This window comes from Comamonas nitrativorans, assembly GCF_042654765.1.
In the GTDB taxonomy this organism is placed as follows: Bacteria; Pseudomonadota; Gammaproteobacteria; order Burkholderiales; family Burkholderiaceae_C; genus Comamonas; species Comamonas nitrativorans.
Map to the genome: position 1 here is coordinate 115344 of NZ_JBHSEW010000003.1, position 55056 is coordinate 170399.

The 55056-nt window shown below is 64.9% G+C and carries 51 protein-coding genes and 1 pseudogene (2 of these 52 running past the window's edge); 31 read left to right on the forward strand and 21 right to left on the reverse strand.

The genetic code is table 11. The features are described from left to right. The 8 genes from ACFO3A_RS04880 to pntB all read left to right on the forward strand — a co-directional run. On the forward strand, positions 1 to 572 hold the 3' portion of the coding sequence (locus ACFO3A_RS04880) for an undecaprenyl-diphosphate phosphatase (protein ID WP_377724486.1). Its footprint begins 265 nt before the window's first position; the window shows 572 of its 837 coding nt (coding positions 266–837); its start codon lies off the left edge, out of view; it ends in the stop codon at positions 570 to 572. Positions 573 to 591: 19 nt separating this feature from the next. Then, complete coding sequence (locus ACFO3A_RS04885; protein WP_377724488.1) at positions 592 to 1893, forward strand: hemolysin family protein; 1302 nt, start codon at positions 592 to 594, stop codon at positions 1891 to 1893. A gap of 195 nt (positions 1894 to 2088) precedes the next feature. Continuing rightward, positions 2089 to 2958: a hypothetical protein gene (locus ACFO3A_RS04890; protein ID WP_377724490.1), complete on the forward strand. Its 870-nt coding sequence runs from the start codon at positions 2089 to 2091 to the stop codon at positions 2956 to 2958. Between the two features lie 30 nt (positions 2959 to 2988). Continuing rightward, positions 2989 to 4440 (forward strand): bifunctional 2-methylcitrate dehydratase/aconitate hydratase, encoded by a 1452-nt coding sequence (locus ACFO3A_RS04895; RefSeq protein ID WP_377724492.1) that lies wholly within the window; start codon positions 2989 to 2991, stop codon positions 4438 to 4440. A 66-nt stretch (positions 4441 to 4506) separates the two neighbouring features. Continuing rightward, positions 4507 to 5943: a pyruvate kinase gene (pyk, locus tag ACFO3A_RS04900; RefSeq protein ID WP_377724682.1), complete on the forward strand. Its 1437-nt coding sequence runs from the start codon at positions 4507 to 4509 to the stop codon at positions 5941 to 5943. A gap of 359 nt (positions 5944 to 6302) precedes the next feature. Next, positions 6303 to 7367 (forward strand): class II fructose-bisphosphate aldolase, encoded by a 1065-nt coding sequence (gene fba, locus ACFO3A_RS04905; protein WP_377724494.1) that lies wholly within the window; start codon positions 6303 to 6305, stop codon positions 7365 to 7367. Between the two features lie 219 nt (positions 7368 to 7586). After that, positions 7587 to 9164, forward strand: coding sequence for a Re/Si-specific NAD(P)(+) transhydrogenase subunit alpha (locus ACFO3A_RS04910; RefSeq protein ID WP_377724495.1), 1578 nt, complete (start codon positions 7587 to 7589; stop codon positions 9162 to 9164). 19 nt (positions 9165 to 9183) lie between these two features. Beyond that, on the forward strand, positions 9184 to 10599 hold the full coding sequence (gene pntB, locus ACFO3A_RS04915; protein ID WP_377724497.1) for a Re/Si-specific NAD(P)(+) transhydrogenase subunit beta: 1416 nt from the start codon (positions 9184 to 9186) through the stop codon (positions 10597 to 10599). A gap of 152 nt (positions 10600 to 10751) precedes the next feature. Here the strand turns inward: pntB and ACFO3A_RS04920 are convergent, their stop codons facing one another. Further along, positions 10752 to 11414, reverse strand: coding sequence for a YiaD family glycine zipper/OmpA-like lipoprotein (locus ACFO3A_RS04920; RefSeq protein WP_377724499.1), 663 nt, complete (start codon positions 11412 to 11414; stop codon positions 10752 to 10754). A gap of 96 nt (positions 11415 to 11510) precedes the next feature. Here ACFO3A_RS04920 and mltA point away from each other — a divergent pair, with 96 nt between their 5' ends. Continuing rightward, positions 11511 to 12668 (forward strand): murein transglycosylase A, encoded by a 1158-nt coding sequence (gene mltA / locus ACFO3A_RS04925; RefSeq protein ID WP_377724501.1) that lies wholly within the window; start codon positions 11511 to 11513, stop codon positions 12666 to 12668. A 98-nt stretch (positions 12669 to 12766) separates the two neighbouring features. On the opposite strand, the gene ACFO3A_RS04930 is transcribed toward mltA, so the two are convergent. Next, a complete protein-coding gene (locus tag ACFO3A_RS04930) occupies positions 12767 to 13294 on the reverse strand; it encodes a regulatory protein RecX (RefSeq protein WP_377724503.1) in 528 nt (175 codons plus the stop codon). After that, complete coding sequence (gene recA, locus ACFO3A_RS04935) at positions 13294 to 14430, reverse strand: recombinase RecA (RefSeq protein ID WP_377724505.1); 1137 nt, start codon at positions 14428 to 14430, stop codon at positions 13294 to 13296. The genes ACFO3A_RS04930 and recA overlap by 1 nt, the downstream gene beginning before the upstream one ends. A gap of 109 nt (positions 14431 to 14539) precedes the next feature. Between recA and ACFO3A_RS04940 the strand changes: the two genes are divergently transcribed. Beyond that, positions 14540 to 15022, forward strand: a complete 483-nt coding sequence (locus ACFO3A_RS04940; RefSeq protein WP_377724507.1) for a MarR family winged helix-turn-helix transcriptional regulator — start codon at positions 14540 to 14542, stop codon at positions 15020 to 15022. 150 nt (positions 15023 to 15172) lie between these two features. Here the strand turns inward: ACFO3A_RS04940 and metW are convergent, their stop codons facing one another. From metW to ACFO3A_RS04955, 3 genes are all read right to left on the reverse strand, one after another. After that, the gene (gene metW / locus ACFO3A_RS04945; RefSeq protein WP_377724509.1) at positions 15173 to 15757 is read right to left on the reverse strand and encodes a methionine biosynthesis protein MetW; all 585 of its coding nucleotides are present in this window, start codon (positions 15755 to 15757) and stop codon (positions 15173 to 15175) included. Then, a complete protein-coding gene (gene metX, locus ACFO3A_RS04950; RefSeq protein WP_377724511.1) occupies positions 15754 to 16893 on the reverse strand; it encodes a homoserine O-succinyltransferase MetX in 1140 nt (379 codons plus the stop codon). The genes metW and metX overlap by 4 nt, the downstream gene beginning before the upstream one ends. Positions 16894 to 17022: 129 nt before the next feature. Continuing rightward, complete coding sequence (locus ACFO3A_RS04955) at positions 17023 to 17595, reverse strand: TMEM165/GDT1 family protein (protein ID WP_377724513.1); 573 nt, start codon at positions 17593 to 17595, stop codon at positions 17023 to 17025. A gap of 235 nt (positions 17596 to 17830) precedes the next feature. Here ACFO3A_RS04955 and ACFO3A_RS04960 point away from each other — a divergent pair, with 235 nt between their 5' ends. Both ACFO3A_RS04960 and ACFO3A_RS04965 read left to right on the forward strand, forming a co-directional pair. Continuing rightward, positions 17831 to 18154 (forward strand): RNA recognition motif domain-containing protein, encoded by a 324-nt coding sequence (locus tag ACFO3A_RS04960; protein WP_377724515.1) that lies wholly within the window; start codon positions 17831 to 17833, stop codon positions 18152 to 18154. Positions 18155 to 18320: 166 nt separating this feature from the next. Then, on the forward strand, positions 18321 to 18659 hold the full coding sequence (locus ACFO3A_RS04965) for an RNA recognition motif domain-containing protein (protein ID WP_377724517.1): 339 nt from the start codon (positions 18321 to 18323) through the stop codon (positions 18657 to 18659). Positions 18660 to 18666: 7 nt separating this feature from the next. Here the strand turns inward: ACFO3A_RS04965 and lptC are convergent, their stop codons facing one another. The 3 genes from lptC to ACFO3A_RS04980 are packed head-to-tail and all read right to left on the reverse strand — an operon-like array spanning position 18667 to position 20829. Beyond that, a complete protein-coding gene (lptC, locus tag ACFO3A_RS04970; protein WP_377724519.1) occupies positions 18667 to 19257 on the reverse strand; it encodes an LPS export ABC transporter periplasmic protein LptC in 591 nt (196 codons plus the stop codon). Further along, complete coding sequence (locus ACFO3A_RS04975; RefSeq protein ID WP_377724522.1) at positions 19254 to 19814, reverse strand: KdsC family phosphatase; 561 nt, start codon at positions 19812 to 19814, stop codon at positions 19254 to 19256. Before ACFO3A_RS04975 ends, lptC begins: the two co-directional genes overlap by 4 nt. Positions 19815 to 19827: 13 nt before the next feature. Further along, positions 19828 to 20829: a KpsF/GutQ family sugar-phosphate isomerase gene (locus ACFO3A_RS04980; RefSeq protein ID WP_377724525.1), complete on the reverse strand. Its 1002-nt coding sequence runs from the start codon at positions 20827 to 20829 to the stop codon at positions 19828 to 19830. Positions 20830 to 20907: 78 nt separating this feature from the next. On the opposite strand from ACFO3A_RS04980, the gene ACFO3A_RS04985 reads away from it, so the two are divergent. Both ACFO3A_RS04985 and ACFO3A_RS04990 read left to right on the forward strand, forming a co-directional pair. After that, positions 20908 to 21465 carry an adenine phosphoribosyltransferase gene (locus ACFO3A_RS04985; RefSeq protein WP_377724526.1) on the forward strand — a complete coding sequence of 186 codons (558 nt, stop codon included), beginning with the start codon at positions 20908 to 20910 and terminating at the stop codon, positions 21463 to 21465. Positions 21466 to 21482: 17 nt separating this feature from the next. Then, on the forward strand, positions 21483 to 23213 hold the full coding sequence (locus ACFO3A_RS04990) for a putative bifunctional diguanylate cyclase/phosphodiesterase (RefSeq protein WP_377724527.1): 1731 nt from the start codon (positions 21483 to 21485) through the stop codon (positions 23211 to 23213). Between the two features lie 146 nt (positions 23214 to 23359). Here ACFO3A_RS04990 and ACFO3A_RS04995 read toward each other — a convergent pair whose 3' ends face one another. Both ACFO3A_RS04995 and mnmE read right to left on the reverse strand, forming a co-directional pair. Next, the gene (locus tag ACFO3A_RS04995; protein WP_377724529.1) at positions 23360 to 23731 is read right to left on the reverse strand and encodes a hypothetical protein; all 372 of its coding nucleotides are present in this window, start codon (positions 23729 to 23731) and stop codon (positions 23360 to 23362) included. Further along, positions 23721 to 25133, reverse strand: coding sequence for a tRNA uridine-5-carboxymethylaminomethyl(34) synthesis GTPase MnmE (gene mnmE, locus ACFO3A_RS05000; RefSeq protein WP_377724531.1), 1413 nt, complete (start codon positions 25131 to 25133; stop codon positions 23721 to 23723). The genes ACFO3A_RS04995 and mnmE overlap by 11 nt, the downstream gene beginning before the upstream one ends. Positions 25134 to 25437: 304 nt before the next feature. On the opposite strand from mnmE, the gene ACFO3A_RS05005 reads away from it, so the two are divergent. Further along, on the forward strand, positions 25438 to 27426 hold the full coding sequence (locus tag ACFO3A_RS05005; protein WP_377724532.1) for a methyl-accepting chemotaxis protein: 1989 nt from the start codon (positions 25438 to 25440) through the stop codon (positions 27424 to 27426). A gap of 83 nt (positions 27427 to 27509) precedes the next feature. Here ACFO3A_RS05005 and ACFO3A_RS05010 read toward each other — a convergent pair whose 3' ends face one another. The 3 genes from ACFO3A_RS05010 to ACFO3A_RS05020 all read right to left on the reverse strand — a co-directional run bounded on the left by ACFO3A_RS05010 (position 27510) and on the right by ACFO3A_RS05020 (position 31684). After that, a complete protein-coding gene (locus ACFO3A_RS05010) occupies positions 27510 to 29072 on the reverse strand; it encodes a TerC family protein (protein WP_377724534.1) in 1563 nt (520 codons plus the stop codon). A 203-nt stretch (positions 29073 to 29275) separates the two neighbouring features. Beyond that, the gene (gene dprA / locus ACFO3A_RS05015) at positions 29276 to 30475 is read right to left on the reverse strand and encodes a DNA-processing protein DprA (RefSeq protein ID WP_377724535.1); all 1200 of its coding nucleotides are present in this window, start codon (positions 30473 to 30475) and stop codon (positions 29276 to 29278) included. A 9-nt stretch (positions 30476 to 30484) separates the two neighbouring features. After that, positions 30485 to 31684, reverse strand: a complete 1200-nt coding sequence (locus tag ACFO3A_RS05020) for a LysM peptidoglycan-binding domain-containing protein (RefSeq protein ID WP_377724538.1) — start codon at positions 31682 to 31684, stop codon at positions 30485 to 30487. A gap of 168 nt (positions 31685 to 31852) precedes the next feature. Here ACFO3A_RS05020 and def point away from each other — a divergent pair, with 168 nt between their 5' ends. The 6 genes from def to ACFO3A_RS05050 all read left to right on the forward strand — a co-directional run bounded on the left by def (position 31853) and on the right by ACFO3A_RS05050 (position 35996). After that, a complete protein-coding gene (gene def, locus ACFO3A_RS05025; RefSeq protein ID WP_377724540.1) occupies positions 31853 to 32365 on the forward strand; it encodes a peptide deformylase in 513 nt (170 codons plus the stop codon). Beyond that, positions 32362 to 33336 carry a methionyl-tRNA formyltransferase gene (gene fmt, locus ACFO3A_RS05030; RefSeq protein WP_377724542.1) on the forward strand — a complete coding sequence of 325 codons (975 nt, stop codon included), beginning with the start codon at positions 32362 to 32364 and terminating at the stop codon, positions 33334 to 33336. The genes def and fmt overlap by 4 nt, the downstream gene beginning before the upstream one ends. A 56-nt stretch (positions 33337 to 33392) precedes the next feature. Continuing rightward, positions 33393 to 34127 carry an AzlC family ABC transporter permease gene (locus tag ACFO3A_RS05035; RefSeq protein WP_377724543.1) on the forward strand — a complete coding sequence of 245 codons (735 nt, stop codon included), beginning with the start codon at positions 33393 to 33395 and terminating at the stop codon, positions 34125 to 34127. Next, positions 34117 to 34458 carry an AzlD domain-containing protein gene (locus tag ACFO3A_RS05040; protein WP_377724545.1) on the forward strand — a complete coding sequence of 114 codons (342 nt, stop codon included), beginning with the start codon at positions 34117 to 34119 and terminating at the stop codon, positions 34456 to 34458. Before ACFO3A_RS05035 ends, ACFO3A_RS05040 begins: the two co-directional genes overlap by 11 nt. A gap of 407 nt (positions 34459 to 34865) precedes the next feature. After that, the gene (locus tag ACFO3A_RS05045; RefSeq protein ID WP_377724547.1) at positions 34866 to 35624 is read left to right on the forward strand and encodes a TerC family protein; all 759 of its coding nucleotides are present in this window, start codon (positions 34866 to 34868) and stop codon (positions 35622 to 35624) included. Between the two features lie 18 nt (positions 35625 to 35642). Continuing rightward, complete coding sequence (locus ACFO3A_RS05050) at positions 35643 to 35996, forward strand: phage holin family protein (RefSeq protein WP_377724549.1); 354 nt, start codon at positions 35643 to 35645, stop codon at positions 35994 to 35996. Here the strand turns inward: ACFO3A_RS05050 and ACFO3A_RS05055 are convergent. Beyond that, positions 35967 to 37490, reverse strand: coding sequence for a M48 family metalloprotease (locus ACFO3A_RS05055; RefSeq protein WP_377724550.1), 1524 nt, complete (start codon positions 37488 to 37490; stop codon positions 35967 to 35969). The genes ACFO3A_RS05050 and ACFO3A_RS05055 overlap by 30 nt on opposite strands. A 72-nt stretch (positions 37491 to 37562) precedes the next feature. Between ACFO3A_RS05055 and moaC the strand changes: the two genes are divergently transcribed. The 3 genes from moaC (at position 37563) to ACFO3A_RS05070 (ending at position 40493) form a co-directional block, all read left to right on the forward strand. Next, positions 37563 to 38066, forward strand: coding sequence for a cyclic pyranopterin monophosphate synthase MoaC (moaC, locus tag ACFO3A_RS05060; protein WP_377724551.1), 504 nt, complete (start codon positions 37563 to 37565; stop codon positions 38064 to 38066). Between the two features lie 114 nt (positions 38067 to 38180). Further along, a complete protein-coding gene (locus ACFO3A_RS05065; protein WP_377724552.1) occupies positions 38181 to 39590 on the forward strand; it encodes a GntP family permease in 1410 nt (469 codons plus the stop codon). Between the two features lie 198 nt (positions 39591 to 39788). Beyond that, on the forward strand, positions 39789 to 40493 hold the full coding sequence (locus ACFO3A_RS05070) for a pirin family protein (RefSeq protein WP_377724554.1): 705 nt from the start codon (positions 39789 to 39791) through the stop codon (positions 40491 to 40493). Positions 40494 to 40592: 99 nt separating this feature from the next. Here the strand turns inward: ACFO3A_RS05070 and gyrB are convergent. From gyrB to dnaA, 3 genes and pseudogenes are all read right to left on the reverse strand, one after another. Then, positions 40593 to 43118 (reverse strand): annotated as a pseudogene (gyrB, locus tag ACFO3A_RS05075) (DNA topoisomerase (ATP-hydrolyzing) subunit B); the annotation flags it as partial. Positions 43119 to 43280: 162 nt separating this feature from the next. After that, complete coding sequence (dnaN, locus tag ACFO3A_RS05080; protein WP_377724557.1) at positions 43281 to 44402, reverse strand: DNA polymerase III subunit beta; 1122 nt, start codon at positions 44400 to 44402, stop codon at positions 43281 to 43283. A gap of 80 nt (positions 44403 to 44482) precedes the next feature. Next, positions 44483 to 45901 (reverse strand): chromosomal replication initiator protein DnaA, encoded by a 1419-nt coding sequence (dnaA, locus tag ACFO3A_RS05085; RefSeq protein ID WP_377724558.1) that lies wholly within the window; start codon positions 45899 to 45901, stop codon positions 44483 to 44485. Positions 45902 to 46186: 285 nt separating this feature from the next. Between dnaA and rpmH the strand changes: the two genes are divergently transcribed. The 4 genes from rpmH to yidC all read left to right on the forward strand — a co-directional run bounded on the left by rpmH (position 46187) and on the right by yidC (position 48857). Next, positions 46187 to 46321, forward strand: a complete 135-nt coding sequence (rpmH, locus tag ACFO3A_RS05090; protein ID WP_003060014.1) for a 50S ribosomal protein L34 — start codon at positions 46187 to 46189, stop codon at positions 46319 to 46321. Between the two features lie 69 nt (positions 46322 to 46390). Then, a complete protein-coding gene (locus ACFO3A_RS05095; protein WP_377724684.1) occupies positions 46391 to 46879 on the forward strand; it encodes a ribonuclease P protein component in 489 nt (162 codons plus the stop codon). Further along, positions 46876 to 47169 carry a membrane protein insertion efficiency factor YidD gene (yidD, locus tag ACFO3A_RS05100; protein WP_377724561.1) on the forward strand — a complete coding sequence of 98 codons (294 nt, stop codon included), beginning with the start codon at positions 46876 to 46878 and terminating at the stop codon, positions 47167 to 47169. Before ACFO3A_RS05095 ends, yidD begins: the two co-directional genes overlap by 4 nt. Next, positions 47166 to 48857: a membrane protein insertase YidC gene (gene yidC, locus ACFO3A_RS05105; RefSeq protein ID WP_377724562.1), complete on the forward strand. Its 1692-nt coding sequence runs from the start codon at positions 47166 to 47168 to the stop codon at positions 48855 to 48857. The genes yidD and yidC overlap by 4 nt, the downstream gene beginning before the upstream one ends. Before the next feature lie 351 nt (positions 48858 to 49208). Here the strand turns inward: yidC and ACFO3A_RS05110 are convergent, their stop codons facing one another. Continuing rightward, a complete protein-coding gene (locus ACFO3A_RS05110; protein ID WP_377724565.1) occupies positions 49209 to 50087 on the reverse strand; it encodes a DMT family transporter in 879 nt (292 codons plus the stop codon). A gap of 36 nt (positions 50088 to 50123) precedes the next feature. Between ACFO3A_RS05110 and pyrF the strand changes: the two genes are divergently transcribed. The 3 genes from pyrF (at position 50124) to ACFO3A_RS05125 (ending at position 53638) form a co-directional block, all read left to right on the forward strand. Continuing rightward, complete coding sequence (gene pyrF / locus ACFO3A_RS05115; RefSeq protein ID WP_377724566.1) at positions 50124 to 50948, forward strand: orotidine-5'-phosphate decarboxylase; 825 nt, start codon at positions 50124 to 50126, stop codon at positions 50946 to 50948. A gap of 160 nt (positions 50949 to 51108) precedes the next feature. Further along, a complete protein-coding gene (locus ACFO3A_RS05120; RefSeq protein WP_377724567.1) occupies positions 51109 to 52791 on the forward strand; it encodes a long-chain-fatty-acid--CoA ligase in 1683 nt (560 codons plus the stop codon). A gap of 94 nt (positions 52792 to 52885) precedes the next feature. Then, positions 52886 to 53638, forward strand: a complete 753-nt coding sequence (locus ACFO3A_RS05125) for a 5'-methylthioadenosine/adenosylhomocysteine nucleosidase (protein WP_377724568.1) — start codon at positions 52886 to 52888, stop codon at positions 53636 to 53638. A gap of 93 nt (positions 53639 to 53731) precedes the next feature. Here the strand turns inward: ACFO3A_RS05125 and corA are convergent, their stop codons facing one another. Further along, positions 53732 to 54718, reverse strand: a complete 987-nt coding sequence (gene corA / locus ACFO3A_RS05130; protein WP_377724569.1) for a magnesium/cobalt transporter CorA — start codon at positions 54716 to 54718, stop codon at positions 53732 to 53734. Between the two features lie 156 nt (positions 54719 to 54874). Further along, positions 54875 to 55056, reverse strand: the final stretch of a protein-coding gene (locus tag ACFO3A_RS05135) for a LysR family transcriptional regulator (RefSeq protein ID WP_377724570.1). It continues 718 nt past the right edge of the window; 182 of the gene's 900 nt are visible here — the last part of the coding sequence; its start codon lies beyond the right edge, outside the window; its stop codon occupies positions 54875 to 54877.

Here is a 55056-nt window from a genome sequence, read left to right on the forward strand (position 1 = left end):
TGGATGCCAAGGTGGCGTGGCTGGTGATTCTGGGCACCATCCCGATCAGCGTGCTGGGGCTGCTGCTGCGGGATGTGATCGAGACGACTTTCCGCACCCTGTTGCTGACGGCCATCATGCTGATCGTGTTCGGCGTGATCCTGGGCTGGGCCGAGAAACGCGGCAGCCAGACGCGCAGCATTGCCCAACTCACCGTCAAGGATGGCGTGCTGCTGGGCTTTGCCCAGGCGATGGCGCTGATTCCTGGCGTGTCGCGTTCGGGCGGCACCATCACGGTGGGTTTGCTGCTGGGTCTCTCACGCGAGGCGGCAGCGCGGTTCTCCTTTTTGCTGGCCATTCCTGCCGTGCTGCTGTCGGGCTTTTACATGCTGCTGTTCAAGCGCGAGCCGATGGGCGGCGAGCAATGGGCCATGACGCTGGCAGCCACGGCGGTGGCGTTTGCCGTGGGCTATGCGGTGATCGTGTGGTTCATGCGGCTGATTTCGACCAAGGGCTTCGGCGTGTTCGTCGCCTACCGCATCGCGCTGGGGAGCCTGCTGCTGCTCGGCCTGTGGGCCGGGTGGGTGCAGTAAACAGGTTCCGGGGACGGCCATGCAAGCGCTCATTCTGCTGGGGTTGATTGTTCTGAACGGCCTGTTCGCCATGGCCGAGATCGCCCTGGTCACGGCCCGCAAGGCCCGGCTGCAAAAGTACCTGGACGAGGGCGACAGCGCCGCAGCGGCGGCGATCGCGCTGGGGCAGCAGCCCACGCGCTTTCTCTCCACCATCCAGATCGGTATTACCTCGATCGGCGTGCTGAATGGCGTGCTGGGCGAAGCCGCCCTGGCCCAGCCCCTGGCGCAGTGGCTGGTGCAGGGCGGGTTGAGCAGCGCCACGGCTCGCACCGTGGCCACGGCCCTGGTGGTGGTGACGATCACCTATCTTTCCATCGTGATTGGCGAGCTGGTGCCCAAGCGCCTGGGGCAGTCCAACCCCGAGGCGATTGCCCGGCTGGTGGCCCGCCCGATTCACTGGCTGGCGCAGTTCACCCGGCCGTTCGTGTTCCTGCTCACCCTCTCCACCCAGGGGGTGCTGCGCCTGCTGGGCGTGCGCGAGATGGCCGAGCAGGCCGTGACCGAGGACGAGATCCATGCCGTCCTGGCCGAAGGCACCGACTCGGGGGCCATCGAGGTGCAGGAGCATCGCATGGTGCGCAACCTGTTCCGGCTGGACGACCGGCAGATATCGTCGCTCATGGTGCCGCGCTCGGACGTGGTCTGCCTGGACATCAACGACAGCGTGGAAGCCCATCTGGCGCTGATCGCCCGGCACGGGCACACCCGTTTCCCGGTGATCGACGGCAGTCTGGAAAAAGTCCTGGGCGTCCTCAATACCCGCCAATGGCTGCTGCAACTTATCCAGAACCAGCACAGCCTGCTGCAGGCCCGGGCGCTGTGGGAACCCCCGGTGTACATCCCCGAAACCATCACCGGCCTGGAGCTGCTGGAAAACTTCAAGGCCCACGGCGCCCGCCTGTCGTTTGTGATTGACGAGTACGGCGAAGTGCTGGGCGTGGTCGATCTGCGCGATCTGATCGAAGCCATCACCGGCGAATTTGTCCCCGAAAACCCCGCCGATGCCTGGGCCGTGCAGCGCAGCGACGGCAGTTGGCTGCTGGATGGCCACATCCCGATTTTTGAACTCAAAGACCGCCTGGGGCTGAAGAAACTGCCCGAAGAAGACAAGGGCCGCTACCAGACCCTGAGCGGAATGCTCATGCTGCTGACCGGCCGCCTGCCCACGGAAACCGACAAGATCGTCTGGCAAGGCTGGGAGTTCGAGGTAGTGGACATGGACGGCAAGATCATCGACAAGGTGCAGGCGGTGCAACTGCCGCTGCCCGTTGAGGAATAGAGGAATCCAATAAACCGGTAGCTTTTTCCGCTGATAAACAAACGTTTTCAGGTATTTTTATCTATAAAAACGTTTGTTTATCAGCGGAAACAGCTCCTTTTTTATACCCCTGCTGCCAACGGCAGTGAAGCCGTCGGCGGTTTGCACAAGCGCCCGGGGCTTTGCATCATGGACTCCCCTTGCCCCGGAGTGCCCATGCCCTACCGCACCGTGCTGCCTGCCACCCTCCTGACCGACCTGCTCGGCCTGCGTGTACCCTTGATTGCCCACGGGCCGGATGCCACCGGCGCCGTGCAAGGGGTGGCGGCGGATGCGCAGGTCGCCCCGGCCTGGGGGCCCAGCCCGGCGTTGCGCTGGGGGTACGGTGGCAAGGCCGCCCTGCCGGGCCGTCTCGTCCCCGCCGCGTCGGCCCGGGCAGCGCTGCAAGCGCAGGAGGCAGGCGCAGCGGCGGTGGCCGTTCCCGTGGCATGGTTGCAAACGGCCCTGGCGGTACTGAGCATCCCCGTCGTGGCCGACGGCATCGTCGATGGGCGCGGTCTGGTGCAGGCTTTGGACCAAGGGGCGCATGGTGGCCGCCTGGCCCCCGATGCGCAGCCGCTGGCGCAGGTGCTGGCCGAGGCCCACCGCCTGTGGCCGATCTTTGCCGCCTCCAGCGCCGAGCTGGCCTCCCCCGTCTGCTACGCGCCGGAGTTCGAGCGCGAACGCACCGCCCCGCTGGCCGCCCAGCTCAACGCCGTCCTGGCCGAGGAACGCACCCTGGCCCGCGCCGCCCTGCACCTGCCGCAACTGCCCGCCGGGCAGCTCGACACCGCCGTGGCCGCCTGTGCCGCCCTGCGCAGCAGCGTGCGTGAACTGGACGCCGTGGCCTGCACCCGCACCTTGCCGCTGTACGCCAGCATCACCCAGGCCCCGGTGGCAGAGCGGCTGGCGCTGTGGCAGCACGGACTGGCCCGGGTGCAAACGCTGTGGCAGCACCTGGCGCACACCGTGCTGCCGCATCTGGACAACGCTGCCGCCTTGCACGCCCTGGCCCGCCAGCGGGCTGCCGCCACCGCCGTGCAGTGACTTTGAACACCATCGCCCCAGGAGCGCACCATGCCCATTCCCAGCAAAGCCCCCACCCCCCTCGACCCGGTGATTGCCGACATCGTGCGCTACGTCTACGGCACCACCAGCGCCGGCACCCTGGCGCTGGAGACTGCGCGGCTGTGCCTGCTCGACACCCTGGGCTGCGGCCTGCAGGCATTGAACTACCCGGCGTGTACCAAGCTGCTCGGCCCCATCGTGCCTGGAACCGTCGTGCCCCATGGAGCCCGGGTGCCCGGCACCAACCATGTGCTCGACCCCGTGCAGGCCGCCTTCGACATCGGCTGCATGGTGCGCTGGCTGGACTTCAACGACACCTGGCTGGCGGCCGAGTGGGGCCACCCCTCCGACAACCTGGGCGCGATTCTGGCCGTGGCCGACTGGCGCTCGCGCACCGCGCTGGCCCAGGGCAAGGCGCCGCTGCGCATGCACGACGTGCTGCTGGCCATGGTCAAGGCGCATGAAATCCAGGGCTGCCTGGCGCTGGAAAATTCCTTCAACCAGGTGGGGCTGGACCATGTGCTGCTGGTGCGCGTGGCCTCCACCGCCGTCGCGGCGCATTTGCTCGGCCTGTCGCAGGCCGAGGCCGCCAATGCCCTCACCCTGGCCTGGGCCGACGGCGGCAGCCTGCGCACCTACCGCCACGCGCCCAACACCGGCAGCCGCAAATCCTGGGCGGCGGGCGACGCCACCAGCCGCGCCGTGCGCCTGGCGCTGATGGCGGGGGCGGGCGAAATGGGCATTCCCAGCGTATTGAGCGCCCCCACCTGGGGGTTTTACGACGTGCTGTTCAAAGGCCAGGCCTTCCGATTTCAGCGCCCCTATGGCAGCTACGTGATGGAAAACATCCTGTTCAAAATTGCCTTCCCGGCCGAGTTCCACGCGCAAACGGCGGTGGAATGCGCCCTGCAGCTGCACCGGCAATTGCAGGCGCTGGGCAAGAGCGCCGACGACATTGCCCATATCCGCCTGCGCACCCATGCCGCCTGCCTGCGCATCATCGACAAGCAGGGGCCGCTGAACAACCCCGCCGACCGCGACCACTGCGTGCAGTACATGATCGCCGTGCCGCTGATCTTTGGCCGCCTGACCGCTGCCGACTACGAAGACGGTGTGGCCGCCGACCCGCGCATCGACGCCCTGCGCAGAAAAATCCACACCGAAGAAGACCCGCAACTGACGCGCGACTACCACGACCCCGATAAACGCTCCATCGCCAGCGCCCTCACCGTCACCCTGCACGACGGCACCGTGCTGGATGAAGTGCTGTGCGAATACCCCCTGGGCCACCGCCGTCGCCGTGCCGAAGGCATCCCGCTGCTGCTGGAAAAATTCCGCGCCAACCTGGCCCTGCGCTATGCCCCGCGCCAGCAGGCGCAGATCGAGGCACTGAGCAGCAGTACCGACACCCTGGCCGTACTGGCCGTCAATGAATGGGTCGATGCCTGGCTTGTGCCTTGAACCCGGGTTCTACCGGCTAGGATAGGCAGGCTGCACACAACAAGGAGACTGCCCATGCCCCCCGCCATGTATATCCGCCGCGCTACCAAAATCGTGGCAACGCTCGGCCCGGCATCCAGTGACGTGGATCTGCTCACGCGCATGATCGCCACGGGCGTGAACGTGGTGCGCCTGAACTTCAGCCACGGCAGCGCCCAGGAACACATCGCCCGTGCCGAAGCCGTGCGCGAAGCCTCGCGCCGCGCCGGGCGCGAGGTGGCCATCATGGCCGACCTGCAGGGGCCGAAAATCCGCGTCGGCACCTTTGCCGCCGGCACGGTGTACCTGCGCGAAGGCGCCGCCTTCGTGCTGGATGCGGCCCGCACCGCCCCCGGCGACAGCGAAGGCGTGGGGCTGGACTACAAGGAGCTGCCGCAGGACGTGCGCACCGGCGACGTGCTGCTGCTCAACGACGGGCTGATCGTGCTGCGCGTCCAGCGCGTGCTGGGCGATGCCGTGCATACCGAAGTGGTGGTCGGCGGCGCACTGTCCAACAACAAGGGCATCAACAAGCAGGGCGGCGGCCTGACCGCCCCGGCGCTGACCGCCAAGGACATGGAGGACATCAGAACCGCCATGCAGCTGGGCGCCGATTACGTGGCCGTGAGCTTCCCGAAAACCGCCACCGACATGGAAATGGCCCGCCAGCTTTGCACCGTGGCCGCCGCAGGCACCGGCCACCGCCCCGGCCTGATTGCCAAGATCGAACGCGCCGAGGCCATTCCCCACCTGGAGGACATCCTGCGGGCCAGCGACGGCATCATGGTCGCCCGGGGCGACCTGGCCGTCGAAGTGGGCAACGCCGCCGTACCGGCGCTGCAGAAAAAAATGATCCGCATGGCCCGCGCCATGGACAAGCTGGTCATCACCGCCACGCAGATGATGGAAAGCATGATTACCAACGCCCTGCCCACCCGTGCCGAAGTCAGCGACGTGGCCAATGCGGTGCTGGACGGCACCGATGCCGTCATGCTCAGTGCCGAGACGGCAGTGGGCAAATACCCGCTGGAGACGGTGCGCGAAATGGCGCACATCTGCGCCGCCGCCGAGGCCGCCGAAGATCTGGGCGCCGATGCCGACTTCACCCGGCGCCACTTCACCCGCATCGACCAGTCCATCGCCCTGGGGGCGCTGTTCACCGCCCACCACCTGGGCGCCAAGGCCATCGTGGCCATGACCGACAGCGGCTCGACCGCGCTGTGGATGAGCCGCCACCGCATCCACATCCCGATTTATGCGCTGACCCCCAAGCCCGCCACCCAGCGCAGGATGGCGCTGTACCGCAACGTCAGCCCCCTGCTGATGGACATCAGCGCCGAACGCGACCACGCCCTGCAACAAGCCGAAAGCCATCTGCGCGAGCGCGGCATCGTCCAGCCCGGCGACGTTTATGCCATCACCTGCGGCGAACCCATGGGCCAGCCCGGCGGCACGAACATGCTGCAAATCTGCCGGGTGGCTTAGAGCGTATTCAATGTCTTTTCATGATGTCCGTTGCCCCGCCAAGGCGGCAGATGCAAGGCGCAAACCGCAGCCGGGCTGGTGGCCCGGCGAGGATTTGCAACGCCGCAGATGCTGTCTTGGCGGAGCAACCCTTCGGGCAAGGCAGCCAACAGCCGCACTCGTCGTTGCGCACCTTGACCAGGCCACCAGCCTGGCCTGCGGCACGCGCCTAGATTGCGGCGGTTGGCTGCCTTGCAGACATCATGAAAAGACATTGAATACGCTCTTAGCGCTTGGCGGAACATGAGCCAGCCCCGCTAAAATCGCGGGTTACGACGCAGTTACCTGTTTTTTCTTTCCTTTTTTGATCGGACACCACCATGCCTTTGATTTCCATGCGCGAAATGCTCGACCACGCTGCCGAAGCGGGCTACGGCATTCCCGCCTTCAACGTCAATAACCTGGAGCAGGTGCAAGCCGTCATGGCCGCTGCCGACGAAGTGGGCGCCCCCGTCATCCTGCAGGCCAGCGCCGGGGCCCGCAAATACGCCGGCGAATCGTTCATCAAGCACCTGATCCTGGCCGCCACCGAGGCCTATCCCCACATCCCCCTGGTCATGCACCAGGACCACGGCACCAGCCCCGAAGTGTGCCGGGGCGCCCTGGCGCTGGGCTTCGGCTCGGTGATGATGGACGGCTCGCTGCTGGCCGACGGCAAAACGCCCTCTGCGTTCGACTACAACGTCGATGTGACCCGCCAGGTCGTGGAAATGGCCCACGCCATCGGCGCCACGGTGGAAGGCGAACTGGGCTGCCTGGGCAGCCTGGAAACCGGCGAAGCCGGTGAGGAAGACGGCATCGGTGCCGTCGGCAAGCTCGACCACAGCCAGATGCTCACCGACCCCGAGGAAGCCGCCCAGTTCGTACAGGCCACGCAGCTCGACGCCCTGGCCATTGCCATCGGCACCAGCCACGGCGCGTACAAATTCACCCGCCCGCCCACCGGCGACGTGCTGTCCATCCAGCGCGTCAAGGAAATCCACGCCCGCCTGCCCAACACCCATCTGGTGATGCACGGCTCCAGCTCGGTGCCCCAAGACCTGCTGGCCATCATCAACCAGTTCGGCGGCAAGATGAAGCAGACCTACGGCGTGCCGGTGCAGGAAATCCAGGAAGCCATCAAGCACGGCGTGCGCAAGGTGAACATCGATACCGACATCCGCATGGCCATGACCGGCGCGGTGCGCAAGTTCCAGGTGGAAAACCCCGAGAAGTTCGACATGCGCGAATGGATGAAACCGGCCCGCGAAGCCGCCAAGGCCATCTGCAAGCAGCGCTACCTGGAGTTCGGCTGCGAAGGCCAGGGCAGCAAGATCAAGGGCTACACCCTGGAGCAGATGGCGAAAAAGTACGCCGCCGGCGAACTCAAGCAAACCGTGAACTAAAGCTCGCCCCTTACCGGCCATCCAACCCAACTGCAAACCCGCTGTGCCCTGCGCAGCGGGTTTTTTCGTTAGGGCCGGCGTAGGTAAACGCGATGTCGCATTTCTACAAAAAGAACGAACGTGCTAAAAATAGTCTGCAATTTTCATGTAAGCTTTTTTGATTTATTAAAAAAATGTAAATAGCTATGCTGAAAACGCATAGATAAAAGGAAGACGGACATGAAAATTGGTATTCCCTGCGAAACCCTGCCGCTGGAAAAGCGCGTCGCCACCGTTCCCGAGGTGGTGACCAAGCTCATCCAGCTGGGCTTTTCCGTGGCCGTGCAATCGGGTGCCGGCGCTGCGGCCCATTGTGACGACGCGGCCTACCAGGCCGTCGGGGCCGAGGTGCTGCCCGACGCGGCAGCGCTGTGGGCCGCTTCGGACATCGTGCTGAAGGTGCGCCCGCCCAGCGAGGCGGAAGTGGCGCTGATGCGCCCCGGCACCTTGCTGATCGGCTTTGTCTGGCCCGCGCAGAACCCGGCGCTGATGGCTGCGCTGCAGGCCAAGCAGGCCACCGTGCTGGCCATCGACTGCCTGCCGCGCACCCTGAGCCGGGCGCAGAAGATGGATGCGCTCACCTCCACCGCAGGCGTCTCGGGCTACCGCGCCGTGATCGAGGCGGCGAATGCCTTTGGCCGCTACTTCAACGGCCAGATCACGGCGGCAGGCAAGGTGCCCCCGGCCAAGGTGTTCATCGCCGGGGCCGGTGTGGCCGGTCTGGCGGCCATCGGCACGGCGGCCAACCTGGGCGCCATCGTGCGGGCCAACGACACGCGGGCCGAGGTGGCCGACCAGGTCAAATCCCTGGGCGGGCAGTTCGTCAAGGTCGATTACGAGGAAGACGGCGCAGGCGGCGGCGGCTACGCCAAGGTCATGAGCGAGGGCTTCCAGGCCGCGCAGCGCCAGATGTACGCGCAAGAGGCGCAGAACGCCGACATCATCATCACCACCGCCCTCATCCCCGGCAAACCGGCGCCCAAGCTGATTACCGCCGAGATGGTGCAGAGCATGAAGCCCGGCAGCGTCATCGTCGACATGGCCGCCGAGCAAGGCGGCAACTGCGAGCTGACCGTGCCGAACGAGGCCGTGGTGCGCCACGGCGTGACCATCCTCGGCTACACCGATCTGGCCTCGCGCCTGGCCAAGCAGTCCTCCACGCTGTATGCCACCAACCTGCTGCGCCTGCTCGAAGAGCTGTGCAAGGCCAAGGACGGCGTGGCCGTGGTGAACATGGAAGACGATGCCATCCGTGGCCTGACCGTGATCAAGGACGGCGAACTCACCTGGCCCGCCCCCCCGCTGAAAACCGCCCCGGCGCCCGCGCCCAAGGCGGCGGCAGCAGCACCGGTGGCCGAGAAAAAATCCGCCCACGGCCCCGGCAAACCGATGTCGGGCAAGACCCTGTCCATCGTTTTTGCCGTGCTGGCCGCGCTGTTCTGGGTGATCGGTGCGTATGCCCCGGTGGCCTTCCTGGGGCACTTCACGGTGTTCGTGCTGGCCTGCTTCATCGGCTATATGGTGGTGTGGAACGTCACCCCCGCGCTGCACACGCCGCTGATGAGCGTGACCAACGCCATCTCCAGCATCATCGCCATCGGGGCGCTGGTGCAGATCGCCCCGCCCGAAATGGGCAGCGCGGGTCGGCCCGACGGGCTGATTCTGTGGCTGGCGTTTGCCGCCCTGGTGCTGACGGCCATCAACATGTTCGGCGGCTTTGCCGTCACGCGCCGCATGCTGGCCATGTTCCGCAAATAAGAACAAAGGAAGACAAAAAATGTCCCAAAGTCTTGCAACCGTGGCCTACCTGGGGGCGGCCATTCTTTTCATCCTCAGCCTGGGCGGCCTGTCCAATCCCGAAACCTCGCGCCGGGGCAATCTGCTGGGCATGGTCGGCATGGCGCTGGCCGTGCTGGCCACCGTGTTCGGCCCGCGCGTCAGCCCCTCGGGCATGGCCTGGATCGTCGGCGCCCTGGCCATTGGCGGCGGCATCGGCCTGTACGCTGCCCGCGTCGTCAAGATGACGCAGATGCCCGAGCTGGTCGCCCTCATGCACAGCCTGGTCGGCCTGGCTGCCTGCCTGGTCGGCTTTGCCAGCTATGTCGATACCGCCGTGCCTCTGACCGGTGTGGAAAAAACCATCCATGAGGTGGAAATCTACGTCGGCATCCTGATCGGCGCCATCACCTTCTCGGGTTCGCTGATCGCCTTCGGCAAGCTCAATGGCCGCATCGGCGGCAAGCCGCTGCTGCTGCCCGCCCGCCACTGGCTCAATCTGGTGGCGCTGCTGGTGGTGATCTGGTTCGGCAAGGAGTTCCTGGCCGCGCCCGACGTGCAATCCGGCATGGTGCCCCTGATCGTCATGACGGTGATCGCCCTGCTGTTCGGCATTCACATGGTCATGGCCATCGGCGGGGCGGACATGCCGGTGGTCGTCTCCATGCTCAACAGCTATTCGGGCTGGGCGGCAGCGGCCACGGGCTTCATGCTGTCCAACGACCTGCTCATCGTCACCGGGGCGCTGGTCGGCTCCAGCGGCGCCATCCTGTCGTACATCATGTGCAACGCCATGAATCGCAACTTCATCAGCGTGATTGCCGGCGGCTTCGGCGGCGGCGCACCGGCCAAGAAGGCGGCCGGCGGGCAACCGGCAGAACCACAGGGCGAAGTCGTGCCCGTCAGCAGCCAGGAAGCCGCCGAGCTGCTGCGCCAGTCCAAGGAAGTGGTCATCGTTCCCGGCTACGGCATGGCCGTGGCGCAGGCCCAGCACACGGTGTTTGAAATCACCCAGACCCTGCGCGAGCAGGGCGTGAACGTGCGCTTTGCCATCCACCCCGTCGCGGGCCGGATGCCCGGCCACATGAACGTGCTGCTGGCCGAGGCCAAGGTGCCCTACGACATCGTGATGGAGATGGACGAAATCAACGACGACTTCCCCGACACCGACGTGGCCATCGTCATCGGTGCCAACGACATCGTGAACCCCAGCGCCGCCGAAGACCCGGACAGCCCGATTGCCGGCATGCCGGTGCTGGAAGTGTGGAAGGCCAAGACCAGCATCGTCATGAAGCGCAGCATGGCCTCGGGCTACGCCGGGGTGGACAACCCGCTGTTCTACAAGGAGAACAACCGCATGCTGTTCGGCGATGCCAAGAAAATGCTCGACGAAGTGCTGGGGGCGCTCAAGGGCTGATCTGGTAGAAAACTGCTAAAAAAATAGCTGGTTGCGCTTTATTCATCGGTATTTCAGGGGTGAACAATCCTGAAATTCATGAATAGCAAGCGCAACCAGCTCTTTTTTTGGGGGGATAGAGGGCGGCAGCATCCGCCCCGTCAGCCCCCCGGTTACTGGGCAGCCACTTCGCCCATGTAGATTTCCACGCGGCGGTTCTGCGCCCGGCCCTGGGCGGTGGCGTTGGTGGCAATCGGCTCGCGCGAGCCACGGCCTTCGGTGTAGATGCGGGTGCCGTCCGCGCCCCGGTTGATCAGGTAGTTGCGCGTGGCGTTGGCGCGGTTGACCGACAGCGGGTTGTTGATGGCATCGCTGCCCGTGCTGTCGGTGTGGCCGATGATGTCCACCGTGTAGTTTTTGGTGTTGCGCAGCCCTTCGGCAAAGCGGTTGAGTACCGGGGCGAAGTTGCTCTTGATGTCGTAGCGGCCGGTGTCGAACGAAACGTCGCTGGGGATGTCCAGCTTCAGGCGGTTGTCCGCCGTCTGGCTCACGCCGATGCCGGTGCCCTGGGTGGCCGCTTCCATCTCGCGCTTGCGCTTTTCCATGTTGGCCGACCAGATGTAGGTGCCGATGCCCCCCACCGCTGCGCCGGCCACGGCGCCCACGCCCGCCTTGCCGCCGGTGGCCGAAGCAATGGCCGCCCCAGCGATGGCGCCCACGCCCGTGCCGATGGCCGTGCGCCGCTGGGTATCGGTCATGCCGCCAGTGTCGGCACAGCCGCCGATGGTCAAGGCTGCCACCAGGGCGGTGGCGGTAATCGTCATTGTTTTACGCATAAGACAGTCCTTTCGTCTGGCCAGATGGCTGGCGCTTCCAACACTGCATCGGCACGGCCCCGGGAGGCGGTCTGACTTGGCGCAAAATCGGCCCCCATGACCGCACTTTTTTTGCCCCGTGCCTTGCTGCTTTTGATTGTAGGCAGTTTGCTGGCTTGCTCCACGCCGCGCAAGGACAGCGTCACCATCGCTGACAAAGCGGCCCATCTGCCTTCGGGCATGGTGGCCGATACCGCCCCCCTGCCCTCGCCCATCGTCCGCGCCCAAAGCCGCTGGATTCCCGTGCGCTGGACGGAGCTGCCGGGTCTGGCCGAAGACGACATCCACCAGGCCCTGCAAGCCTGGCAGCACAGTTGCGAGAATCCGCCCGCTGCCCTGGCCGCGCTGTGCCCGGACATCCGGCGCCTGAGCCTGGCCAGCCCGCCGCAGATCTGGCACTGGTTGCAAACCCACATGCAGCCCTACCGGGTGGAAGACCGCAGTGGCCAGAGCAGCGGAATGCTGACGGCGTATTACGAACCGTTCTTCACTGCCCGGCGCCAGCCCGATGCGCAGTTCCGCTACCCGCTGTACGCCCCGCCGGCCAGTCTGGGCAGCCGCAAGCCCTGGTTCACGCGCCAGCAGATCGATACCTTGCCCCAGGTGCAAAGCGCCCTGGCCGGGCGCGAGATTGCCTGGCTGGACGACCCGGTCAAGGTGCTGATCCTGCACATCCAGGGGTCGGGCCGCCTGCTCATCACGGAACCGGACGGGTACCAGCACCAGATTCGCGCCGCCTTTGCCGCCACCAATGACCATCCCTACCGCAGCGTCGGCAAATGGCTGCTGGATCGCAATCTGGTGCGCGACGCTACCTGGCCGGGCATCAGCGCCTGGACGCAGGCCAACCCGCAGCGCGTGCAGGAAATGCTCTGGAGCAATCCGCGCTACGTCTTCTTCAAGGAGGAAACGCTGGATGAAGTCAGCAGCCACTTCGGTCCCAAGGGCGCCCAGGGCGTGCCGCTGACGCCGGAGCGTTCCATCGCCGTCGATCGCGCCAGCATTCCCTACGGCACGCCGGTGTGGCTGTTCAGCAGCGGCCCGACCCAGGCCTTGAGCCGGCTGGTGCTGGCCCAGGACACGGGCAGCGCCATCGTCGGCGCGGTGCGGGCCGACTATTTCATGGGCTGGGGCGAGGAGGCAGGGGAGGTTGCCGGGCGCACCAAGCAGGATTTGCGCCTGTGGGCGTTGTGGCCCAAGGGGGCCAGACCGTAGAACTGATAAAAAATAGCGCTTTGCGCTGATGAAAAAAGGATTTCAAAGGTAAAAGCCTCTGAAATCCTTTTTCTTTGAGCGCAACAAGCTCCTTTTTTTCATTCTTCTGCCAGCGGCGCCATGCCGCGCACCACCTTGCCGATCACGTCCATGGCAAAGCCCCGGCTGGCCAGAAAGCGCATTTGCCGGGCGCGTTCCTGGGGTGTGGCAGCAGGCTGGCCGAACTTGCGCTGCCATACCGCCCAGGCGCGTTGGTGTTCGCTGTCGCGCAGGGTTTCGGCGGCCTGGCGCACGATGGCTTCGTCCAGCCCTTTCTGCCGCAGCTCCTGCAACACGCGCTGGCTGCCCAGTTTCGGGGCGCGGCGGTACAGCACGGACTGGGCCACGCGCTCGGGCTGGATGAAGCCTTTGGCTTCGAGCTTGTCCAGTACGGCGGCCAGGTCTTCTGGCGGTGCATTGTCGAGGGCGGTATGGGCTGGGCCGTCGGCCTCATCTGCTTCCTGCGCCTCCCGCGTCTGGGGCTGCACGAAGCGTTGCAGCTTGCGCTCCAGCTCCAGGCGCGAATGCTCGCGTTGCGCGAGCAGGCGCAGCGCCCGGGCGGTCAGGCTCAGGGGCGCGGCAGCCATTACAGGATTACGCCATCCTCATCGACCTCGCCTTTTTTCGCCTTGGCCGGCTTGGCGGGTTTGTCGGCGCTATCGGCGGCGGGCTGCACAGGCGCGGCGGTGCGGGCGATGCCCAGGTGTTCGCGCACCTTGTTTTCGATTTCGGCGGCCAGCGCGGGGTTTTCTTTCAGGAATTCGCGGGTGTTGTCGCGGCCCTGGCCGATTTTTTCGCCGTTGTAGGCATACCAGGCGCCGGATTTGTCCAGCACCTTGGCCTCCACCCCCATGTCGATGATCTCGCCCATGCGGGAGATGCCTTCGCCGAACAGGATGTCGAACGCGGCGGTCTTGAACGGGGGCGAGACCTTGTTCTTCACCACCTTGACCTTGGTTTCGTTGCCGATGACGTTGTCGCCCTTCTTGATGCTGCCGGTGCGGCGGATGTCCAGGCGCACCGAGGCGTAGAACTTCAGCGCGTTGCCGCCGGTGGTGGTTTCGGGGCTGCCGAACATGACGCCGATCTTCATGCGGATCTGGTTGATGAAGATGACGGTGCAGTTGGTCTTCTTGATGGTGGCGGTCAGCTTGCGCAGCGCCTGGCTCATCAGCCGCGCCTGCAGGCCGGGCAGGGCGTCGCCCATTTCGCCTTCGATTTCGGCCTTGGGCACCAGGGCGGCCACGGAGTCGATGACGATCAGGTCGACCGCGCCGGAGCGCACCAGGCTATCGACGATTTCCAGCGCCTGTTCGCCGGTGTCGGGCTGGCTGATGAGGATGTCGCCCAGGTTCACGCCCAGTTTTTGCGCGTAGCCGGTGTCCAGCGCATGTTCGGCGTCGATGAAGGCGCAGGTGCCGCCGATTTTTTGCATCTCGGCAATCACCTGCAAGGTCAGCGTGGTTTTGCCGGACGATTCCGGGCCGTAGATTTCGATCACCCGGCCGCGCGGCAGGCCGCCGACGCCCAGGGCCACATCCAGCCCCAGCGAGCCGGTGGAGACGACCTGGATGTCCTCCACCGCTTCACCCTCGCCCAGTTTCATGATGGTGCCCTTGCCGAACTGCTTTTCGATCTGCGCCAGGGCGGCGGCCAGGGCTTTGGCTTTTTCGCCGGGGTCGGCGGCAGCAGCGGTGGCGGGGGTGCGGGCGGTGGCGTTCATGGGGAAACTCCTGGGAAGAAAAAATCAATTACTGGATGAATGACCAGTAATGTAAAACACGGAATCGCTATAATTTCGTCAGTTTGTTTGATTTTTAGGAAAACTGACCATGTCCAACGATGATGCCTGGCGCCAGACCCATCTGGGCCAATTGCTTGGCCACGCGCTACGCCAGTTCGATACCCAGGTGCGCCAGTTGATGGTGCAGGATGCGGCGGCGCCGCTGGCCTTGTCCAATCTGGCCGAGCGCGACAAGGTCAGCGCCGCGCACATCCACATGACGCGGCATTTGAGCCCCCAGGGCGACCGCCTGACCGACCTGGCCGACCGCGCCGGGATGAGCAAGCAGGCGATGGCCGACCTGATCGACCAGTGCGAGGCCTGGGGCTTGGTGGAACGCCGCCCCGACCCGCTGGACCGCCGCGCCAAGCGCGTGTGCTACACCGCCAGCGGTTTGCAGTGGTATCAAAGCTTTGCCCGCGCCACCGCCCAGGCCGAGGCCGAATTTACCGCCGCCGTGGGCGAGGAAGTGGCCACCGTGGTGCGCATTGCCCTGGAGATGTATGGGGCCGATGCGGGGCGGCCTGCGTAAATCGGTGCCAAACCAGATGCCGGATCAGGTGCCGAACGGTGGCGGGCCTGAAATGCCTTTATTCATAGCTGTTACCGCTGATATTCATTGGATTTCAAGGTGTTTTATCCTTGAAATCGTTTATTCATCAGCGGAAAAAGCTATTTTTATTCAGGCATGTTCAAAGTGGAACACCGCCCGGCTGGCGCACAGGTTGGGCAGGCGGCGCACGATCTGGCCGTTGTCCAGGCCGAAGGCGTCCAGGATGCGCAGGCGGTTTTTCGTGGCCAGCACCTCGAAATCCTTGTACGTGCCGACGCGGATGTTGGGTGTGTCGTACCACTGGTAGGGCAGGTGGCGCGTCACCGGCATGCGTCCGCGCAGCACGGACAGGCGGTTGGGCCAGTGCGCAAAATTGGGGAAGGCGACGATGCCGCTGCGCCCGATGCGGGCGGTTTCCTGCAACATGGTTTCGGCGTTGCGCAGGTGCTGCAGGGTGTCGATCTGCAACACCACGTCGAAGCTGTTGTCCTCGAACATGGCCAGGCCGTCTTCCAGGTTGAGTTGCAGCACGTTCACGCCCCGGCGCACGCAGGCCAGCACGTTGGCGTCGTTCAGCTCCACGCCGTAGCCGGTGCAGCCGCGCTCGCGTTGCAGAAAATCGAGCAGCGCCCCTTCGCCGCAGCCCAGGTCAAGCACCCGCGCCCCGGCGGGAATCAGGGCCGCAATGGCCTGCATGGTTGCGGTATCGCTCATACGCCCTCCTTGGCCAGTTCGGCGGCAATGTTGTCGAAATACGAGCGCATCACGCCCATGTAGCGCGGGTCGTCCAGCAAAAAGGCATCGTGGCCGTGCGGCGCGTCGATCTCGGCGTAGCTGACCTGCCGTCCGTTGTCGAGCAGGGCCTTGACGATTTCGCGCGAACGCTCCGGCGCAAACCGCCAGTCGGTCGAAAAACTGATGAGCAGAAACTTGGCCTGCGCCCGTGCATACGCCTGCGCCAGCTGCCCGCCGAAGCTGCGGGCCGGGTCGAAGTAATCCAGCGCCCGGGTAATGAGCAGATAGGTGTTGGCGTCGAAATACGTGCTGAACTTGTCGCCCTGGTAGCGCAGGTAGCTTTCGATCTGGAACTCGATGTCCTGCGTGCTGTATTTCAGCTCCAGCCCCTCGCGCAGCTGACGTCCGAACTTCTGGTTCATCACATCGTTGCTCAGGTAGGTGATGTGGCCGATCATGCGGGCGATGCGCAGCCCCCGCGCCGGCACCACGCCGTGCCGGTAGAAGTGGCCGCCGTGAAAATCCGGGTCGGTCACGATGGCGCGGCGGGCCACTTCGTTGAAGGCGATGTTCTCCGCCGTCAGGTTGGGCGCACTGGCCACCACCACGGCGTGGCGCATGCGTTCGGGGTATTGCAGCGTCCACGACTGTGCCTGCATCCCGCCCAGGCTGCCGCCCAGCACGGCGGCCAGTTGCGTGATGCCCAGGCGGTCGAGCAGCCGCGCCTGGGCGTTCACCCAGTCCTCCACCGTCACCACCGGGAAATCCGCGCCATACACCGTGCCGGTGTCCGGGTTCACATCCTTCGGCCCGGTCGAGCCGAAGCACGACCCCAGGTTGTTCACGCCGATGACGAAGAACTTGTTCGTATCCACGCTCTTGCCCGGGCCGATCATGTTGTCCCACCAGCCCTCGCTTTTCTCCTCGTCCTGGTACACCCCGGCAACGTGGTGCGAGGCGTTCAGGGCGTGGCAGACCAGCACGGCGTTGGATTTGTCCGCGTTGAGCTGGCCGTAGGTCTCGTAGACCAGTCGGTAATCCCGGATGCTGGCGCCGCTTTGCAGCGGCAGCGCCTCGGGGAAATGCATGGTTTGAGGTGTGGCGATGAAGGACATAAAAAAACCCGGCATCGCTAAAAACGAGGCCGGGGCGAACGAGGGAATGTTGCGTCGGACGGGTCTTTAGCTGGATTTATAAAGCGCCCGCAAGCTGGTGCAAATCGGCGCGAAAACGGCAAGCGCCCATCATACTCCAAGCGTCGGCGACAGCAGGGCCAGCACCCCCAGCGCCGCAAAGATGGCCGCCGAAACGCCATGCACCAGCCGGATCGGTACCCGGCGCACCAGTTTGTTGCCCAGCCACACCACCGGCGCATTGGCCAGCAGCATCCCCAGCGTGGTGCCCAGCACCACCCAGACGAAGGCCTGGTACTGCGCCGCCAGCATCACCGTGGCGATCTGGGTCTTGTCGCCCATCTCGGCCAGGAAGAAGGCCACCGTCGTCGTTAGCAGCACGCCCCAGCCTGGGTGTTCCTGCACGCCTTCGTCGTCGAGCTTGTCGGGCACCAGCATCCACAGCGCCATGGCGATGAACGACAGGCCCAGCACCCAGCGCAGCATGTCCGGCCCCAGCCACTGCGTCACCCACACGCCCACGGCGCCGGCCAGGGCGTGGTTGGCCACGGTGGCAATGAAAATCCCCGCCACGATCGGCCACGGTTTTTGAAACCGCGCGGCCAGCACCAGGGCCAGCAACTGGGTCTTGTCGCCCATCTCGGCCAGCGCCACGACAAAAGTTGAAATCAGTAAGGCTTCCATAGCGGGGCGCATTGTGCTTGCGCCAGATCACCCCTGCGGCACACAGTTTTAAACAGGTGTTGTATGGAACATGAATTGTTAAAAAAACCTGTAAAAGCGTTGTGGACATCCCTGATAATGGCCGCGCTCTCAGCGTGCAGTGGCACAAGAGCGAGTGCGTTTGCGTCTCTACCGTGTCTGTGTGATTCTGGCCAGGACTCCATCGCGTTTCTTTTTTTCTTTCAGGAGTCCCGTCATGGGCAACAAACTTTACGTAGGCAACCTGCCTTACTCTTTCCGCGACCAAGATCTGGAACAGACCTTCGGCGCTTTCGGCTCGGTGCAAAGCGCCAAAGTCATGATGGAACGCGACACCGGCCGCTCCAAGGGCTTCGGCTTTGTGGAAATGGGCAGCGATGCTGAAGCCGAAGCCGCTATCGCCGGCACCCACGGCCAGAACTTCGGTGGCCGTGATCTGGTGGTGAATATCGCCCGCCCGATGGAAGCCCGTCCCCCCCGTTCCGGCGGCGGCTTCGGTGGCGGCAATGGCGGTGGTTACAACCGTCGCAGCAGCTACTAAGCGCTTGCTTTAAATCAAAAAAAGAGCCGAACAGGCTCTTTTTTTATGCCTGGATGCGACATTTTCGGGCAAATCCGGCTTTGCCGCCTGGGCAATTTATGCTTTGATGGCCGCCCAGTCAGCCGCCTCCTCTCTTCTGCGGCAGGCAGTTTTTCAGGAGCGGTTCATGGACAACAAGCTGTACGTGGGCAATCTTCCCTATGCCCTGCGTGACAACGATCTGCAACAGGTTTTCAGCCCCTTCGGCAGCGTCACCAGCGCCAAGGTCATGCTGGAGCGCGATACCGGGCGCTCCAAGGGGTTCGGTTTCGTGGAAATGGGCGACGCCGCGCAGGCCCAGGCGGCCATTGCGGCCCTGCACGGGAAGGAGCTGGGCGGGCGCAGCCTGGTGGTGAACATCGCCCGCCCCATGCAGCCGCGCCCCCCGCGCCCGGCCAATAGCCCGCGCAACGGTTTTCGCAGCCCCTACAGCACGGGCCCGCGCCAGCAGCAGCGCACGCTGTAAACAGGTTCTAGCGTTTTTTGGGCTGCACGACGCCGCGCACCTGGCCTTTCAGCAGGGCCACCTGGCTGACGTTGTCATATTCCAGACTGTTCCCCGTAAACCGGTTGCTGCCCCGGGTCAGCACCACCGGCAGGTGGGAGCGCACCCGCTCCTGCTGCGGCCAGGCGTGCAGGAACTGGCCTTGCAGCAGCAGGGCCGGCTTGCCGTCGGGGTAGCTGCGTTCGACCCGGGCATCGCCCCACAATTGCACTTCCGTGCCATCGCCGTTGCTGATGCCGCGCTGGGCGGAGCTGGTGGTCACCACCGCCTGCGCCCCCAGGCTGCGCGTGCGCACCTGGTCGATTTCCAGAATGTCCGCCTTCAGGTAGTGCCGCGCCCGCTGGCCCCATAGCTGGCTGGTCAGGCTGCCGTCGGCGGCAAACTGCTGGGTGGAGAAGTCTTCCACCGTGTAATCGAGCTGGTCATCGGCCAGCACCGTCTGCTGCACCGGTTGCGGCCTGGGGGCCGAGCGCACCAGCCACCAGCTGCCCAGGGCCAGCAGCCCCATCAGCAGCACCGGCAGGTACAGGTTCACCCGGTCGGTCAGCGTGGTCTTCATGGCAGGTACTGCTCCAGCAGGCGGCGGTACTGGCCGCTGGCCACCAGCAGCAGGTCGCACAGCTGGCGCACTGCGCCCTGGCCGCCGGCCAGGCTGCTGACCCAATCGGCCTGGGCCAGATTTTCCGGATGGGCATTGGCCGGGGCGCAGGCCAGGGCGCAGCGGCGCAGCAGGGGCAGGTCGGGCCAGTCGTCGCCCATGGCTGCGGCCTGCGACCATTGCAGGCCCAGAGTGTCCAGAATCTGCTGGGCGGCGGGCAGCTTGTCCTCGGTGCCGAAGATGGCGTGCTGCACCCCCAGCTGGCGCAGGCGCAGGCGCAGCGGGGCGCTGTCCCGCCCGGTCACCACGGCGGGGGTGATGCCCGCCTGTTGCAGCAGCTTGATGCCGTGGCCGTCCAGGGTGTGAAAGCGCTTGAGCGTCTCGCCCGCCTCGCTGAAATACAGCCCGCCGTCGGTCAGCACGCCATCGACGTCGAAGAACACCACGCGCACCGCCTGTGCCTTGAGCAGCAGAGCGGGCGGAAAATCGAGCGCGGGGGCGGTCATGGTGGGGGACATGGCGTATTTCCTCTCAGATCACTTTGGCCAGCATCAGGTCGCGGATATGCACCAGTCCGGCCAACGTTCCTGCGGGGTCGACCACCACCACGCTGGTAATGCCGTGCTGCTCCATCATTTGCGCCGCCTGGGTGGCCAGCACGTGGGGGGCGATGGTGCGCGGGTTGGGGTGCATCAGGTCCTGCGCTTTGGCGTGGCGCACATCGGCGCCCTGCTCCAGGCGGCGGCGCAGGTCGCCGTCGGTAAAAATGCCCAGCACCCGGTCGTCGGCATCGACGACGATGGCTGCGCCCAGGTTTTTCGCGCTCATTTCGCGCATCAGGGTGAAAAAATCGTCCTGCGCCTGCACCCGGGGCAGCTCGGCGCCGCTGCGCATGACGTCGCGCACATGGGTCAGCAGCCGCCGTCCCAGCGAGCCGCCGGGGTGGGAACGGGCGAAGTCCTCGGCCTGGAAGCCCCGGGCATCGAGCAAGGCCGTGGCCAGGGCGTCGCCCAGCGCCAGCTGCACCGTGGTGCTGGCCGTGGGGGCGAGGTTGAGCGGGCAGGCTTCGCGTTCCACGCTGGTGTCCAGCACCCAGTCGGCGTGCTGCGCCAGGGTCGAGGCGCGGTTGCCGGTCATGGCGGCAACGTGTACGCCCTGGCGTTTGAGCGGAGGCAGCAGGTCGGTGATTTCATGGCTTTCCCCGCTGTTGGACAGGGCCAGCACCAGATCGCCGCCGCGCACCATGCCCAGGTCGCCATGGCTGGCCTCGGCGGGATGCACAAAAAACGCCGGCGTGCCGGTGGAAGCCAGGGTGGCCGCAATCTTGCGCCCGACATGGCCGCTTTTGCCCATGCCCATGACGATCACCCGGCCGCGCAGAGCCAGGATGGCCTGCACCACCGCAACGAAGCTGCCGCCCAGTCGCTGGTCGAGGGCCTGCAGCGAGGCAATTTCAATTTGCAGGGTTGCCCGGGCCGTTGCCAGGGCCTGGGCGCCGTTCAGTTCAGGAGCGTGGGGGATGCCATCAGTCATAACCGGCAATTTTAGGCGGTGGGCGCGGCGCTACACTCGCAGGCGCCTTTTTGCTTTTGTTCACTCACGGGCTGCCCCATGTATTCCTCCAGCGTTCACGATTACCTGCGCGACCATATCCGCACCGTTCCCAACTGGCCTGCGCCCGGCGTGCAGTTTCGGGACATCACCCCGCTGCTGCAGGACCCCAAGGTCTTTCGCGTGCTGATTGATGCCTTCGTCCACCGCTACATGGACAGGGATTTGCGCCCGGACGTGGTGGCCGGGCTGGATGCGCGGGGCTTCATCATCGGCTCGGTCATTGCCTACGAGCTGGGCGTCGGTTTCGTGCCCATCCGCAAGAAAGGCAAGCTGCCCTTCACCACGGTAGAGGAAACCTACGAGCTGGAATACGGCAGCGCCACCGTCGAGCTGCACACCGATGCCGTGCAGCCGGGCGACAAGGTGCTGCTGATCGACGACCTGATCGCCACCGGCGGCACCATGATGGCGGGCAAAAAGCTGCTGGAAAAACTCGGCGCCACCGTCATGGAAGGCGCCGCCATCGTCGATCTGCCCGAACTGGGCGGTTCGCACCTGCTGCAAACCGTGGGCAAGCTGCCCCTGTTTACCCTGGTGGATTTTGCGGGTCACTAGGATGGCCGGACGGCTCCATGCGCCGCATGGAGGTCTGCTGTGCCGTTCTGTTTCCCCCAAGCCTGCCCCTGCCGATGCTGCGTAGCCTGAGATTCATTTTGTTCGCCCCCTTGCTGGTGGCACTGCTGGCGAGTCTGGGCATCGTCTACTGGGCGCACACCGGCGCCAGCGACTCCTTCCTGGCCCACCGCCAGATTCTGCTGATCAGCCTGGTGCCGCTGCTGGCCGTATTTGCGCTGATCTATACCGTGCTGCGCCGCACCAGCCGCGCCCTGCTGGCCATCACCCGGGGCCTGGAGCAACTGGCCAGCCACCCGGACGCCGCGCCGCAGCTGCCGCAAATCACGCATCTGAGCCGCCACGGCAGCGGTGAAATCCGCACCATGGCCCAGGCGCTGCTGCAACTGAGCCATACCTACGAACGCCAGCGCCAGGCCGAGGAAAAGGCCTTTTCCCTCTCGTTCTACGACCCCCTGACCCAACTGCCCAACCGGCGGATGCTGCGCGAGCGCCTGCGCCAGTTGCCCAGCCACACCCCAGGCGGCCAGGGTGCCCTGCTGATCCTGGACGTGGACGACTTCAAATCCTTCAACGACCTGCTGGGCCACAGCACCGGAGATTACATGCTGCAGGAAATGGCCCAGCGGCTGGCGCAGCACGCGCCGTCGAACTCCCTGGCGGCCCGCACCAGCGGCAACGCCTTTGCCGTGCTGCTGTGGAACCTCAAGCGGCCCGAGGCCCAGGTGCTGGCCCTGGCCGAGAAAATCAACTTCGCCATCCAGCAGCCCCTGGCCTGGGGCGGCAAGGACTACCGCTTCACCACCAGTCTGGGCATCAGCCTGTTTGACGACCAGCTCACCAACCTGGACGAACCGCTGAAAAACGCCGAAGCGGCCATGTACGTCGCCAAAAGCCAGGGCCGGGGAAAAATCCAGTTCTACGACCCCTCCATCCAGGCCCGGCTGCAAGACCAGTTGCAGCTTGAAGAAGACCTGCGCCACGCCCTGGAGCGCCAGGAACTGCACCTGCTCTACCAAGCCCAGGCCCGGGCGGAATCGGGCCAGGCGCCGCGCATCGTCGGCGCCGAAGCCCTGCTGCGCTGGCAGCACCCCACGCGCGGCCTGGTTTCGCCCGCTGTATTCATCCCCCTGGCCGAGGCCTCCGACCTGATCCTGCCGATCGGCGCCTGGGTGCTGCAAACGGCCTGCCGCCAACTGCAAGCCTGGGCCGATGACCCGCGCACGACGGACCTGACGCTGGCGGTCAATGTCAGCGCCAGACAGTTCCTGCAGCCCGACTTTGTCGAACAGGTGCGCCAGACGCTGGCGCACACCGGCATCCATCCCCGGCGGCTCAAGCTGGAGCTGACCGAAAGCACCGTGCTGGACAACGTGCAGGACACCATCGCCACCATGCAGGCGCTGCGCACCCTGGGCGTGCGTTTGTCGCTGGACGATTTCGGCACCGGCTACTCATCGCTTCAGTATTTGAAGCGGCTACCGCTGGACCAACTTAAGATTGACCAGGCATTCATCTGTGAAATCACGACCAGCAGCGCAGATGCAGCTATCGTAAAAACCATTGTGGCCATGGGCCACGCGCTGGACATGCAGGTCATCGCCGAAGGCGTGGAAACCGCCGAACAGCAGCAGGCCCTGCTGACCTATGGCTGCCACTACTTCCAGGGCTATCTGTTCAGCCGCCCGGTGCCGGTGGGGGATTTCGAGGTGCTGCTGGGGAGGGTTTGAGTGCGTTAGGACTGGTTGTGGCGGTGGATGAGGCATTGCGCTGTCTATGCCTCATCCTTTACCTTTGAAAAAGATTCTGAATTTTTAAAATAGAGATATAAGTAATTGATTTTTATAAATTTTTTAATGTATCTCTTTGTCGATCTCTAATTTCTCTTTGTAATTTTTCCTGTCAGTCGCCAGCAAGGAGCCGTGTCTGAGCCGGTGTTGACTATCACCTCATGGCGGCGCAGCCTGGTCAGCAGGCTGCTGATCTTGTTGTACTTCTGCTTGGCATCCAGGGCATCGCTCAACTTGTCCATGAGCAACTTGTTGATCTCGGCACGGTTTGCTTGATCAAATTTCTCCAGATAGTCGGTCAGCAGTTTGGCGTAGAACTCGTCATCTTGTGCTCGAGTGCGGATGTAATCGGCCTTGTTTGCAGTTGCCTCCAGAGCTTCTTTTCCAGGTCGTTGAAGAATTGTTGTTCGATGGCTTGCATGTTGGCCCTTTCCTTTTTTCGCTTTTTTATTTCCCAATACAGAAACTGCTGAAGATCACGCCCAGCAGGTCGTCGGAGGTGAACTCTCCCGTGATCGCGCCCAGGTGGTGTTGGGCCAGGCGCAGTTCCTCGGCCAGCAGGTCGAGTGCCGGGTCGGCGGTTTGCAGCAGGGCGTGGGCTTGTGCCAGGTGTTCGCCGGTGGCTTGCAGCGCCTGCACGTGCCGGGCGCGGGCGATGTACAGGCCCTCGGCGGCGGATTGCCAACCGGCGATTTCCAGCAGGCGCTGGCGCAGGGCGTCCAGCCCCTGGCCGTGTTTGGCGGACAGGCGCAGGCCGTCTGTGTCTGCGGCGGGCGCAGCAGTGTTTGCTATATCTTCCTTGTTCCAGATATGAAGCACAGGAACGTTCTTCGGTAGTTTTTGTGCCAAAACCGTTGCAATGTCAGCGTCAGCAGCTTTGTATTCAGGAGCGTCGATGCGCGTCAGGTCGTGCAGGAACAGCACGGCGTCGGCCTGGGCGATTTCCTCCCAGGCGCGGGCGATGCCGATGCGCTCCACCTCGTCGCTGCTCTCGCGCAGGCCGGCGGTGTCGATGACGTGCAGCGGCACGCCGTTGATCTGGATGGTTTCCTGCACCTTGTCGCGCGTGGTGCCGGCAATCGGGGTGACGATGGCCAGCTCTGCCCCGGCCAGGGCGTTGAGCAGCGAGCTTTTGCCGGCGTTGGGCTGCCCGGCAATCACCACCTTGATGCCTTCGCGCAGCAGCGCCCCTTGCTGGGTGCGCCGCAGCACCTGGGTCAGTTGCGCCTGCAAGTTTTCCAGTTGGCCCCAGGCGTCGGCTTTTTGCAGGAAGTCGATCTCTTCCTCGGGGAAGTCCAGCGTGGCCTCGACCAGCATGCGCAGGTGGATGAGGGCATCGCGCAGCACGGTGATTTCCTGCGAGAACGCGCCGGACAGCGAGCGGCTGGCGCTGCGGGCGGCCACGGCGGTGCTGGCGTCGATCAGGTCGGCGATGGCCTCGGCCTGGGCCAGATCGATCTTGTCGTTGAAGAAGGCCCGCTGGGTAAATTCGCCCGGCTCGGCCAGGCGCAAATCGGGCAGTGCTGCCGGGCCGTCCGGCGCAGGGGTTTGCGCGGCTTCCAGACAGCGCTCCAGCAGCAGTTGCAGCACCACCGGGCCGCCGTGGGCCTGTAGCTCCAGCACGTCCTCGCCGGTGTAGCTGTGCGGGCCGGGGAAGAACAGCGCCAGGCCGTGGTCCAGGGGCTGGCCCTGGGCGTCGTTGAAGGGCAGGTAGGTCGCCTCCCGTGCCCGCAGATCGCGCCCGAGCAGCCGGCGCACCAACGGTGCCAGCTGCCGACCCGAGACACGGACGATGCCCACGGCCCCGCGCCCCGGCGCAGTGGCGATGGCAACAATCGGATCGTGGCGGCGTGCAAGCATGGGGAAGCCCTTGGAGAGAAGCAGTTGAAACAGTGGAACGGGGAAGCGAGCCGGGCCAGTGCTGGCGGGCGTTTGCCACCGGGGGCGGCGAGGCTGGATTATCGGCGCAGTGCCTGCGTTTTCAGGGGCGGGGAGCGTGAGCGGCATTTGCCCCCGTTTGGTGCCGGGCATGAAAAATTCCCTCTGAAAATTTCAACCCAGGCAGCGTAGGGTTGTGAGAGAGTGTTGCAGCGCCTCTGCCTATACTTCTCCAGGGCCGCACAAGCGCCTGCTTCTGTTCTTCCCCTGCTCCAAGGACACTCCTATGCTTCGCTGGCTTACCCAATTGCGTCTGGCCCAGAAATTCATTCTTCTCGGTGCCATCACCCTGGTCATGATCGCCTTCCCGTCGGCGCTGTACCTGAAAGAGACCGTTTCCGACGTGCGCCAGGCCCACCGCCAGGCCGCCGGGGTGCCGGTGCTGATGGCATTGAACATGGTCATGCAGCACACCCAGGTGCATCGGGGGTTGTCGGCGGGGGTTCTGAGCGGCAACCAGGCGATGGAACAGCGTCGCACCGGAGCGCGGGAGGCGGTCAACCAGGCGATCGCCGATACGTCGGCCCTGCTGACCAAAACCGACGCCCCGGCGCAGGAGCAGGAACGTCTGCACAAGTGGCAGCAGGACTGGCAGGCGCTGGAACAGACCGTGGCCAGCGGCAAGATCGAAGCGGCTGAAAGCTTTGCCCGCCACACCGCCCTGGTGGCCGACCTGATGCTGATGAACGAGGAGCTGCTGGCCGCCTACAACCTGCAGTCCAATGCCGACCCGGCGAACATCGCCCTGCTGCAGGCGGCCCTGGTGCAGGCGCCGCTGCTCAGCGAAGGCGTGGGGCAGATCCGGGCCATGGGTACGGGCTTTCTGACCCAGGCGTTCCTGAGCGTGGACGACCGGGGCGCGTTTCGTGCCCTCATCAACCAGACCGGCAACCTGCAAAAACAGGCCGGGCGGTTCATCCAGCGGGCCATGCAGCTCAACCCCACGTACCAGCAGGTGCTGGGCGAACAGGTGAAAAAAGCCACCGTCCTGCTCAACGAAAGTATGGGCCTGGCCCAGAGCGAGGTGCTGGAGATCGATCTGCTGCAATACCCTGCCGCCGAGTATTTCGACAAGCTCACCCAGGCCATCGAATCGGTGAATGCCGTGCGTATCAGCGGTGCCGAGCGGCTGTTCGTGCTGATGGAGGCCGAAGCCACCCGCCAGAGCAACCTGCTCATCCTGCTGACGGGCGTGCAGCTGGCCCTGCTGGCGGCCGCAGTGGGGCTGACCCTGCTGTTCGTGCGCTCGATCACCCGGCCGCTGCACCATGCCGTGGAGCTGGCCCTGGCCGTGGCCGACGGCAATCTGGCCGGGGCCGACGAGCCGACCGGGCGCAACGAGATCGGCGAGCTGATCGCCGCGCAGCAGCAGATGCGCTCGCGCCTGCGCCCCATCGTGCAGCAGGTGCGCCAGGGCTCGGACGCCGTGGCGCTGGCCAGTGCGGAAATCGCCCAGGGCAACCAGGACTTGTCCGGCCGCACGGAAAGCCAGGCCAGCGCCCTGGAGCAGACCGCCGCGTCGATGGAGCAGTTGAGCGCCACCGTGCGCCAGAACGCCGACAGCGCCCAGGAGGCCAGCCGTCTGACGCAATCGGCGCACAGCATCGCCAGCCAGGGCGGCGCGATGGTGACGCAGATGGTGCAGACCATGCAGGGCATCCACGACAGCAGCCGCAAGGTCAGCGACATCATCGGCGTGATCGACAGCATCGCCTTCCAGACCAACATCCTGGCGCTGAACGCCGCTGTCGAGGCCGCCCGCGCCGGCGAGCAGGGCCGGGGTTTTGCCGTGGTGGCCAGCGAAGTGCGCAGCCTGGCCGGGCGCAGCGCCGAAGCGGCCAAGGAGATCAAGCGGCTGATCGACGACAGCGTGCAGCGCGTCGGCGACGGCAATGCGCTGGCGCAGCAAACCGGGCAGACGATGCAGGAAATGGTGGGCGCCATCCAGAAGGTGAACACCATCGTCAGCGCCATCAGCAACGCCAGCCAGGAGCAGGCCGACGGGGTCGTCCAGGTCGGCGATGCCATTACCCAGATGGACCAGGTGACCCAGCAGAACGCGGCCCTGGTCGAGGAAATGGCCGCTGCCGCCACCAGCCTGCACAGCCGCAGCCAGGAACTGGTGCAGGCCGTGGCGGTATTCCATCTGAACGAGGACGGCGCGGCGCCCCTGCCGGGACGCAGCCGCAACAGCGGGCAGCCGCTTCTTAAATAAGAGCTGTTACTGCTTGCTATCTATTGATTTCAAGGATAAATAGCCATGAAATCGTTGATTATCAAGCGGTAGTAGCTATTCTTTTATAAACGCCGCACGTCCACCAGGGCGATGCGGCGTTTGTCCATCTCCAGCACCTGAAAGCGCAGGCCCTCGGCCTCCAGCACCTGCCCCACGGCGGGCAACTGCTCCAGGTGGTCGAGCAGGAAGCCCGCCAGGGTGCTGTAGTCGTCGCTGTGCGCCAGGGTGTAGGTTTCGGTGGCCGTCTCCAGGGCGTGCAGGTCGGCCTGGCCATCGACCACCCAGTGGCCCGGGTCGGCCTGGGGCTGGATGTCGGGGATTTCGCCCTCTTCGGGAAACTCGCCGGCGATGGCTTCGAGCAGGTCGATCGGCGTGACCAGCCCCAGGATGGAGCCGAACTCGTCGCTGACCAGGGCGATCTGCGCCCGCGAATGGCGCATCTGCTCGACCAGCTTGATGACGTTCACCGAGGTCGGCACCACCAGCGGCTGGCGCAGGCTGCGCGTCAGGTCGATCGCCCCGGTCGCCAGCACGTCGGCCAGCAGGTCGCGGGCGCGGGCCACGCCGTTCAGCCTGTCCAGCTCGCCGCTGGCCACCGGGAACAGGCCGTGGCGGGCCTGGAGCAGCTGCTCGCGCAGCGCCTCGGGGCTTTGCCCCAGGTCGATCCACTCGATGTCTGCCCGCGGCGTCATCACCGACTGCACGCTGCGCTCGGCCAGCGAGAGCACGCCGCTGACCATGTGGCGCTCCTGCTGGCCAAAGGCTTGCAGCGCGGCGGCCACGTCGGCATCTGCGGCGCTGCTGGCGGTGGCCTCGCCGCCCTGGCCGTTGGCGCGGCCGCCCAGCATGCGCAGGATGGTGTTGGCCGTGCGTTCGCGCAAAGGGACGCGGGCCTGGTGGCGGCGCAGGTTGCGCAGTGCCAGCTGGTTGAAGAACTCGATCATGATCGAGAAGCCGATGGCCGCGTACAGGTAGCCCTTGGGCAGGTGAAAGCCCAGGCCTTCGGCCAGCAGGCTCAGGCCGATCATCAGCAAAAAGCTCAGGCACAGCACCACCACGGTGGGGTGGGCATTGACGAATTGCGTCAGGGGCTTGGAAGCCAGCAGCATCACCCCCATGGCAATCACCACGGCGGCCATCATGACCTCCAGGTGATCGACCATGCCGACGGCCGTGATCACCGAGTCGAGCGAGAACACTGCATCCAGCAGCACGATTTGCGTGACCACCACGCCAAAGCTGGAATAGGCACGGCTGCTTTGGCCGGAGTGCGCAATGCCCTCCAGGCGCTCGTGCAGCTCCGTGGTGGCCTTGAACAGCAGGAACAGCCCGCCGATGAGCAGGATGATGGAGCGGCCCGACAGTTCCACCGGCCCCAGCACCAGCCACGGCGTGGTCAGCGACACCAGCCAGGAAATGCCCGCGAGCAGGCCCAGGCGCATCACCAGCGCCAGGGTCAGGCCCAGCACCCGCGCCTTGTCGCGCTGCTCGGGCGGCAGCTTGTCGGCCAGGATGGCGATGAACACCAGGTTGTCCACGCCCAGGATGATCTCCAGCACGATCAGGGTCAGCAGGCCCAGCCAGATCGACGGGTCGGCCAGCCAGGTCAGGCTCAGCGCATCCATGGGCGGCCTCCTGCCTGGGAGCGTGGGAAATCGGGGAAAAGAAAGCCGGCGCAAGCAGCCGGAAAAGAGAGGGAGAAATCGACAGACAGCGCACGCGGGCGCAAGGGGGGAGGCTTCATAGTGGGGGCAATCTTACCCAAGAAGAAAAAAATGGAACGGCCGAGACCGTCGGAATCCGGCATTTGCAATGGTGCAGCGCTTTCCTAGCTTTGCGCCACGCGCTGAAATTGCCCGCCGGGCAGGCGGGCAACCAGCCCTTCCAGTTCCAGCTCCAGCAACTGGGCCTGGAGCTGGGCGGCGCCCCAGCCGGTGCGGGCCGTCAGGGCGTCCAGTCCCACCGGGTCAAAGCCCAGGGCGTCCAGCAGCGCCGTGTGTTCCGGGGAATGGCGGGCCGGGGCCGCTGCGGGCGGGGTCGGCTCCAAGGGCAGCGCTGCCGTGGTGCCGGGGGCGCTGGCGGCACTGCGGGTGGGCGCGGCCAGTTCTTCCAGGATGTCCTGCGCCGTTTCGACCAGCTTGGCGCCCTGGCGGATTAGGGCATGGCAGCCCCGGGCCTGCGGCGCGTGGATCGAACCGGGAATGGCAAACACCTCCCGCCCCTGCTCGCAGGCCAGCCGGGCGGTAATCAGCGAGCCGGAGGCCAGCGCCGCCTCCACCACCAGCGTGCCGCTGCACAGCCCGGCAATGATGCGGTTGCGCTTGGGGAAGTTGGGCGCCAGCGGCGGGGTGCCCAGGTGAAATTCGCTCAGGATCAGCCCCTGCCGGGCAATGCGCTGGGCCAGCGCCTGGTGCTGGCGCGGGTAGACCTGGTCCAGGCCGGTACCGACGACGGCTATCGTCGCCAGGGGATGGGCCGCTGCTGCCAGGGCCCCGGTGTGCGCCGCCGCGTCGATACCGGCCGCCAGGCCGGAAACCACCGTCCAGCCGTGTTCGGCCAGGGCGTGGGCAAAGGCCTGGGCGTTGCTGCTGCCTTGCGCCGTGGGGTGGCGCGAGCCGACGATGGCCAGGCACTGGCGCATGTCGGCCAGGGGAACGGCGCGTTGCAGGATGTCAGGCCGCCCTTCGGCGTACAGCAGCAGCGGCGGGTCTTCCATTTCCAGCAGGCTGGCCGGGTAGCGCGGATCGGCCAGGGTGATGATGGCCCGCCCCAGCCCCTGCGGGGTGCTGTGCAGCCAGTGCCAGGTGGCGGCGCAGCGCTGGGCAAAATGCTCCGGCAGCCGGGCCAGCTGGGTGGCCTGGGCCGGGCTGATGCAGCTTTCCCAGGCGGCCTGGGGGGCGGCAAAAATCTGCTCCGGCCCGCCGAACCGGGCCAGCAGGCGCCGGGCGCTGGCGTTGCCGATGCGCGGCGTCGAAAGCAGGCGCAGCCAGGCGTCCAGTTCCTGCTGCTGCCAGACGGGCACGTCCATGGAGCCGGTTTACTGGGGGGGAACCAGCTTGTCGCCCACGGTCACGCCCCGGCGGGTGTCCATGACCAGCACGTAAGACACCCGGTCGAACACGCGGAACACCATGCCGGTGCCGTTGGCCTGATCGGGCAGTTGCACCGTCTCCTTGCGGCCCTCGGTCTTGTCGACGATCTGCCGGCCTTGCGAAATCAGCGACAGCACCATGCCGGGCTCCATGCCATCGGCTTCGCCCTTGTTGATGCTGATCACCTGGTTTTCCGTGCCGTAGCGCATGGCGTTGCTGGTATAGAGGCTGACCACCCGGGCCTCGACCGCATCCTGCGGCGCGTGGGGCACGAAGCTGCGGTACTGGCGGGCCGGTTCGGGCAGCAGGCGGTCGCCGGCCCGCATTTCTTCCTTGATCTGCGTGACGTGCAGGGTGGCCGGAATCTGGGCCTGGGGCGTGTTGGCGGCAGCGGGTTCCGCCGCAGCACCGTCGGGCAGGTTCGGCGGGGCTTCGGCGGCCAGCAGTTCCACCTTGCCCAGGTATTGCGCCTCGTAGCCCAGCACCTCCTGGGTGATGGGGTCTTTCAGCGGCTTGGCGTCGCGGAAGACCCGGTACAGGCGTTCATCGCCATCCCCTGCGGCAAACGGGGTACCTGCGGGGCCACGGGCGTAGACCTCGTCGCCGGGGCTCATCAGCAGGCGCTCGTCCGACGCGGCGATCAGGCGCGGCGCCTGCTGCAAGGTCAGCTCCTGCACCACCAGCGGCTCGGCCAGGAAGGGCTCGATCAGGTGCATCCGCAGTGTGGGCAAGGCCAGGTCACGCAGGCTTTCGGAGCGCACGCGCGGCGAGAGCTTGACCGTTTCGTTGCCGCTGCGGCTGGTGGTCAGGCGGGCATAGCCGTTGCTGCGCTCCAGGTACAGGGTCTGGCCCGGGTAGATCAGGTGGGGGTTGGCAATGGCCTGCAGGTTCATGCCCCACAGCTCGGGCCAGCGCCAGGGCTGGCGCAGGAACAGGCCGGAAATGCCCCACAGGGTATCGCCCTTGCGCACGGTGTAGCGCTCCGGGGCATTGGCGGCCAGGGCCGACAGCGGCACCCCGCGCTGGGCCACCTGCTGCGCCGTGGCCTGTTGCCCCGGTGTCACCGGGTAGGTCTGCGCCAGGGCATGGCCGGCGCTCAAGGCCGCGCCCAGGGACAATGCGCAAGTGGTGGCAAGGGCTTTCATCGTGTTCTTTCCTTGGCAGCGCCGCAGGGCAGCGGCGGTGAGAGATCGGCTCGGCATAGCCTCTGATTCTGTGGGCAAGGCCCGGATAGGGCAACGATTATCCGGGGGGCGTTCTGCACCTTGTGGGCAAAGTGGCCAAAATAGCGACAGTATTTGTTTGAAACTGTTATGGCCCTGCTTCCCATTCTTTGTTATCCCGATCCGCGTCTGCACAAGGTTGCCCAGCCGGTGGCCCAGGTCGATGACCGCATCCGCACGCAAATTGCCGATATGTTCGAGACCATGTACGACGCCCGTGGCATCGGCCTGGCGGCCACCCAGGTCGATTTTCACGAACGCCTGATCGTCATCGACGTCTCGCAGGAGCGCGACCAGCCGCTGGTGCTGATCAACCCTGAAATCGTCTGGGCCAGCGAGGCCATGCAGCTCAACGAGGAAGGCTGCCTGTCCGTACCCGGCATCTACGACGGGGTGGAGCGCCACAGCGCCGTCAAGGTGCGGGCGCTGGACGAAAACGGCGTCAGCCGCGAAATCGACGCCGAGGAGCTGCTGGCCATCTGCATTCAGCACGAGATGGACCACCTCATGGGCAAGGTGTTCGTCGAATACCTCTCGCCCCTGAAACGCAACCGCATCAAGACCAAGCTGCTCAAGCAGCAAAAGGAAGCGGCCAAGGCATGAGGGTCGCTTTTGCCGGCACGCCGGAATTTGCCAGCGCGGCATTGCAGCGCATCGTCCAGGCCGGGTTTGCCGTGCCCCTGGTGCTGACCCAGCCGGACCGCCCGGCCGGGCGCGGAATGCAGTTGCAGGCCTCGGCGGTCAAGCAATGCGCCCTGGCGCACGGCATTCCCGTGGCGCAGCCGCGCAGCCTGCGCATGGACGGCAAATACCCCGAAGAAGCCCGGGCGGCCCAGGCCGCCTTGCTGGCCGCCCGGCCCGACGTGCTGGTGGTGGCCGCCTACGGCCTGCTGCTGCCGCAGTGGGTGCTGGATTTGCCGCGCCTGGGCTGCCTGAACATCCACGCCAGCCTGCTGCCGCGCTGGCGCGGGGCCGCGCCCATTCACCGCGCCATCGAGGCGGGCGATGCCGCCACCGGCGTCACCATCATGCAGATGGATGCGGGCCTGGATACCGGCGCGATGTGCCTGGTGCAAAGCCTGCCGATTGCCCCGGACGACACCTCCGCCAGCCTGCACGACAAACTGGCCGATTTGGGCGCGGACATGATCGTGCAAGCCCTGGCGCAGGTGCAAACGGCGCCCTTGCCGCAAACGCCCCAGCCCGCCGAGGGCATCACCTACGCGCACAAGATCGCCAAGGACGAAGCCTGGCTGGACTGGACGCACGGCGCCGCCGCCCTGGAGCGCAAGATTCGCGCCTTCACCCCCTTCCCCGGGGGGGCAGCCCAACTGGGCAGCGACACCTTGAAAATCTGGCAGGCGCAGGCGCAGGCGCAATCCCACGACGCTGCGCCCGGCCAGGTGCTGGCTGCCGATGCGGATGGCGTGCTGGTGGCCTGCGGCAGCGGCCATGACAGCAGCGTGCTGCGCCTGACGCAATTGCAACGCGCAGGCGGCAAACGCCTGCCGGCGGCAGACTTCCTGCGCGGCTTTGCGCTGCCGGTGGGCAGCGTGCTGCACCGCCCGCAGTAGGCCGGCGCAGGCACGATCGCCCGCCTTCGCTTTCCGCACGCAACTTTCTGATTTTTATGACTGTTCTGGTTCAACGCGCCCGTGCCCTGGCGCACGACCCGGCCTTTGCCGCCGGGGTGCGCGACATGCTGGCGACGGTGCCCGGCCTGGGTGCCTGGGGGCTGGTCACGGGCGTGGCCATGGTCAAGGCCGGGCTGCCCCTGCCGCTGGCGCTGTTCATGTCGCTGACGGTCTATGCCGGTACGGCCCAGCTGTCCGTGCTGCCGCTGATGGCCGCCGGGGCGCCGCTGTGGATGGTGTGGTTTACCGCCTTGTGCGTGAACCTGCGCTTTGTCGTACTCAGCACCCTGTGGCGCAGCTATTTCGACCACCTGAGCCTGCGCCACCGCCTGGCGCTGGGTTATCTGAGCGGCGACATCCTGTTCGTGCTGTTCACCCAGCGCTACCCCGCAGCGGGCAAGCAGGCCGAGCAGTTGCCCTACTTCTGGGGCGGGGCGGTCACCGGCTGGCTGGGCTGGCAGATTCCCTCCATCGCCGGGATTTTCCTGGCCAACGTGATTCCGCTGGAATGGGGTCTGGGCTTTGCCGGGGTGCTGGCCATCCTGGGCGTGCTTTACGCCATGCTCAAGGGTGTGGCGACCTGGGTGGCGGCCGCCGTGTCTGCCGCCGCCGCCGTGGCCGCATTCGGGCTGCCGCTGCGCCTCAATACCCTGGTGGCGATTGCCACGGCGGTGGTGGCCGGTCTGGTCATGGAAGCGGTGCAAAAGAAGGGACTTCGCCATGGACGCTGAATCGTATGGGCTGTGGGCCTGGCTGGCCACCGCCGGACTGGCGCTGATCACGCTGGTGACCCGCGCCTTTTTCCTGATCCCGAAAGAGCCGCTGCCCATGCCCCAGTGGCTCAGCCGTGGCCTGCAATATGCGCCGCTGGCGGCGCTGACCGCCGTGGTCGCGCCCGAGATTTTCATGGCCGACGGGCAATTGCTTGCCACCTGGCAGGATGCCCGTCTGCCGGCAGTGGCCTGCGCCACGCTGTATTTCGCCCTGCGCCGCGACATCCTGGGCACCATTGCCGTCGGGATGCTGGTCTACCTGCCGCTGCACATCGGCTGGGGATGGTAGAAATACGATAGCTTCTATCGCTTGTATTCAATGGATTTCAGGTATTTTTATCCATTAAACACAGATATATAAAGCGGAAACAGCTATTTGTTTATTCAACACGCCTGTGCCTGCCGGACAGGCGTTTTGTGGTCAAATACGCCCCTTCAAAGGGGAGTAGCTCCCTGCTAGGGTCTGCGGCCCGGGCAGTTGGACAGGTCGTCAGCACGAAGCATCCGCTTCCGGCCTGCCCAGCAGTGCAGCGCACTGTGAGCAAGACCTTTGGGCGACTGCCATCATGGTCCCCAAGGCGTCTTTCCCGGCCCGGCTGCATGTCCGGTGCTTCCAGCCTCCTCCGGTACCGTGCCAGTGGTTGTCCACCCGCTTTCAGAGTTTTTGGCATTGGTATTGCTGCATTGGAGTTTTCAATGGATTTGGACTTTCTCACCCACGCCCCGTTCTGGATTGCCCTGGGGCAAATCATCATCATCGATATCCTGCTGGGTGGCGACAACGCCGTCGTCATCGCCCTGGCCTGCCGCAAGCTGCCCCCGGCGCAGCGGGCCAAGGGCATCGTGTACGGCACGGCCGGGGCCATTCTGCTGCGCGTGGTGCTGATCATGTTCGCCATGACGCTGCTGCAAGTGCCCTTCCTGAAAGCGGTCGGGGCGGTGCTGCTGGTCTGGATCGGCGTCAAGCTGCTGGCCCCGGATGAAGACGGGCACGAGAACATCGCCGGCAGCGACCGGCTGCTGGCAGCCATCAAGACCATCATCGTGGCCGACCTGGTGATGAGCGTGGACAACGTGATCGCCATCGCCGGCGCGGCGCAGACCTCGCATCAAGATCACCAGGTGTTGCTGGTCACGCTGGGGCTGCTGATCTCGATTCCCATCATCGTCTGGGGCTCGCAGCTGGTCATCCGGCTGATGGAACGTTTCCCTTCGGTCATCCTGGCCGGAGGAATGCTCCTGGGCTGGATTGCCGGCGGCATGTTGGTGACGGACCCCGCCTTCGTAAATCCCGCACAATGGCTGTGGCTGCCCAAGCTGGGCACGCTGGACGCAAAAGGGCAGGCCGTGCTGTCCCCCGCCGTGTACTGGAGCGCCCATCTGGGCGGTGCATTGCTGGTGCTGGTGGCCGGCAAATGGCTGGCGAACCGCAAGGCGGCCCGCCCCGCCCCGTAAACCACAGGAGGAAACACTATGACCCGATTACTCGTGCAATGGCTGCTCAACGCCGGGGCGCTGCTGCTGGTGGCCAATGTCTACAGCGGGGTGCAGGTGCATAGCCTGACCTCGGCGCTGTGGGCGGCCATCATCCTGGGGCTGCTCAATACGGTAGTGCGCCCGGTGCTGGTGCTGCTGACGCTGCCGGTGACGCTGGTAACGCTGGGGCTGTTCCTGGTCGTGGTGAATGGTCTGGTGTTCTGGCTCGCCTCGGCGCTGCTGGGCGGGCTGCAGGTCAACGGCTTCTGGGCTGCCGTGTGGGGGGCCTTGCTGTATTCGGCGCTGGGGCTGGTGATCGACTCACTGCTTGCGCGACTGTTCCCGCAGTAACTCGGTCACGGCCCGCAGGCGCGTGTCGATGATCGAGGCCTCGATGTGATCCTGGCCGCTGCTGCGCCGGGCCAGGTCCTGCGCCGCCTTCAGGCGATCCTGTGCGGCGCTGAAATCCCGGATCGCCACCTGCGCCTCGGCCTGCGCCCGCAGTGCCCGCAGCGGCTGGTTTTGTGCCTGCCACGCCTGCGCCAGCAACTGCCAGGCGTGGGCATCTTCGGGGTGCAGCGTCACCCAGGTCTGCAAGCTGTCGCTGACCGGCGCAGGGCGCCGCAGCGCCAGCAGCGCCTGGGACTTGAGCAGCACGGCCGGGCGCAGCTTGGGCGACTGGCTGCGCTCGACCAGATCCAGGGCTTGCTGGGGCTGTTCGGCGGCCAGGGCCAGCTCGGCCCCCAGCCAGGCGCTTTGGCGCCGGGCGGCGGCCTCGCCGGAAGGTACCAGGGCATCGAGCTGGCGCCACAGCGCCAGCGCCCCGGCGTTGTCGCGCAACTGCTGGCTGGCCAGGGCGGCGGCGTACAGGATGGCTGCCTGTTGCACGGCCGGTTGCTGGGCAAAGTCGCTGTGCCGGGGCTGGGCCTGCCATTGGCGCAGGCGATCGACGCCGGGCTGGCTCAACACCCGGGCACGGGCGGCCATCATGGCGTCTTCCCACTGCGTTTGCAGCGGTGCAGCGCTGCCGTGCGGCACGCGGGACTGCATGTCGGCGATACGTTCGCTGGTCAGCGGGTGGCTGCGCAGGTAGGGCCAGCTGCCGTTGTCGTTCAAGCGGCTGGCTTGCTGCAATTTGTCGAACATGCTGGCCGCGCCCTGGGGGTTGAAGCCTGCCGGGGCGAGCAGGTTGAAGCCCACGCGGTCGGCCTCGCGCTCCATGTCGCGCGAAAAGCTCAACTGGCTCTGCACGGCGGCGGCCTGCCCGCCGATGATCAGCGCCTGCGCCGCATCCGGGCTGGACGAGGCGGCCAGCGCCCCCAGCACCAGGCTGCCGATCAGCAGGGGCATGTTCTTCTTGTCCTCGGCAAACATGCGGGCGATGTGGCGCTGGGTAACGTGGCTGAGTTCGTGCGCCAGCACCGTGGCCAGCTCGTCGCGGCTGGTCACGGCGCCGATCAGGCCGGTGTGTACGCCCAGATAGCCCCCCGGCAGGGCAAAGGCGTTGATCGTGCGGTCGCGCCCGAGCAGCACCTGCCAGGCGTAGCGCTGGTACAGCTCCTCGCTCAGATCGCCGCGTTGCAGGGCCGCCTGCACCAAGGGCTGCCAGATCTGCATGACGTAGGCGTGCAGCGGCGCATCGTCCAGGTAGTCCGGGTCGCGGTACAGGCTGGTGATGATGCTGTCGCCCAGCTCGCGCTCCTGGCTGATCGTCAGCTCGGCGCCATCGCCCAGATGCGGCAATTGCACCTGGGCGCTGGCCGGAGCGCTGGCCAACACCCCCGCCAGACACAGGGTGGAGAGCAAAGTACGGACACAGCGGTGCGAAAACCAAGGGGCAGGCATGATGGGCGAATCCTTTCGGTGGATGCTTATGATGCCCGTTTTTGCCACTGGTTCATCCCTGGAGCGCTGCCCATGCCCGCGACACCTTCTTCCCCCGCCTCCCCCCTCACCCATTTCGACGCCCAGGGCCAGGCCCACATGGTGGACGTAGGCGCCAAGGCCGCCACCGAACGCACCGCCATTGCCCAGGGCCGCATCACCATGCAGCCTGCCACCCTGGCGCTGGTGCGCAGCGGCAGCGCCAAGAAAGGCGACGTGCTGGGCGTGGCCCGCATTGCCGCCATCATGGCCGCCAAAAAAACCAGCGACCTCATCCCTCTGTGCCACCCCCTGGCGCTGACCCGCGTGGCGGTGGACTTCGCCCTGCAGCCCGACGCAAACGCCATCACCTGCACCGCCACCGTGCAGACCGTGGGGCAAACCGGTGTGGAAATGGAAGCACTCACCGCTGTCCAGGTGGGCCTGCTAACCATTTATGACATGTGCAAAGCCGCCGATAAAACCATGGTGATGGAAGGCATCCGCGTGCTGGAAAAGCACGGCGGCAAGTCCGGCAGCTGGGTACTGGCGGCGTAGGCCTGGCCAAGAAAAATCGGCTCTGTAGCGGCACGCATACGTAGTTTCAACGACAAATGGATTCAACATAAACCACGCACAATCGCCCCCTTGCTTAAGTAACAAGGAGATGTTTTGAGTACGCTGGCAATTGTTGTTTCGCTGCTGCTGTTGATGTTTTTGGCATACCGCGGCTATACGGTGCTGTTGCTGGCACCGCTGATGGCCGCGTTGGCGGTGCTGTTGTCCGGGGATGTGGCGGTGCTGCTGCCCATTTATACAGATACCTTCATGCGGGCCCTGGGCAATTACGTCCTGGCCTTTTTCCCGGTCTTCCTGCTGGGCGCCTTGTTTGGCCAACTGATGGCCGATTCGGGCGCAGCCACAGCCATCGCCCAGTGGATCGAGCGCACGCTGGGGCCAAAGCATGCCATCCTGACGGTGGTGCTGGCCTGCTCCATCCTGACCTACGGCGGGGTATCGCTGTTCGTCGTGGCATTCGCGATTTATCCGATTGCCAAGTCGCTGTTCCAGGATGCCGACATTCCCAAGCGGCTGGTCGCCCCGGCGATTGCCCTGGGCTCGTTCACCTTCACCATGACGGCCATGCCGGGCACTCCGGCAATCCAGAACGCCATCCCCATCAAGTTCTACGGCACCAACACCTTTGCTGCACCGGGGCTGGGTCTGATCGGCTCGGCCATCATTTTTGCACTGGGGATGCTCTGGCTGCGCTCGCGCGAACGCGCGGCCCGTGCCCGGGGCGAGGGCTACGGCATTCATGCCGACAACCTGAAGGCCAAAGGCCAAGTGGGCGAGGCCGACATGGCCGGCGACGCCCGGCGCACCATGCCCCTGCTGCTGGCGCTGTTGCCGCTGGTGCTGGTGATCGGTGTCAACGCCCTGTTCACCTACGGTATCTTTCCGGGAATGCACTGGGACTTCCTGGCAGAGCGCTTTGCGTCGATGGACGCCAGCAAGCAAACCGGTATGTGGGCGCTGATCATCGCCCTGGTGGTTTCGTGTATCACCCTGGTGCTGCTGGGCCTGGGGCGCTGGGTGAACCTGCAGCAAACCATCAACAAGGGCGTGCTGGGCTCCATGCTGCCGATCTTCAATACCGCTTCGGAAGTGGGCTACGGCGCAGTGATTGCCAGCCTGGCGGGCTTTGCCATCATCCGCGATGCGGTGCTGAACGTTTCCAGCAATCCGCTGATCTCGGAAGCCGTGGCCATGAACGTGCTGGCCGGGATTACCGGCTCGTCCTCGGGCGGCCTGTCGATTGCCCTGCAAACCCTGGGTGCGGACTACCTGAAGATGGCCGTGGAAGCCGGCATCAGCCCCGACCTGCTGCACCGCGTGGCCGTCATGTCTGCCGGGGTGTTCGACACCCTGCCGCACTGCGGCGCCATCATCACCCTGCTGTCGATCTGCGGGCTGACGCACCGCCAGTCGTACCTGAACATCGCCATGATGACCATCGTCATGCCGCTGATCGCTTTGACGGCCGTCATTGCGCTGGGCACCGTGTTCGGTTCGTTCTGAACGGCCACTTTCCCGGCAAGCCGCCTGAGGGATTCGCCCCAGGCGGCTTTTCATTGGGGCGTGGCGTTGTGCGGTGTGGCATCGGCCATGGTGTTTATGCCGAAAGCAGAAACAATGAAACCCGATTCTGGGGCTTCTCAGCGCAGTGGCGCTTTTCTAGACTGACGCCGTCAACAACCATCCCACCAGGAGAACACCATGATCGAACGCCGTCCGCTGGAAAGCCTGGGCGCTGCCCACCACGGCTGGCTCGATGCCAAGCACCACTTTTCCTTTGCCGAGTATCACGACCCCGAGCGGCTGCACTGGGGAATGCTGCGGGTCTGGAACGACGACACCATTGCCCCGGGCACCGGCTTCCCGCCGCATCCCCATGCCGATATGGAAATCATCACCTACGTGCGCGAAGGGGCGATCACCCACCGCGACAGCCTGGGCAACGAGGGCCGCACCGTGGCCGGGGACGTCCAGGTAATGAGCGCGGGCACCGGCATCCGCCATTCCGAATACAACCTGGAAGCGCAAGCCACCCGCATCTTCCAGATCTGGATCCTGCCCACCCGCAACGGCGAGCAGCCCGCCTGGGGCACCAAGCCCTTCCCCCGGGGCGACCGGGCGGGCCGCTTCGTCACCCTGGCCAGCGGGATGGAGGGCGATGCCGACGCCCTGCCGATCCGCACCGACGCCCGCGTTCTGGGCGCAACGGTACGGGCCGGGGAAACCGTGGAATACCGGTTTGCCGATGCCGACCGCTATGGCTATCTGGTACTGGCCAAAGGGCAGGCCCAAGTCAACGGCATGCCCTTGAATGCCCGCGACGGCGCCGCCATCCATGGCGAGCAGGTGATTGCTGTGACTGCCGGTGAAGATACCGAGCTGGTGCTGGTCGATACTGCCGGATAGGCAGGGGCCAAACTACCAGGGGCTGGCGGCAGCCTCTGGTGTATTCACCCAGAAAACGCCAGCGTTTTGCTGGCATTGGCTATCGCTGGTGCTTGACGTTCAAACGTCAATATTTCCCGCCCGCAGGGCATTGGTCTCAATAAAGTCGCGGCGCGGCTCGACCTCGTCGCCCATGAGCATGGTGAACACGCGGTCGGCTTCGATGGCGTCGCCGACCTGCACTTGCAGCAGGCTGCGCACGTTGGGGTCCATGGTGGTTTCCCAGAGCTGTTCGGGGTTCATTTCGCCCAGGCCCTTGTAGCGCTGGCGGGCGGTGGTGCGTTCGGCTTCGTGGATCAGCCATTGCATGGCGCTGCGGAAGTCGGCGACTTTTTCCGTGCGGGCCTTGTCGCCTTCGCCGCGCTGCACTTTGGCACCGTCCTGCAGCAGGCCGTTGAAGCTTTGCGCCTCGGCGCTCAGGGCGGCGTAGTCGCTGCTGCGCACGAACTCCTGCGTGAGGATGGAGCTTTTGACGTTGCCGTGGTGGTGGCGGCTGATGCGCAGGATGGGGTTTTCCGTTTGCGGGTCGATTTCAGCCGTCACGTCGGCGGGCACGCCGGTGGTGGTCAGCTCGCGCAGTTTGGCTTCCAGCACCGGGGCGCAGGCGGCCGCGTCTTCCAGCGTTTCGAGGTGGATTTGCACGCCGTCGGCAATGGCCCGCAGGGCTTCCATGTCCATGAAGTTGGACAGGCGCTCGATGACGTTTTCGGCGGCCAGGTGCATGTTGGCCAGGCGTTGCAGTTCTTCGCCGTCGATGGTGCGCGGGGCGCTGCCGCCAGTGCTGACGCTGGCATCGCGCAGGGCGATTCTTAGCAGGTAACGGTTCAGTGCCGGGCCGTCCTTCAGGTACAGCTCTTCCTTGCCGTTTTTCACCTTGTAGAGCGGCGGCTGGGCGATGTAGATGTGGCCGCGCTCGACCAGTTCGGGCATCTGGCGGTAGAAGAAGGTCAAGAGCAGGGTGCGGATGTGGGCGCCGTCCACGTCCGCGTCGGTCATGATGATGATGCGGTGGTAGCGCAGCTTTTCCGGGTTGTAGTCGTCGCTGTTGCTTTTGCCGCTGTCCTCGCTCACCTTGCCGATGCCGGTGCCCAGGGCGGTGATGAGGGTGATGATTTCCTGGCTGGACAGCAGCTTTTCGTAGCGGGCTTTTTCCACGTTCAGAATCTTGCCGCGCAGCGGCAGGATGGCCTGGAATTTGCGGTCGCGCCCCTGCTTGGCCGAGCCGCCGGCCGAGTCACCCTCCACGATGTAGATTTCGCACAGCGCCGGGTCTTTTTCCTGGCAGTCGGCCAGTTTGCCGGGCATTCCCATGCCGTCCAGCACGCCCTTGCGGCGCGTCATTTCACGCGCCTTGCGGGCGGCGTCGCGGGCGCGGGCGGCGTCGATGATCTTGCTGCACAGCACCTTGGCATCCTGGGGGTTTTCTTCCAGGAAGTCGGTCAGCGTCTTGGCCACGATGTCTTCCACCGGGGCACGCACTTCGCTGGACACCAGCTTGTCCTTGGTCTGGCTGCTGAACTTGGGTTCGGGCACCTTGACCGACAGCACGCAGCACAGGCCTTCGCGCATGTCGTCGCCCGTCACGTCCACCTTGGCCTTTTTGGCCAGCTCGTTCTGCTCGATGTATTTGCCGATGACGCGCGTCATGGCCGCCCGCAGGCCGGTCAGGTGGGTGCCGCCGTCGCGCTGGGGGATGTTGTTGGTGAAGCACAGCACCTGCTCGACGTAGCTGTCGTTCCACTGCATGGCCACTTCCACGCCGATTTCGGTGCCGGGGATGCCGCCGTAGCTTTCTGCCGGGCGGGTGCCTTCGGCGTAGAAGGTGGTGGGGTGCAGCACTTTTTTCGTGCCGTTGATGAACTGGGCAAAGCCCTTGACGCCGCCGGCGCCGGAGAAGTCGTCCTCTTTGCCGTCGCGCTCGTCCTTCAAACGGATGCGCACGCCGTTGTTCAAAAAGGACAGTTCGCGCAGGCGCTTGGCCAGCACTTCGTAGCGGAACTCGTGGTTTTCCTTGAAGATTTCCGTGTCGGGCAGAAAGTGAACCTTGGTGCCGCGCTTGTCGGTGTCGCCGACGACGCGCATGGGCGAGGTTTCAAAGCCATCGACCACTTCGATCAGCCGGTTCTGCACGAAGCCCCGGGCAAAGTCGATTTCATGCACTTTGCCATTGCGGCGCACGGTGAGTTTGAGCCAGCAGGACAGCGCGTTCACGCACGACACGCCCACGCCGTGCAGGCCGCCGGAGACCTTGTAGCTGTTCTGGTTGAACTTGCCGCCGGCGTGCAGTTCGGTCAGGGCGATTTCGGCTGCCGAGCGCTTGGGTTCGTGCTTGTCGTCCATCTTCACGCCGGTGGGAATGCCCCGGCCGTTGTCGATGACGGAGAGCGAGCCGTCGGCGTGGATGGTGACCAGGATGTCGTCGCAGTGGCCGGCCAGCGCCTCGTCGATGGAGTTGTCCACCACCTCGAACACCAGGTGGTGCAGGCCGGTGCCGTCGGAGGTGTCGCCGATGTACATGCCGGGGCGTTTGCGCACGGCTTCCAGCCCCTCCAGAATCTGGATGGCACCCGCGCCATAGCCATCGCTGGGGTTCTCGGGTGTCGGAAGGGTGTCGCTGTGCTGCTCGCTCATACAAAGCCTTTGCTCATTATTCAAGAGCTGTTAGCGCTTGAATTGATTGAATCTCAAGAATAAATGAATCTAAAAATGGCTGCCTGCAAGCGCAAGCAGCTATTGTTTTATCAATGATTACAGCCGCATCGGCATGACGACGTACTTGAAGCGGTCGCTTTCGGGCACGGTGATCAGGGCCGAGCTGTTGCTGTCCAGCAGGTTGATCTGCACCATGTCCTGGCCCATGTTGGTCAGCACGTCGATCAGGTAGCCGACGTTGAAGCCGATGTCGATCTGCGGGCCGTCGTAGGCCACGTCCAGCTCGTCGGTGGCCTCTTCCTGCTCGGCGTTGTTGCTGGCCACGCGCAGGCTGCCGGGGGTCAGCGTCAGGCCCACGCCCTTGAACTTGTCGTTGGTCATGATGGCCGTGCGTTGCAGGCTGGCCAGCAGCGCCGCGCGGCCCAGCACGATCTGCTGGTTGTGGTTGGCGGGAATGACGCGCTGGTAATCGGGGAACTTGCCCTCGACCAGCTTGGTGACGAATTCCATGCCGCCGAAGCTGAACTTGGCCTGGTTGTTGGCAAATTGCAGCGTGATGCGCGGGGCGTTGTCGCCGCTGGCGTCCGACAGCAGGCGCTGCAATTCCAGCACCGTCTTGCGCGGCAGGATGACTTCCTGCTTCTGCTCGACCTGCACGTCCAGTTCGGCGCTGGCCCAGGCCAGGCGGTGGCCGTCGGTGGCGACCAGGCTCAGGGTGCTGCCTTCGGCCACGAACAGGATGCCGTTCAGGTAGTAGCGGATGTCCTGCACCGCCATGGCGAACGACACCTGGTGCATCAGGTCTTTCAGCGTCTTTTGCGGCACGCTGAACGTCGGGCCGAAGTTGGGCGCTTCCTGCACCAGCGGAAAGTCCTGCGCGGGCAGCGATTGCAGGGTGAAACGGCTCTTGCCACCCTTGAGCAGGATTTTTTCGGCGCTGGCCTCCAGCGTCACCGTCTGGTCGGCGGGCATGGTCTTGAGGATGTCCATCAGCTTGCGGGCGCCGATGGTGGTGGCGAAGTCGCCCTCGTCGCCGCCCAGCTCGGCGGTGGTGCGGATCTGGATTTCCAGGTCGCTGGTGGTCAGCTGCACCGCGTTGCCCACTTTGTGCAGCAGCACGTTGGCCAGAATCGGCATGGTGTGGCGGCGTTCGACGATGCCGCAGACAGATTGCAATACGGCCAGGACTTTGTCTTGTGTGGTTTGGAAAAGAATCATGTCTGCCTCGATGGGGTGTCGCGTTCAGGGGAAAAGGGTTGATTTTGCCGTGCTCTGCGGGGGCTGAAAACCGGGCAGCCTCAGCCCTTGAGCGTCTGCTCCAGCACGTGCAATTGCTGGTTCAGCTCGGTCAACTGCTGGCGCTCGCCCGCAATCTTGCGCACGGCGTGCAAAACGGTGGTGTGGTCGCGCCCGCCGAACAGCTCGCCGATCTCGGGCAGGCTTTTCTGCGTCAGCTCCTTGGCCAGGTACATGGCGATCTGGCGCGGGCGGGCAATGCTGGCCGGGCGCTTCTTGCTGTACATGTCCGCGACCTTGATCTTGTAATAGTCGGCCACGGTTTTCTGGATGTTTTCCACACTGATCTGGCGGTTCTGGATACTGAGCAGATCGCGCAGCGCCTCGCGGGCCAGTTGGATCGACACTTCCTTCTGGTTGAAGCGCGAGTAGGCCAGGATTTTGCGCAGCGCCCCTTCCAGCTCGCGCACGTTGGAGCGCACGTTTTTCGCCACGAAGAAGGCCACTTCCTCCGGCATTTCCGCGCCCTCGGCCCGCGCCTTGTTGATCAGGATGGCGACGCGCATTTCCAGCTCGGGCGGCTCGATGGCCACCGTCAGCCCGGAATCGAAGCGCGACACCAGGCGCTCGTGAATGTCCGCCAACCCCTTGGGGTAGGTGTCGCTGGTCATGACGATGTGGCTCTTCTTGGCCAGCAGCGCCTCGAAGGCGTTGAAAAATTCCTCTTGCGTGCGATCTTTGTTGGCAAAGAACTGCACGTCGTCGATCAGCAGCAGATCGAGCGAGTGGTAGTGGTGCTTGAACTCGTCGAAGGTCTTGCGCTGGTAGGCCTTGACCACGTCGGAGACGAATTGCTCGGCGTGGATGTACAGCACCTTGGCGTCCGGCTTGTCCTCCAGCAACTTGTTACCCACAGCGTGTACCAGGTGGGTCTTGCCCAGGCCGACGCCGCCATAGATGAACAGTGGGTTGTAAAGCTGCCCCGGCGCACCGGCCACGTGCAGCGCGGCGGCGCGGGCCATGCGGTTGGCCGTGCCTTCGACCAGCGTCTCGAACGTCAGGGCCGGGTTCAGGCGCGAGCGGAACACCGGCTGCTGCGCCGGGCTGGCCTCCGGCTCCGCCGCTGCGGCGGCCGTCCCCGGTGCAGCGGCTGCCGCAGGGGCCGCCGAGGCCACGGGCTGGGGGCGCACATAGGTGCGGGCCACGGCTTCGCGCTGGGCCACGGCCAGTTCCAGCGTCACGCTGTGCCCGCACAGGGCTTCGAGCAGGGCGACGATGCGCCCGGCGTACTGGGTGCGGATCCAGTCCAGTTTGAAGCGGTTCGGGGCGAACACCGTCACCTTGGTGAAATCCTCGTTGACGCTGGCCGTCAAGGGCTTGATCCAGGTGTTGTACTGCTGCTCGGGCAAGTCCTGGCTGAGCTGCTCGACGCAGGCCAGCCACAGTCCCTGGCCTGCGTTGTGGAGGGAGTCCTCGGTCATGGGGATGCGCAAATGGTGTGGATAGGAATGGGCGGTAGAGGCGGCCGATTGTAGCTTTTCAAATGGTTATCCACATGCCGCCAGGCCCGTTGATGGACAAAGACCAGGGGCGCTATTGTGGACGAAATTTGCAGGGGCATTGCAAGCTCCTCTCAAGACTGTGATAATTACGGGTTTCCCTGAACGTTCAGGGCAATAGACCTTGCGCGTCGCAAACCAGAATCTCGGATCAGGATCGGGTTGCGAATGCGGCCAAATCACTGAACCTCCTCAAGGAACACCACCATGAAACGTACCTACCAACCTTCCAAAATCCGCCGCGCCCGCACCCACGGTTTCCTGGTGCGTATGAAAACCAAGGGCGGCCGCGCCGTCATCAACGCTCGCCGCGCCAAGGGCCGCAAGCGCCTGGCCGTCTAAGACTGCCGACGCGTTGCGTTTGGCAGGCTGCTGGCAATGCCTTTCCTGCTTGCCATGGGGCAGGCAATGATGCAAAGGCTGAAAACCCGGGCGCAGTTCCAGGCGGTCATGGCCGCCGGGGTGTGTGCCCGCACGCCGCACTTCGTGTTGCACCGCCTGGTGCTTCCGGCAGCGGCACCGGCCTGCGCTTCCCCGACAGGGCCCGGCTCCTTGCCTGCTGTGCAAGGGCCGCAGGCCCTGTTTGCCGTTCCCGGCGCCCGGGGTGCAGTCCAGCCGTGGCTGGGGCCGCTGGTGCCTAAGCGCTGGGCCAAACGCTCCGTCACCCGCCACCTGCTGCGCCGCCAGATTTACGCGGTGGGCAACGATTTTGCGGCCCGGCTGCCCCGGGACGGCGCCTACGTCGTGCGCCTGCGCTCGGCGTTCGACCCCCGGCACTTCATCAGCGCCAGCTCCGAGCCGCTGCGCCAGGCCGTCCGTGGCGAGCTGCAACAGCTCTTTGCCCATGCCGTGCGCAAGCTGGCCCCGCCCAGCGCAACAGCAGAAGGCAGCGGCGCATGATGCAGAAACTGCTCATCCTCCTGGTCAAGGGCTACCGGCTGCTGCTCAGTCCCTGGCTGGGTTCGTCCTGCCGGTTCGAGCCGACCTGTTCGGCCTACAGTCTGCAGGCGCTGCAGCAGCATGGCGCTGCCGCTGGCAGCTATATGACCGTGCATCGCCTGCTGCGCTGCCATCCCTGGTGTGCCGGCGGCCATGACCCCGTGCCCGACCAGCCGCCCCGGTGGTTTACCGGTCTGGTGACGCCCACCGACCCTTCTGCTCCTTCTTCCTCTACCAAGAAGTCCTCATGACCGATATTCGCCGCACCGTTCTGTGGGTGGTGTTTGCCTTCTCCCTCATCATGCTTTGGGATAAATGGCAAATCCACAATGGCAAGTCTGCCACTTTCTTCCCGGCTGCCCCGGTAGCCACTGCACCGGCGGCGGACCAGCCCGCTGCGGCTGCCGTTCCCGCCGCCGCTGCGACGGCTGATGCAGGCACGATGCCCGGCGATGCGCCCGCACCCGCCAGCGTCGGGGAAGAGGTGGTCATCACCACCGACGTGCTGCGCGTGACGCTGAACACCGAGGGCGGCACCGTGGTGCGCACCGAACTGCTGAAGTACAAGGGCGATGTCGACCGCAGCCAGCCCGTGGTGCTGCTCGACGACTCGCCCACGCACAGCTACTTGGCGCAAACCGGCCTGATCGGCGGCAGCTACCCCACGCACAAGACCGTGATGCAGTTGCAGCCCGGCGAACGCACGCTGCAGGACGGTCAGGACAGCCTGACCGTGCGCCTGGAGTCGCCCGCAATGGACGGCGTGCAACTGGTCAAGACCCTGACCTTCAAGCGCGGCGCCTATGACGTGGCCGTGCAGCACCAGGTGATGAACACCGGCGGCCAGAGCATCAACCCCCAGCTTTATCTGCAACTGCTGCGCGACAACCGCCCCATCGACGGGGGCAATGCCTTCTATTCGACTTTCACCGGTCCGGCCTTCTATAGCGAAGCCAGCAAGTACCAGAAGGTGGAGTTCAAAGACCTGGACAAGGGCAAGGCCGACTTCGAGAAGAAAGCCGACAACGGCTATGTCGCCATGGTGCAGCACTACTTTGCCAGCGCCTGGCTGCTGGGCCAGGGCATCGAGCGCGAGAACTTCGCCCGCAAGGTGGACAACACCTTCTACACCGCCGGCATGATCACCACGCTCGGCCAGATCGCCCCGGGCCAGAGCAAGACCCTGGACGCCCGCTTCTTCGCCGGGCCGCAACTGGAAAAAACGCTGGAATCCCTGACCCCCGGCCTGGAGCTGGTCAAGGACTACGGCATGTTCACCATCCTGTCCAAGCCCCTGTACTGGCTGCTGGACAAGATCCATAGCGTGCTGGGCAACTGGGGCTGGTCGATCGTCGGCCTGGTGCTGCTGCTGAAAATCGCCTTCTACTGGCTCAACGCCAAGGCCTACGCCAGCATGGCCAAGATGAAGGCGCTGAACCCCCGCATCCAGGAGCTGCGCGAGCGCCTGAAGGACAAGCCCCAGCAGATGCAGCAGGAGATGATGCGCATCTACCGCGAGGAAAAGGTCAACCCCCTGGGCGGCTGCCTGCCGATCATGGTGCAGATTCCGGTGTTCATCGCGCTGTACTGGGTGCTGCTGTCCAGCGTGGAAATCCGCCAGGCGCCGTGGATGCTGTGGATTACCGACCTGTCGGCCAAAGACCCGCTGTTCATCCTGCCCGTCCTGATGACCCTGTCGTCGCTGCTGCAAACGGCGCTGAACCCCGTTCCGCCCGATCCCATGCAGGCCAAGATGATGTGGATCATGCCGCTGATGTTCAGCTTCATGTTCTTCATGTTCCCGGCCGGTCTGGTGTTGTACTGGCTGACCAACAACATCCTGTCGATTGCCCAGCAGTGGGTCATCAACGTGCGCATGGGCGTGCCGCCGCAGTTCAACCATCCGTTCAAGAAGCAACCGGCACCCGAGAAGAAATAATCTTTGCTTTTACCTGATGCAATGGCCGCTGATGCGGCCATTGTTTTTTGGAGCGGCGCGTGCCGTTCTGTACCGGCCCCCGTTTTAAGAACCTGTTCACGATCTCCACGCGGGCGTGCAGTCGTGGCCTCGGGCGCTCTGCGTCGTTGCAAATCCTCGCCATAGCACCGCTATGGCTGCGGTTTGCGCCTAGCAGTCCATCCCGATCCACATCCCGCACGCCTTCGCGCTGAGATCGTGAACAGGTTCTAAGGGAAAAAATTCCATAAAAGATAGCTGTTTCCGCTTGTATATATTGATATTCATATTGTTTTAATCATGGATATGGCTTTTATACAGCGGAAACAGCTATTATTTTTTACCAGGCCAAAGCACAGAAGCAATCGCCAGTGCCATCAGCACCACGGCGCTGTAGTCCTGCCAGCGCAGTTGCTCCCCCAGCCACAAGGCCCCGGTGAACACGCCCAGCACGGGGATGAACATCACGCTCAGGGTGGAAGCCAGGGGCGGCAGGCTGCGTGCCAGGAAGAACCACACGCTCTGGGCAAAGCCGAACACCAGCACGCCGTTGAATGCCAGGGTGGCCAGGGCGATGCGGTCGGGGGCGTGCCAGCGGGCGTGTTCAAACACCACGGCCAGCAGCGTCAGGGCCAGGGCGGCGAATACCATCATCCACAGCGACAGGGTCAGCAGTGGCACCGCCACCTGGGCGCGGCGAAGTTGCTGCGTGCCCAGCGCCCAGCTGATGGCGGCCAGCAGCATCAGCACCACGCCGGCGGGTTTGCCGCCCAGGGCGGCCGTCTCGTGCCACAGCAGCAGCAACACGCCGGCACTGGCCGCCAGCACCCCCAGCCAGCCGCGCCAGGGCAGGCTGTCGCGGTACAGCCAGGCGCCGAGCAGGGCCGAGAAAATCGGCATGGTGTAGCCAAGAATGGCCGCCCGCCCGCTGGAGAGCTGGGGAATGCCCAGCACAATCAACATGTTCCACAACACCATGTTGAACAGACTGAGCCGCGCCGTAGCACCCCAGCTGCTGCGCGGCAGGTGCCAGCTACCGCCTTGCAGGCGCACCAGCAGCGCCAGAATGGGCACCCCCATCCAGAGCGAGACGGCACGAAACGTCAGCGGCGGGAAATGCTGCAGGCCCAGCTTCATCACAGGCCAGTTCACCCCCCAGATCAGGGTCAGCAGCAAAAGAAAACCAAGTTGTCGTGCGGTAAAGGCGGGCATAGCCGGCCACTATACCCACCGGTAAAATCGGCACTTATGACCTTTTTAGACATGCTGCGTGACGCCACGGCGCGTAATCATTCCCTGCTGTGCGTGGGCCTCGACCCCGATCCGGCCAAATTCCCCACCCACTGGCGCGGCGATGCCGGCAAGATTTTTGATTTTTGCGCTGCCATTGTCGATGCCACCGCCGATCTGGTCTGCGCCTTCAAGCCGCAGATCGCCTACTTTGCCGCCCACGGCGCCGAAGGGCAGCTGGAAAAGCTCATGGGCCACATCCGCGCCGTCGCCCCGCATGTGCCGGTGATTCTGGACAGCAAGCGCGGCGATATCGGCTCCACCGCCGAGCAGTACGCCAAGGAGGCCTTCGAGCGCTACGGCGCCGATGCCGTCACGCTTTCGCCCTTCATGGGCTTCGATTCGGTCACGCCCTACCTGCAGTACGAGGGCAAGGGCGCCTTCCTGCTGTGCCGCACCTCCAATCCCGGCGGCGACGACCTGCAGGCGCAAACCCTGGCGGACGTGCCCGGCCAGCCGACGGTGTTCGAGCACGTCGCCCGCTTGGCCCAGGGGCCGTGGAACCTGAACGGCCAGCTCGGCCTGGTCGTCGGTGCCACGCGCCCGCAGGAGATCGAGCGCGTGCGGGCCGTGGCGCCCACGCTGCCGCTGCTCATCCCCGGCGTCGGGGCACAGGGGGGCGATGCCGTAGCCACCGTGCGGGCCGCGCAGGGCGGGCCGATGGTCATCAACTCCTCGCGGGCCATCCTCTACGCCAGCGCCGAAGCCGATTTTGCCCAGGCCGCCCGCGCCGCCGCCATGGCCACGCGCACCCAGCTCAATGCCGCCAGCCTGCCCGCATAGCAGGGTTTTTCCTAGGCCAAAAAGTCCATGTTGCTGCGCAAGCTGCATGGACTTTTTTATCGACCTTGGGTAAGAATAGCACTATCGTTCGTTTTTTTATCGTCGGCTTCAGGGTTCGCGCTGCAACCCCGTCTGGCAGACACATGAAAGAGAGTTTTCAATGCAAGAGCGTCCCTGGCTGGCCCACTACCCCGAAGGCATTCCTGCCGAGATCGACCCCGGCCGCTACCCTTCCCTGGTCGCGCTGATGGAGCAGGCCTTTGCCAACTACGCCAAGCGGGTGGCCTACAGCTTCATGGGCAAGGACATGCACTTTGCCGAAGTCGATCGCCTGAGCCAGGCCTTTGCCGCCTACCTGCAATCGTGCGGTCTGGAAAAGGGCGACCGCGTGGCGCTGATGATGCCCAACATTCCCCAGTACCCCGTTGCCGTGGCTGCCGTGCTGCGGGCCGGGTTCGTCATCGTCAACGTCAATCCGCTCTACACCGCGCGGGAGCTGGAACACCAGCTCAAGGACTCGGGCGCCAAGGCCATCGTCATCATCGAGAACTTCGCCAGCACCCTGCAGCAATGTATTGCCGACACGCCGGTAAAACACGTCGTGCTGTGCAGCATGGGCGACACCCTGGGCTGGTTCAAGGGGCTGCTGGTCAACCACGTCGTGCGCAACGTGAAGAAACTGGTGCCGCCGTTCTCGCTGCCCCAGGCCGTGCCGTTCAAGGACGCCATTGCCAAGGGCGAAAGCGCCAAGTTCACCCGCCCGGAAATCGGCCCCGACGATATCGCCGTGCTGCAATACACGGGCGGCACCACCGGCGTCTCCAAGGGCGCGGTGCTGCTGCAACGCAACGTGATTGCCAACGTGCTGCAGGCCGAGGCCTGGTACGGCCCCATGCTCAAGGGCCTGCTGGCCAGTGGCGAGCAAATCACCAGCGTCTGCGCCCTGCCGCTGTACCACATCTTCGCGTTCACGGTGAACATGATGCTGTCCATGCACATTGGCGGCAAAAACATCCTGATTCCCAATCCGCGCGACCTGAAAGCCACGCTCAAGGAACTGTCCAAACAGCGTTTCCACACCTTCCCGGCGGTGAACACCCTGTTCAACGGTCTGGCCCACCACCCGGACTTCGGCACGGTCGACTGGAGCCACCTGAAGGTATCGGTCGGCGGCGGCATGGCCGTGCAAAGCGCGGTGGCCAAGCTGTGGCTGGAGAAAACCGGCTGCCCGATCTGCGAAGGCTACGGCCTGTCGGAAACCAGCCCCATCGTTTCGTGCAACCCGGTGGCGGCCAAGGCCTTTACCGGCACCATCGGCCTGCCCGTGCCCAGCACCGACGTCATCCTGGTCGATGACGACGGCTTCGCGGTTCATGGCCAGTCCGGCGAAATCGCCGTCAAAGGCCCGCAGGTCATGGCCGGCTACTGGCAGCGCCCGGACGAAACCGCCCGTGTCATGACGCCCGACGGGTACTTCCGCACCGGCGACATCGGCACCATGGACGAGCGCGGCTACATCACCATCATCGACCGCAAGAAGGACATGGTGCTGGTCAGCGGCTTCAACGTCTACCCCAACGAGGTCGAGGACGTGATCGCCCAGATGCCCGGCGTGCTCGAATGCGCCGTGGTCGGCGTGCCGGACGAAAAAACCGGCGAAGCCGTGAAACTGGTCGTCGTGGTGAACAACCCGCAGATCACCGAACAGGCCATCCGCGACTTCTGCAAGGGCAAGCTGACCAACTACAAGCACCCCAAGGTCGTCGAATTCCGCCAGGAGCTGCCCAAGACCCCCGTCGGCAAGGTGCTGCGCCGTGAACTGCGCCAAAGCCAGCAGGCATAACGCTCGCCACCCGCCAGCGATCAGGGACAATCCGCGCCGGGCCTCTCGTTGGGAGGCCCGGTTTTTTTGTTGCCATTTTTCAGGACATTCCCCCATGCCGCTTGCCATCGTCAGTGCCCTGCCCGAAGAACAACACGGCCTGCAAGCCCTGCTGCACGACGCCCGCACCGAACGCCACGCCGGGCGCGACTTCACGCGCGGGCAGCTGCACGGGCAGGACGTGGTGCTGGCGCTGAGCGGCATCGGCAAAGTCGCGGCGGCCACCACCACCGCCGTGCTGATCGAGCGCTTTGCCATCCAGCGCCTGCTGTTTACCGGCGTGGCCGGCGGCCTGGCCCCGCAGGTGCGCGTGGGCGACGTGGTCGTGGCCCGGCAATTCGTGCAGCACGACATGGACGTGCGCCCCATCGTGCCGCGCTGGCAGGTGCCCGGCTACGCCCAGCCCTGCTTTGCCTGCGATACGGCATTGACCGGCGCCTTGCAGCAGGCCGCGCAGCAGTGCGTGCAGGCCGCCCAGGGCTGGCAGCTGGCGCTGCTGGGCGGACACGCGCCGCAGGTGCATAGCGGGCTGATCGCCAGCGGCGACCAGTTCATCGTGGCCGCCAGCACCTCGCAGCGCATTCACAGCGAGCTGCACGCGGCCGGCTACCCCGCGCTGGCGGTGGAAATGGAAGGGGCGGCCATCGCCCAGACCTGTGCCGACTACGGCCTGCCGTTTGCCGCCGTGCGCACCATCTCCGACCGGGCGGACGACAACGCCCATGTGGACTTTCCCGCCTTCGTCCAAAGCATCGCCAGCCGCTATGCGCTGGAAATCGTCCAGGCGCTGGTGCGGGATGGGATATGAAAATAAAAGCTGCTTCCGCAGATAAACAAAGGGTTTCAAGTATAAAAATACCTGAAACCCTTTTATAGAGAGCGTAAACAGCTATAAAACCGGTTATTTCAGCCAGCCGCGCTTGCGGAAATAGATCATCGGCCCGACGGCGCTGGCGATCATCAGCAGGATGACGTAGATGTAGCCGTACTCCCATTGCAGCTCCGGCATGACACGGAAGTTCATGCCGTAAACGCTGGCGATCAGCGTGGGCGGCAGCAGCGCGACGCTGGCCACCGAGAAGATCTTGATGATCTTGTTCTGGTTGATGTTCAAAAAGCCGACCAGCGCGTCCATCAGGAAGTTGATCTTGTCGAACAGGAACTGCGTGTGGCTGTCCAGCGATTCGATGTCACGCAGGATCTGGCGGGCGTCCTCGAACTGCTCGGCGTCCAGCATCTTGCTGCGCATCATGAAGCTGACCGCGCGGCGCGTGTCCAGCATGTTGCGGCGCACGCGCCCGTTCAGGTTTTCCTGCCAGGCGATGTCGGCCAGCACCTGCTGGGCGTAGGTGTCGGTCACGCTGCCTTCCAGCACCTGGGCGCTGACTTTTTTCAGGTCGTCGTAAATGCCTTCGAGCGCATCGGCGGAATACTCCACGTCGGCATCGAACAGGGACAGCAGCACGTCCTTGGCCTCGTCGATCAGGCCGGGCACGCGCCGCGCCCGCATCCGCAGCAGGCGGAACACGGGGATGTCTTCTTCACGAATGGAAAACAGCACGCCGCAGCTTTTGAGTTCGGTATTGCGCTGGTTCAGGATGAAGGCCACGCGCACGCTGCGGCTTTCTTCCTCGCCGTCGATCAGGAAGTCGCTGCGGATGTGCAGCTCGCCGTTGTCTTCTTCGTAGAAGCGGGCCGATTCCTCGATGTCCTCGCCTGTAGCGTCTTCAGGAATCGACAGGCCGTAGTGCTGCTTGACCCAGCGTTTTTCCTCGCGCGTGGGCGACTCCATGTCCACCCAGATGGGCAACAGCTGCTCCAGATCGGATAGCTGGTTGATTTCTGCTTGAACCAGCCGCCCATTGGACAGCGTAAAGACGTTGAGCATGGCTCACTCCTCGATGCGGTGCCGACAAAGGCAAAAGGGGGGAAGAAAAAAGAAACGCTTCCAAGACCCCTTGCGGCAACGCATTCAGAGCCTAGGAAGCTACCAACTGGGGTAGGGTTCCACGATCCAAATCTCCAAACTCTGGAAAACCCGCCATTATGCCTGCCCCGGTACAGAACGCAGTGCCTGCGCCAAAAAGTCGATCACCACGCGCTGGCGCTGCGTGAGCAGGCGGTTGCCGGGCAGGATGGCGTAGATGCCGAACGGCGGCGGCGCAAAGGCGTGCAGGACGGACACCAGCGCCCCGCTGTCCAGCGCCTCCTGCACGATGAAGTCGG

Excerpts from the sequence above, each read along its gene's own strand:
- fba (WP_377724494.1), top strand. The coding sequence starts at position 6,303 with ATGCCTTTGATTTCCATGCGCGAAATGCTCGACCACGCTGCCGAAGCG.
- ACFO3A_RS04955 (WP_377724513.1), bottom strand. The coding sequence starts at position 17,595 with ATGGAAGCCTTACTGATTTCAACTTTTGTCGTGGCGCTGGCCGAGATG.
- ACFO3A_RS04980 (WP_377724525.1), bottom strand. The coding sequence starts at position 20,829 with ATGACTGATGGCATCCCCCACGCTCCTGAACTGAACGGCGCCCAGGCC.
- def (WP_377724540.1), top strand. The coding sequence starts at position 31,853 with ATGGCCCTGCTTCCCATTCTTTGTTATCCCGATCCGCGTCTGCACAAG.
- mnmE (WP_377724531.1), bottom strand. The coding sequence starts at position 25,133 with ATGCTTGCACGCCGCCACGATCCGATTGTTGCCATCGCCACTGCGCCG.
- ACFO3A_RS05035 (WP_377724543.1), top strand. The coding sequence starts at position 33,393 with ATGACTGTTCTGGTTCAACGCGCCCGTGCCCTGGCGCACGACCCGGCC.
- ACFO3A_RS05020 (WP_377724538.1), bottom strand. The coding sequence starts at position 31,684 with ATGAAAGCCCTTGCCACCACTTGCGCATTGTCCCTGGGCGCGGCCTTG.
- ACFO3A_RS05045 (WP_377724547.1), top strand. The coding sequence starts at position 34,866 with ATGGATTTGGACTTTCTCACCCACGCCCCGTTCTGGATTGCCCTGGGG.
- metX (WP_377724511.1), bottom strand. The coding sequence starts at position 16,893 with ATGTCCTTCATCGCCACACCTCAAACCATGCATTTCCCCGAGGCGCTG.
- ACFO3A_RS04895 (WP_377724492.1), top strand. The coding sequence starts at position 2,989 with ATGCCCATTCCCAGCAAAGCCCCCACCCCCCTCGACCCGGTGATTGCC.
- ACFO3A_RS04940 (WP_377724507.1), top strand. The coding sequence starts at position 14,540 with ATGTCCAACGATGATGCCTGGCGCCAGACCCATCTGGGCCAATTGCTT.
- ACFO3A_RS04910 (WP_377724495.1), top strand. The coding sequence starts at position 7,587 with ATGAAAATTGGTATTCCCTGCGAAACCCTGCCGCTGGAAAAGCGCGTC.
- lptC (WP_377724519.1), bottom strand. The coding sequence starts at position 19,257 with ATGAAGACCACGCTGACCGACCGGGTGAACCTGTACCTGCCGGTGCTG.
- ACFO3A_RS05070 (WP_377724554.1), top strand. The coding sequence starts at position 39,789 with ATGATCGAACGCCGTCCGCTGGAAAGCCTGGGCGCTGCCCACCACGGC.
- ACFO3A_RS04985 (WP_377724526.1), top strand. The coding sequence starts at position 20,908 with ATGTATTCCTCCAGCGTTCACGATTACCTGCGCGACCATATCCGCACC.
- ACFO3A_RS05055 (WP_377724550.1), bottom strand. The coding sequence starts at position 37,490 with ATGCCTGCCCCTTGGTTTTCGCACCGCTGTGTCCGTACTTTGCTCTCC.
- ACFO3A_RS05010 (WP_377724534.1), bottom strand. The coding sequence starts at position 29,072 with ATGGATGCGCTGAGCCTGACCTGGCTGGCCGACCCGTCGATCTGGCTG.
- ACFO3A_RS05005 (WP_377724532.1), top strand. The coding sequence starts at position 25,438 with ATGCTTCGCTGGCTTACCCAATTGCGTCTGGCCCAGAAATTCATTCTT.
- metW (WP_377724509.1), bottom strand. The coding sequence starts at position 15,757 with ATGAGCGATACCGCAACCATGCAGGCCATTGCGGCCCTGATTCCCGCC.
- ACFO3A_RS04965 (WP_377724517.1), top strand. The coding sequence starts at position 18,321 with ATGGACAACAAGCTGTACGTGGGCAATCTTCCCTATGCCCTGCGTGAC.
- moaC (WP_377724551.1), top strand. The coding sequence starts at position 37,563 with ATGCCCGCGACACCTTCTTCCCCCGCCTCCCCCCTCACCCATTTCGAC.
- pyk (WP_377724682.1), top strand. The coding sequence starts at position 4,507 with ATGTATATCCGCCGCGCTACCAAAATCGTGGCAACGCTCGGCCCGGCA.
- ACFO3A_RS05125 (WP_377724568.1), top strand. The coding sequence starts at position 52,886 with ATGCCGCTTGCCATCGTCAGTGCCCTGCCCGAAGAACAACACGGCCTG.
- yidD (WP_377724561.1), top strand. The coding sequence starts at position 46,876 with ATGATGCAGAAACTGCTCATCCTCCTGGTCAAGGGCTACCGGCTGCTG.
- pntB (WP_377724497.1), top strand. The coding sequence starts at position 9,184 with ATGTCCCAAAGTCTTGCAACCGTGGCCTACCTGGGGGCGGCCATTCTT.
- ACFO3A_RS05110 (WP_377724565.1), bottom strand. The coding sequence starts at position 50,087 with ATGCCCGCCTTTACCGCACGACAACTTGGTTTTCTTTTGCTGCTGACC.
- ACFO3A_RS05040 (WP_377724545.1), top strand. The coding sequence starts at position 34,117 with ATGGACGCTGAATCGTATGGGCTGTGGGCCTGGCTGGCCACCGCCGGA.
- rpmH (WP_003060014.1), top strand. The coding sequence starts at position 46,187 with ATGAAACGTACCTACCAACCTTCCAAAATCCGCCGCGCCCGCACCCAC.
- dnaN (WP_377724557.1), bottom strand. The coding sequence starts at position 44,402 with ATGATTCTTTTCCAAACCACACAAGACAAAGTCCTGGCCGTATTGCAA.
- ACFO3A_RS04930 (WP_377724503.1), bottom strand. The coding sequence starts at position 13,294 with ATGGCTGCCGCGCCCCTGAGCCTGACCGCCCGGGCGCTGCGCCTGCTC.
- corA (WP_377724569.1), bottom strand. The coding sequence starts at position 54,718 with ATGCTCAACGTCTTTACGCTGTCCAATGGGCGGCTGGTTCAAGCAGAA.
- ACFO3A_RS04960 (WP_377724515.1), top strand. The coding sequence starts at position 17,831 with ATGGGCAACAAACTTTACGTAGGCAACCTGCCTTACTCTTTCCGCGAC.
- ACFO3A_RS04885 (WP_377724488.1), top strand. The coding sequence starts at position 592 with ATGCAAGCGCTCATTCTGCTGGGGTTGATTGTTCTGAACGGCCTGTTC.
- ACFO3A_RS04890 (WP_377724490.1), top strand. The coding sequence starts at position 2,089 with ATGCCCTACCGCACCGTGCTGCCTGCCACCCTCCTGACCGACCTGCTC.
- dnaA (WP_377724558.1), bottom strand. The coding sequence starts at position 45,901 with ATGACCGAGGACTCCCTCCACAACGCAGGCCAGGGACTGTGGCTGGCC.
- mltA (WP_377724501.1), top strand. The coding sequence starts at position 11,511 with ATGACCGCACTTTTTTTGCCCCGTGCCTTGCTGCTTTTGATTGTAGGC.
- ACFO3A_RS05050 (WP_377724549.1), top strand. The coding sequence starts at position 35,643 with ATGACCCGATTACTCGTGCAATGGCTGCTCAACGCCGGGGCGCTGCTG.
- ACFO3A_RS05120 (WP_377724567.1), top strand. The coding sequence starts at position 51,109 with ATGCAAGAGCGTCCCTGGCTGGCCCACTACCCCGAAGGCATTCCTGCC.
- ACFO3A_RS04990 (WP_377724527.1), top strand. The coding sequence starts at position 21,483 with ATGCGCCGCATGGAGGTCTGCTGTGCCGTTCTGTTTCCCCCAAGCCTG.
- fmt (WP_377724542.1), top strand. The coding sequence starts at position 32,362 with ATGAGGGTCGCTTTTGCCGGCACGCCGGAATTTGCCAGCGCGGCATTG.
- ACFO3A_RS04975 (WP_377724522.1), bottom strand. The coding sequence starts at position 19,814 with ATGTCCCCCACCATGACCGCCCCCGCGCTCGATTTTCCGCCCGCTCTG.
- yidC (WP_377724562.1), top strand. The coding sequence starts at position 47,166 with ATGACCGATATTCGCCGCACCGTTCTGTGGGTGGTGTTTGCCTTCTCC.
- dprA (WP_377724535.1), bottom strand. The coding sequence starts at position 30,475 with ATGGACGTGCCCGTCTGGCAGCAGCAGGAACTGGACGCCTGGCTGCGC.
- ACFO3A_RS04920 (WP_377724499.1), bottom strand. The coding sequence starts at position 11,414 with ATGCGTAAAACAATGACGATTACCGCCACCGCCCTGGTGGCAGCCTTG.
- ACFO3A_RS05095 (WP_377724684.1), top strand. The coding sequence starts at position 46,391 with ATGCAAAGGCTGAAAACCCGGGCGCAGTTCCAGGCGGTCATGGCCGCC.
- recA (WP_377724505.1), bottom strand. The coding sequence starts at position 14,430 with ATGAACGCCACCGCCCGCACCCCCGCCACCGCTGCTGCCGCCGACCCC.
- pyrF (WP_377724566.1), top strand. The coding sequence starts at position 50,124 with ATGACCTTTTTAGACATGCTGCGTGACGCCACGGCGCGTAATCATTCC.